The organism is Pseudomonas sp. SDO55104_S430 (genome assembly GCF_054070595.1).
Genome location: NZ_JBSVXG010000031.1, coordinates 1 through 41340, shown reverse-complemented (window position 1 = coordinate 41340; position 41340 = coordinate 1). Strand labels below are relative to the sequence as shown.

38 protein-coding genes and 1 pseudogene are annotated in these 41340 nt (G+C 61.7%); 21 read left to right on the top strand and 18 right to left on the bottom strand.

Features of this window, described 5'->3' with window-relative positions:
- Window positions 1–53 precede the first annotated feature (53 nt).
- The 4 genes from ACW9JE_RS08640 to ACW9JE_RS08625 all read right to left on the bottom strand — a co-directional run bounded on the left by ACW9JE_RS08640 (window position 54) and on the right by ACW9JE_RS08625 (window position 3451).
- The gene (locus tag ACW9JE_RS08640) at window positions 54–671 is read right to left on the bottom strand and encodes a DNA-3-methyladenine glycosylase family protein (RefSeq protein WP_457432512.1); all 618 of its coding nucleotides are present in this window, start codon (window positions 669–671) and stop codon (window positions 54–56) included.
- 21 nt (window positions 672–692) lie between these two features.
- On the bottom strand, window positions 693–1775 hold the full coding sequence (locus tag ACW9JE_RS08635) for a bifunctional transcriptional activator/DNA repair enzyme AdaA (RefSeq protein WP_457432511.1): 1083 nt from the start codon (window positions 1773–1775) through the stop codon (window positions 693–695).
- A gap of 68 nt (window positions 1776–1843) precedes the next feature.
- A complete protein-coding gene (locus ACW9JE_RS08630) occupies window positions 1844–2464 on the bottom strand; it encodes a LysE family translocator (RefSeq protein ID WP_457432510.1) in 621 nt (206 codons plus the stop codon).
- A 90-nt stretch (window positions 2465–2554) separates the two neighbouring features.
- On the bottom strand, window positions 2555–3451 hold the full coding sequence (locus tag ACW9JE_RS08625; RefSeq protein ID WP_457432509.1) for a DMT family transporter: 897 nt from the start codon (window positions 3449–3451) through the stop codon (window positions 2555–2557).
- 89 nt (window positions 3452–3540) lie between these two features.
- On the opposite strand from ACW9JE_RS08625, the gene ACW9JE_RS08620 reads away from it, so the two are divergent.
- On the top strand, window positions 3541–4872 hold the full coding sequence (locus tag ACW9JE_RS08620; RefSeq protein WP_457432508.1) for an aminotransferase-like domain-containing protein: 1332 nt from the start codon (window positions 3541–3543) through the stop codon (window positions 4870–4872).
- Between the two features lie 82 nt (window positions 4873–4954).
- Window positions 4955–5539, top strand: a complete 585-nt coding sequence (locus ACW9JE_RS08615) for a LysE family translocator (protein ID WP_224540811.1) — start codon at window positions 4955–4957, stop codon at window positions 5537–5539.
- Window positions 5540–5740: 201 nt separating this feature from the next.
- On the opposite strand, the gene ACW9JE_RS08610 is transcribed toward ACW9JE_RS08615, so the two are convergent.
- Together ACW9JE_RS08610 and ACW9JE_RS08605 are read right to left on the bottom strand one after the other, a co-directional pair.
- Window positions 5741–6574 carry a helix-turn-helix domain-containing protein gene (locus ACW9JE_RS08610; protein ID WP_457432507.1) on the bottom strand — a complete coding sequence of 278 codons (834 nt, stop codon included), beginning with the start codon at window positions 6572–6574 and terminating at the stop codon, window positions 5741–5743.
- 33 nt (window positions 6575–6607) lie between these two features.
- Window positions 6608–7111: a VOC family protein gene (locus ACW9JE_RS08605; protein WP_457432506.1), complete on the bottom strand. Its 504-nt coding sequence runs from the start codon at window positions 7109–7111 to the stop codon at window positions 6608–6610.
- Between the two features lie 267 nt (window positions 7112–7378).
- Between ACW9JE_RS08605 and ACW9JE_RS08600 the strand changes: the two genes are divergently transcribed.
- The 6 genes and pseudogenes from ACW9JE_RS08600 (at window position 7379) to ACW9JE_RS08575 (ending at window position 12823) form a co-directional block, all read left to right on the top strand.
- Window positions 7379–7627, top strand: coding sequence for a transmembrane sensor/regulator PpyR (locus ACW9JE_RS08600; RefSeq protein WP_457432505.1), 249 nt, complete (start codon window positions 7379–7381; stop codon window positions 7625–7627).
- On the top strand, window positions 7627–8781 hold the full coding sequence (locus tag ACW9JE_RS08595) for an NnrS family protein (RefSeq protein WP_224539607.1): 1155 nt from the start codon (window positions 7627–7629) through the stop codon (window positions 8779–8781). The genes ACW9JE_RS08600 and ACW9JE_RS08595 overlap by 1 nt, the downstream gene beginning before the upstream one ends.
- A 192-nt stretch (window positions 8782–8973) precedes the next feature.
- Window positions 8974–9429, top strand: a complete 456-nt coding sequence (locus ACW9JE_RS08590; RefSeq protein ID WP_224539610.1) for a (2Fe-2S)-binding protein — start codon at window positions 8974–8976, stop codon at window positions 9427–9429.
- Window positions 9430–9434: 5 nt separating this feature from the next.
- A pseudogene (locus ACW9JE_RS08585) lies at window positions 9435–11593 on the top strand (molybdopterin cofactor-binding domain-containing protein).
- A gap of 1 nt (window position 11594) precedes the next feature.
- Window positions 11595–12176: a hypothetical protein gene (locus ACW9JE_RS08580; protein ID WP_457432504.1), complete on the top strand. Its 582-nt coding sequence runs from the start codon at window positions 11595–11597 to the stop codon at window positions 12174–12176.
- A 74-nt stretch (window positions 12177–12250) separates the two neighbouring features.
- Entirely contained in the window at window positions 12251–12823 is a 573-nt protein-coding gene (locus tag ACW9JE_RS08575) for a GGDEF domain-containing protein (protein WP_457432503.1), read from the top strand.
- A gap of 136 nt (window positions 12824–12959) precedes the next feature.
- Here the strand turns inward: ACW9JE_RS08575 and ACW9JE_RS08570 are convergent, their stop codons facing one another.
- The 9 genes from ACW9JE_RS08570 to gloB form a co-directional block, all read right to left on the bottom strand.
- Entirely contained in the window at window positions 12960–13385 is a 426-nt protein-coding gene (locus tag ACW9JE_RS08570) for a VOC family protein (protein ID WP_457432502.1), read from the bottom strand.
- 231 nt (window positions 13386–13616) lie between these two features.
- On the bottom strand, window positions 13617–14411 hold the full coding sequence (gene fabI / locus ACW9JE_RS08565) for an enoyl-ACP reductase FabI (RefSeq protein ID WP_175377330.1): 795 nt from the start codon (window positions 14409–14411) through the stop codon (window positions 13617–13619).
- A gap of 19 nt (window positions 14412–14430) precedes the next feature.
- Entirely contained in the window at window positions 14431–16041 is a 1611-nt protein-coding gene (locus tag ACW9JE_RS08560; RefSeq protein ID WP_224539621.1) for an ABC transporter ATP-binding protein, read from the bottom strand.
- Between the two features lies 1 nt (window position 16042).
- Window positions 16043–17062, bottom strand: coding sequence for an ABC transporter permease (locus tag ACW9JE_RS08555; protein ID WP_175377332.1), 1020 nt, complete (start codon window positions 17060–17062; stop codon window positions 16043–16045).
- Window position 17063: 1 nt separating this feature from the next.
- Window positions 17064–18137, bottom strand: coding sequence for a microcin C ABC transporter permease YejB (locus tag ACW9JE_RS08550; RefSeq protein ID WP_224539623.1), 1074 nt, complete (start codon window positions 18135–18137; stop codon window positions 17064–17066).
- A 4-nt stretch (window positions 18138–18141) separates the two neighbouring features.
- A complete protein-coding gene (locus ACW9JE_RS08545) occupies window positions 18142–19983 on the bottom strand; it encodes an extracellular solute-binding protein (RefSeq protein ID WP_457432501.1) in 1842 nt (613 codons plus the stop codon).
- On the bottom strand, window positions 19980–21788 hold the full coding sequence (locus ACW9JE_RS08540) for an extracellular solute-binding protein (RefSeq protein ID WP_457432513.1): 1809 nt from the start codon (window positions 21786–21788) through the stop codon (window positions 19980–19982). The genes ACW9JE_RS08545 and ACW9JE_RS08540 overlap by 4 nt, the downstream gene beginning before the upstream one ends.
- Window positions 21789–21959: 171 nt before the next feature.
- Window positions 21960–23408: a transglycosylase SLT domain-containing protein gene (locus ACW9JE_RS08535; RefSeq protein WP_224539629.1), complete on the bottom strand. Its 1449-nt coding sequence runs from the start codon at window positions 23406–23408 to the stop codon at window positions 21960–21962.
- A gap of 99 nt (window positions 23409–23507) precedes the next feature.
- Window positions 23508–24275: a hydroxyacylglutathione hydrolase gene (gene gloB / locus ACW9JE_RS08530; RefSeq protein ID WP_457432500.1), complete on the bottom strand. Its 768-nt coding sequence runs from the start codon at window positions 24273–24275 to the stop codon at window positions 23508–23510.
- 65 nt (window positions 24276–24340) lie between these two features.
- Between gloB and ACW9JE_RS08525 the strand changes: the two genes are divergently transcribed.
- The 5 genes from ACW9JE_RS08525 (at window position 24341) to ACW9JE_RS08505 (ending at window position 29684) form a co-directional block, all read left to right on the top strand.
- Complete coding sequence (locus ACW9JE_RS08525) at window positions 24341–25099, top strand: class I SAM-dependent methyltransferase (protein WP_224539633.1); 759 nt, start codon at window positions 24341–24343, stop codon at window positions 25097–25099.
- 93 nt (window positions 25100–25192) lie between these two features.
- Window positions 25193–25639 carry a ribonuclease HI gene (gene rnhA, locus ACW9JE_RS08520; protein ID WP_457432499.1) on the top strand — a complete coding sequence of 149 codons (447 nt, stop codon included), beginning with the start codon at window positions 25193–25195 and terminating at the stop codon, window positions 25637–25639.
- Between the two features lie 177 nt (window positions 25640–25816).
- Window positions 25817–26563: a DNA polymerase III subunit epsilon gene (gene dnaQ, locus ACW9JE_RS08515; protein ID WP_224539752.1), complete on the top strand. Its 747-nt coding sequence runs from the start codon at window positions 25817–25819 to the stop codon at window positions 26561–26563.
- A 236-nt stretch (window positions 26564–26799) separates the two neighbouring features.
- On the top strand, window positions 26800–29055 hold the full coding sequence (locus ACW9JE_RS08510; RefSeq protein WP_457432498.1) for an Orn/Lys/Arg family decarboxylase: 2256 nt from the start codon (window positions 26800–26802) through the stop codon (window positions 29053–29055).
- Window positions 29056–29069: 14 nt separating this feature from the next.
- Window positions 29070–29684, top strand: a complete 615-nt coding sequence (locus tag ACW9JE_RS08505; RefSeq protein WP_224539756.1) for a GNAT family N-acetyltransferase — start codon at window positions 29070–29072, stop codon at window positions 29682–29684.
- Here the strand turns inward: ACW9JE_RS08505 and ACW9JE_RS08500 are convergent.
- Entirely contained in the window at window positions 29650–30543 is an 894-nt protein-coding gene (locus ACW9JE_RS08500; RefSeq protein ID WP_224539758.1) for a LysR substrate-binding domain-containing protein, read from the bottom strand. The two genes, ACW9JE_RS08505 and ACW9JE_RS08500, sit on opposite strands and share 35 nt — an antisense overlap.
- Window positions 30544–30632: 89 nt before the next feature.
- On the bottom strand, window positions 30633–30857 hold the full coding sequence (locus ACW9JE_RS08495; protein WP_224539760.1) for a hypothetical protein: 225 nt from the start codon (window positions 30855–30857) through the stop codon (window positions 30633–30635).
- 184 nt (window positions 30858–31041) lie between these two features.
- On the opposite strand from ACW9JE_RS08495, the gene ACW9JE_RS08490 reads away from it, so the two are divergent.
- Both ACW9JE_RS08490 and ACW9JE_RS08485 read left to right on the top strand, forming a co-directional pair.
- Window positions 31042–31602, top strand: coding sequence for an NADPH-dependent FMN reductase (locus tag ACW9JE_RS08490; RefSeq protein ID WP_224539762.1), 561 nt, complete (start codon window positions 31042–31044; stop codon window positions 31600–31602).
- A gap of 60 nt (window positions 31603–31662) precedes the next feature.
- Window positions 31663–32946, top strand: a complete 1284-nt coding sequence (locus ACW9JE_RS08485) for an arsenic transporter (protein ID WP_224539764.1) — start codon at window positions 31663–31665, stop codon at window positions 32944–32946.
- Between the two features lie 727 nt (window positions 32947–33673).
- Here the strand turns inward: ACW9JE_RS08485 and ACW9JE_RS08480 are convergent.
- Entirely contained in the window at window positions 33674–34621 is a 948-nt protein-coding gene (locus ACW9JE_RS08480; protein WP_224539766.1) for a DUF1853 family protein, read from the bottom strand.
- Window positions 34622–34733: 112 nt separating this feature from the next.
- Here ACW9JE_RS08480 and ACW9JE_RS08475 point away from each other — a divergent pair, with 112 nt between their 5' ends.
- From ACW9JE_RS08475 to pepN, 6 genes are read left to right on the top strand one after another with little or no spacing between them, the layout of a single operon-like run.
- Window positions 34734–35624 (top strand): NAD(+) kinase, encoded by an 891-nt coding sequence (locus ACW9JE_RS08475; RefSeq protein WP_224539768.1) that lies wholly within the window; start codon window positions 34734–34736, stop codon window positions 35622–35624.
- Window positions 35624–36595 carry a metallophosphoesterase gene (locus ACW9JE_RS08470; protein WP_224539770.1) on the top strand — a complete coding sequence of 324 codons (972 nt, stop codon included), beginning with the start codon at window positions 35624–35626 and terminating at the stop codon, window positions 36593–36595. Before ACW9JE_RS08475 ends, ACW9JE_RS08470 begins: the two co-directional genes overlap by 1 nt.
- Complete coding sequence (locus ACW9JE_RS08465; protein WP_224539772.1) at window positions 36592–37467, top strand: rhomboid family intramembrane serine protease; 876 nt, start codon at window positions 36592–36594, stop codon at window positions 37465–37467. The genes ACW9JE_RS08470 and ACW9JE_RS08465 overlap by 4 nt, the downstream gene beginning before the upstream one ends.
- 34 nt (window positions 37468–37501) lie before the next feature.
- A complete protein-coding gene (locus tag ACW9JE_RS08460; protein WP_019579318.1) occupies window positions 37502–37762 on the top strand; it encodes a YeaC family protein in 261 nt (86 codons plus the stop codon).
- A complete protein-coding gene (locus ACW9JE_RS08455; protein WP_457432497.1) occupies window positions 37759–38589 on the top strand; it encodes a DUF2797 domain-containing protein in 831 nt (276 codons plus the stop codon). The genes ACW9JE_RS08460 and ACW9JE_RS08455 overlap by 4 nt, the downstream gene beginning before the upstream one ends.
- A gap of 12 nt (window positions 38590–38601) precedes the next feature.
- Window positions 38602–41259 (top strand): aminopeptidase N, encoded by a 2658-nt coding sequence (gene pepN, locus ACW9JE_RS08450; protein ID WP_457432496.1) that lies wholly within the window; start codon window positions 38602–38604, stop codon window positions 41257–41259.
- Window positions 41260–41340: the final 81 nt, after the last annotated feature.

The following is a 41340-nucleotide window of genomic DNA, read 5'->3' as shown; positions in this document are numbered from 1 at the left end:
GTTTCGCGATCCCTGTAGGAGCGAGGCTTGCCCGCGAAGAACGATAACGCGGTCTAGCGACTGGGCACCCGCCACAAATACCACGAAGCCACCGTCCGATAAGGGCTCCACGCCAACCCAATCTCAATCATCTGCTTGCGCGTCGGCTGCGCCTCCAGCCCCTTCAACCGCCGATACCCCTCACGCACGCCAAAATCATCGGCGGGCAGAATATCCGGCCGCTCCAGGCTGTAGATCAACAGCATCTCCACGGTCCAGCGCCCCACGCCGCGCAGGGTGATCAGGCGTTCGATCAGCGCCTCGTCATCCATCGCCCGCGCCGTTGCGTAATCCGGCACCACGCCGTCCAGCGTTGCCTGGGCGATGCCCTGAATGGTCGCGATCTTGCTGGCGGAAAAGCCGCAGCTGCGCAGCCGATCGAAGTCCGTAGCGACAATCTGTTCGGGCCTTGGAAACGGGACTGACGGATACAACGCCAGCAACCGCCCGATGATCGCATCGCCGGCCTTGGCGTGCAGTTGCTGATAGGCAATCGCCCGCACCAGCGATTCATAGGGATCGCGCGCGGGGTGGGGTTGGTGCAGGCAGGGGCCGATGGCGTCGATGTGGCGACGCCAGTCGTCATCCAGGGCTGCCAGCCATTGCGTGGCTGGCTGGTAGGGGTCAGGCATGCTGCATCCTTGAGGGGGGCTTCAGAAGGCCAATTGCTCGGTGATTTGCACCGCCGCGTTTTCCAGCCGCAGCAGGAACGCCTTGCGCGGTTCGCCTCCAGCGTAGCCGGTCAGCGAGCCGTCGGCACCGATCACGCGGTGGCAGGGCACCACAATCGAGATACGGTTGTGACCGTTGGCCAGGCCTACGGCGCGACTGGCGCCGGGTTTGCCCAGCAGGTGGGCGATGGCGCCGTAGGTGGTCGTCCGGCCGTAGGGGATTTTCGACAGCTCGGCCCAGACCTGGCGGGAAAACTCGCTGCCGGGCATGTGCAGGGGAACACTGAACTCGGTGCGCTGGCCGGCGAAATACTCGGCGAGTTGTTGCTCGATCTGCTGCAAATGCGCGTTATGCCCTGGCGCCACGGCGTAGCCAAAACGGTTTTGCAGGGCCTCGACTTCCCCGGCGAGGGACGCCTGATCGAGAAACTCCAGCAACACCAGGCCACGCCGTTCGGCCATGGCGATCATCGGCCCCAGCGGGGTGGTCAGGCGGGTGAACAGCAGGGGTTCGCTGTTGGCGGCACGGCCTGGGGTGATGTGGAAGGACTTCTGGAAGGCATCGCGAAAACCGCTCAGGGATTCGTACCCCGAATCGAAGGCCGCGCTGTCGATGGAATCGCCGTGTTTCATCCCGCTCAGTGCCATGCCCAGGCGTCGGGTGCGCAACCAGGCATGGAAGGTTGTGCCGAAATGCTGCTTGAACCAGCGCCGCAACTTCAGCGGCTCGATGCCTTCGGCCAGCAACTGGGCGTCGCTCCAGCGCTGCTCGGGATCGGCCTCCACCCGCGCGAGTACCCGCTTCACCCACTCCGGTGCCATGGCCGCGGCACCCAGGGGCTTGCAGCGCAGGCAGGCGCGATAACCCGCCGCCAGACATTCATCGGCATGGGCGAAGAACTCGACGTTTTCGGGTCTCGGGCTGCGAGCGGTACAACCGGGACGGCAGAAAATTCCGGTTGTCTTGACCGCAGTGAAGAACACCCCCTCATAGGAGGTGTCTCGTTCGAGCATGGCGCGAACCATCTCGGTGCGGGGCGGAAGGAGCGTGTTTGGCAGGTTCATGGGCGCAGCATAAAACGGCGCGAAGGGCGCCTCCACCGGAAAATCGACAAACAATTTCCGGTGATTGATCAGGTACGGCGCGCCATCAGCAGCACCGAAGCCGCCGCCGACAACAACCCCGCGCAGCAACGGTTGAACATCCGCTTGCCCGACGGCTTGGCGAACCAGCGGCGCATGTGCAGGCCCATGTAGGCGTAGGCGGCGATGGCGATCCACTCCAGCACCAGAAACAGCGCGCCCAGCACCGCGAATTGCGGGGTGATGGCGCGGGTCGAATCGACGAACTGCGGCAGGAACGCGGTGAAGATCAGGATGGCTTTCGGGTTGCCCGCCGCCACCAGGAACTCCTGACGCGCCAACGCCAGCATCCCCACCGGCGCACCGGCGACGATGTTTTCCACCCCGGGGTCAGCACGCCACAGCTGCCACGCGAGATAGAACAGATAGGCCGCGCCGAGGATCTTGATCCCGTAGAACAGCAGCTCCGACGTCTGCAGCACCACCGCCAGACCCGCCGAGGCCAGGGCAATCATCCCGGCGAACGCCAGCAGGCGACCGACCCCGGCCAGGCACGCGGCACGGTAGCCATAGCGGGTCGAATTACTGACCGACAGCAGGTTATTCGGGCCGGGAGCCATGTTCAGGGCGAAGCAGGCTGGAAGGAAAAGGGTGAGGGTGGCGAGGTCCATGATTCGGCTCCAGTGCAAGAGCCGTATTTTTACCACGCCACCCGGGAAGGCCGACCCATACAGTCGTGCTGGCATGCGCCATAGCAGTGGCTAGCGGGCGAACTTCTTCGCCCCGGCCACGCACAGAATCACCGCCACGGTGACGCCGAGCATGCCGATGCTCACCTGTTCATGCAGCAAGGTCGCCGCCAGCGCCAGGCCGAAAAACGGTTGCAATAACTGCAACTGCCCGACGGCGGCAATCCCGCCCTGGGCCAGGCCGCGATACCAGAACACGAAGCCGATCAGCATGCTGAACAGCGACACATAGGCCAGACTGAACCAGGCGGGTGCACTGATTCCGCTGAAGGTTGCCGGCATGCGCCACCAGGTCAGGGCCGCCATCACCGGCAGGGCCAGCACCAGCGCCCAGGAAATCACCTGCCAGCCACCCAGGCTGCGCGATAGTTTCGCGCCTTCGGCATAACCCAGGCCGCAGGCGAGGATCGCCAGCAGCATCAGGATATCGCCCTGGGGAGAAGCGGTCAGGCCCTGGGCCACGGCGAAACCGACCACCAGCAGGCTGCCGAGCACCGAGAAAATCCAGAACACCGGGCGAGGGCGTTCACCGCCCCGCAGAACCCCGAAGGCGGCGGTCGCCAGCGGCAGCAGGCCCACGAAGACGATCGAGTGTGCGGACGTCACGTACTGCAATGCCAGTGCCGTCAGCAGCGGAAAGCCGACCACCACGCCCAGGGCCACGATGGCCAGCGGAACCAGTTGATTGCGCGCAGGACGTTTTTCCTTGAACAACAGCAGCAGGCCCAGCGCCAGAAGCGCCGCGATGGTCGCCCGTGCCACCGTGAGGAACACCGGATCTAACTCCAGCACCGCCACCCGTGTCGCGGGCAGCGAGCCGCTGAAAATCACCACACCGATCAGGCCGTTGATCCAGCCGCTGGTGCCGCTCTCCAGCGCCCGGTTTTGCAGGTTCGAGGTTCGTTCCATGTTGTTCACACTCATTGATGGGTTGCACGAAACCCATGCTATGGCTGAGTATCGGTACAATCAAAAAATTGTCATGGATACATTTCGACATGCCTCGCTCGCGCTACAAGTCCCTGGTCGATGCCTTTGCCGCCGACATCCGTTCGGGACAACTGCCGCCCGGTACGCGCCTGCCGACTCACCGGCAATTGGCCACAGAACACGGTCTGGCGCTGGTCACCGCCAGCCGGGTGTATGCGGAGCTGGAGAGCATGGGCCTGATCAGCGGCGAGACCGGGCGCGGGACCTTTGTTCGCGAGACGTCGCTGCCGCCGGGGCAGGGCATTTCCCAGTCGGTTGTGGCGGCGGGGATGATCGATCTGAACTTCAACTACCCGTCGTTGCCCGGTCAGGCCGATCTGTTGCGCGGTGCGCTGCGCCAACTGGCGCTGTCCGGTGACCTTGAATCCCTCCTGCGCTATCAACCCCATGCCGGGCGCATGCACGAACGCGCGTCGTTCGCCCGGCACCTGGAGGCTCGCGGCATCAAGCTGCCTGCCGAGCAGCTCCTGATCGTCAGCGGCGCCCAGCATGGCCTGGCCGTGGTGATGATGACGCTGCTCAAGCCCGGTGATGTGATCGCCGCCGACGCCTTGACCTACCCAGGGTTCAAGACGCTGGCCGAAACCCTGCACCTGGAAGTCCTGCCCATTCCGGTCACCGACTGCGGGCCGGATCTGGCGGCCCTGGAAAAGCTCTGCCGCAGTCGACCGGTGCGCGCCATCTACGCCATGCCGACCCTGCACAATCCGTTGGGCTGGGTGCTGGACGCCGATCAGCGTGAGCGGCTAGTGGCGATTACACGCCAGCATGATCTGACGATCATCGAAGACGCCGCCTACGCCTTTCTCGCCGAAAAACCGCCGCCACCGCTGGCCACCCTGGCGCCGGAGCGCACGGTGTACGTCTCCGGTTTATCGAAGAACATCGCCACCGGATTGCGCGTCGGTTTCATTGCCGCGCCCGAGCACTGGGTCGCGGGATTCGAACGCACGATCATGGCCACCACCTGGAACACGCCGGGGGTGATGACCGCCATCGCCACGACCTGGCTGGACGACGGCACGGTGATCCGGCTGGAGGCCCACAAGCGCGCCGACGCCCAGGCCCGGCAGGCACTGGCCCGCGAGGTCCTGGCGGGGCTGCGGATCATCAGCCACCCGTCCTCCTACTTCATCTGGCTGCCGTTGACCGAAGACGCTCGCGCCGACCAGATCGCCATGGCGTTGATGCGCGAACAGGTGTCGGTATCGCCCGCCGAACCCTTTGCGATCACCAGTCACGTGCCCCACGCCATCCGCCTGGCGCTTGGTTCGGTGGACATGGATTCGCTGCGCCAGGCGCTGGTGAAAGTGAAGAGGGTGGTGGAGTTCTACCAGTGACGCAGGGCAGTTTTCTTCAATACGTGTGTTGAGCGGCTGTTTACCTTGAGGCCTGGTTCAACTGAGAAAAAGAAGGTGTGCAATGAGTCTGATGATGTCCATGGCGGCGTTTGCGCTGGCCGCTTCCATCACCCCGGGGCCGGTGAATATCGTGGCGCTGAGTTCAGGGGCGCGCTTCGGCTTTCGCGCCAGCCAGCGCCATGTCGCCGGGGCGACGCTGGGGTTCGTGTTGCTGCTGGTGCTGATGGGCCTGGGGTTGCATGAGCTGCTGCAGATCTGGCCGGCGATGACTCAGGTGGTGCAGTGGGCCGGTGTGGCGTTCCTGTTGTACATGGCGTTCAAGCTGGCGGCGGACAACGGGCAACTGGAAGCCAAAGACGCCAGCCGCGCGCCGTCGATGCTCTACGGCGCGGTGATGCAATGGCTCAACCCCAAGGCTTGGCTGGCCTGCGTCGCCGGCATGGGCGCGTTCGTGGCGGATGGCGAGGCGCGGCTGGTGTGGCAGTTCGCGGCGGTGTATCTGGTGATTTGTTATGTGTCGGTTGGGTGCTGGGTGTATGCGGGGACGTTTTTGCGCGGGTATCTGAACAATCCGGCGGGGATGCGGTTGTTCAATCGGGTGATGGCGTTGTTGTTGGCGGTGAGTGCGGTTTATTTGTTGTTGTAAGCCGCACCGCTGAACCCTGTGGCGAGGGGGCTGTTGTGGTGAAGGGGCTTTTTTGTGGCGAGGGGGCTTGCCCCCGTTCGGCGGCGAAGCCGTCGCAAAACCTTAATGCAGGGTTTGTCTGGAGAAATGCATGGGGCCGCTGCGCAACCCAACGGGGGCAAGCCCCCTCGCCACAAAAGCTTTCGTGCCTCAAAGCCTTGTTCAGCCCCGATACTGCCCCGGCGTAGCCGCCAGATGCTGCTTGAACGCCCGCTGGAAATGCGCCTGATCGGCAAACCCCGCCTCCAGCGCCACATCGGCGATCAACCTGCCGCTGCGCAGCTGGTCCCGCGCAAACTGAATACGCTGATTTACCAAGAAGGCGTGTGGCGTCATGCCGAAATGCTGCTTGAAAGCCCGGATCAGATAGGACGGCGACAACTGCGCCGCCTCGCAGATATCCTCGAGCTTGAGCATCTGCGTGCAGTGTTCGCGGATGAAATCGGCGGCACGCTCCAGCTTGAAATTAGGCTCGCGCATCGCCTGTCCGGCAGGGTTCAGGCGCAACTGCACGTCGGTGAAAAACTCCACCGCCGCGCTGTGCTTTCGCAGGATGTCCTGCTGCGGATCGACCAGCACCTCGTACAAGGCCTTCAACCCCGCAAACAGCTCGGCATCCGCCGTGTGAGTGACGGCGAAACGGCGAAAGGCCAGGTCGTCACTGAACCCCAACTGATGCTGCAGGTCGGTCAGCCACGGGGTTTCGACATACAGCATCAGGTATGACCAGGGCTGGTCGTCGATGGGATTGCAGGCATGCACATCGCCAGGGTTCATCAGTACCACGGTGCCGGCGCTGACCTCAAATTGCGACTGCTCATGGACATAGGTGCTGCGCCCGGCGGTGATCGCGCCGATGGAAAAGTGCGCGTGGGCATGCCGCGTGTAGCAGACCTCGCGGCCATCGGCGATGGAGCGCGCCTCGATGAAGGGCAGGGCGTCGTCGCGCCAGAAGCGAGGGGCCTTGTCGGTGTCCTTGGGCTGTAAACGCTTCATGGTCGGTCCTTGGAGAAACAGCCCCGGAGTGTATTAGCTCTCGCCATTAAAGGCTCGTTTCAACTCGGCGATATCGAGTTTTTTCATCTGCATCATCGCCGCCATCGCCCGTTGGGACTTGGTGGTGTCGGGGTCCTTGAGCATCTCCATCATCGCCACAGGGACGATCTGCCATGACACGCCGAATTTGTCCTTGAGCCAGCCGCACTGCTGCGCCTCAACCGGACCACCAGCGGACAACCGACCCCAGAAGTGATCGACTTCTTCCTGGGTCTGGCAGTTGACCTGAAAGGAGATGGCCTCGCTGAACGTGAAGTTCGGACCACCGTTGAGCCCGGTGAATGTCTGGCCGTCGAGTTCGAAACTGACCGTCAGTACCGAACCTTCCGGATGCCCGTGAATCTCCTGGCCGGCCTTGCCGTAATGGGTGATGGCGGTGATTTTCGAATGATCGAAGATCGCGCAATAGAACTTCGCGGCCTCTTCGGCCTGACCGTCGAACCACAGGCAAGGGGTGAGTTTTTGAGCATGTAGCATGGTGGGTCTCCCTGGCAGGTTTTTGCAGGCTGGACTATCAGCGTAGTCAGCCTCGGTTGCGCAGGTGTGGCCGTAGATCGACAAATGCTGAAGGTAATTCGCTAATGATGGAGTCAATATGACTTCCATATGAGTTAAAAAGACTCTTTCGAGAATGAGTCGTAATGACACCATGGCTGGCAGGATGCTGATTTATAAGGCTTATAAAACTGGCACGGGATTTGATAAAGAACAGGTACAACTGAACTGCTACAGGAGTCACGGAAAATGTTCCATTTCTTCAGCAATCCTCAGAATGTCCTGACACTTTCCAGCCGTGTGCTCGGCGTTGGCCTGGCGATGCTCCTGGCGGGCATCTACGGCGCCTACCTCTACGAGGGTCACCTGTCGATCCTGGCCCTGGTGTCGCTGCATGCCATGACCATCGTCGGGCCTACACTGCTGAAAATCGGCTATGTCATGCGCCTGCTGTCGCAACACCGTCTGAGCAAACCACTGCCCGTGGCGTTGGCCTGATGAACAAACTTTCTGCGGCACCGGTTTTCAGCCTCGGCTTTCGTCCGTTCTTTCTGGCGGGAGCCGCGTTTGCCGCAATGGCAGTGGCGATCTGGGCACTGTGGCTGTACGGACGTTTGCCCGGCGCACAACCGGTGGGTGGCATGCTGGCCTGGCATCGCCATGAAATGCCCTTCGGTTTTGCCGTGGCGATCATCGCCGGGTTCCTGTTGACCGCGGTGCCCAACTGGACCGGTCGACCGGGGCTCAAGGGCTGGCCGTTGATAGGGCTTGTGCTGGTCTGGCTACTGGCGCGACTGGCCTGGCTGATGCCGATTCCTCCCGGCTTGCTGCTGATCCTGCAACTGCCTTTGCTGCCGTTGCTGGCCGTTGTGCTCGGTCGCGATCTGATCGCTGCCCGCAAGCGCGAAAACTACCCGATTCTGTTGATGATCACGCTGCTGGCCGGATGTCAGGTCATGACCCTGTGGGGGTTCTGGACCGACGATGTCGGCCTGCAACGCCGTGGTGTGTTGGCCGCGCTGTGGCTGGTCGGCGCGATGATGAGCGTGATTGGCGGGCGGGTGATTCCGTTCTTCATCCAGCGCGGGCTCAATCGCCCGGCAACGCCTGCGGACAGCCCTTGGCCGACACGGGTGCTGCTGGTGAGCAGCCTGCTTGCAGCGCTGACCTTTGCCCTGGGACTGAACGACGTTCCCCGGTTGTGGCTGGCGGCGTTGTTCGCGCTGATGTGCGGCCTGCACCTGCTGCGGCTGTGGCGCTGGCATGATCGCGGCATGTGGCGGGTACCGTTGTTGTGGTCGCTGTATCTGTCCTACGTCTGGTTGCTGGTCGCGGTGATCGGCATGGCGCTGTGGCATCTCGGGTTGATGCCCCAGCAAAGCCTGGCCACCCATTCGCTGGCGGTCGGCGGGGTGGGCGGGTTGATATTGGCGATGATTGCCCGGGTCAGCCTGGGTCATACCGGACGGCCATTGCTGCCGTCCAAAGCGATCGTCGTGGGCTTTGCCCTGGTGTTGCTGGCGGGGCTGTCACGGGTGTTGCTGGTGCCGTTTTCCGGGTTTGGCCTGGGGTTGTCGGCGGCGCTCTGGTGTGCGGCGTTCGGGTTGTTCCTGCTGCGCTATACCGACATTCTCCTTAAACCAAGGCCCTGAGGGTTTGTGGATCGTTCCCACGCAGAGCGTGGGAACGATCAAAAACAGCCGAATTGATGTGACCGGTGGTCGATACATTCCGGCCTGCGAAGCAAATTGGACTTAGCTGAAGGGATAACCGAGGCGCGCGTAGGCCGTTGACGGCCACAGCGACGCCCCCTTCAGAACACCGTGAGTCTGAGGAGCTTCGCAATGCTGACCCTCAATATCAATGGCAAGGACCAGGAACTGGATGTCCCCGCGGACATGCCGTTGCTGTGGGTCCTGCGTGATGTCGCGCATCTGACCGGCACCAAGTTCGGCTGCGGCATGGCCCAGTGCGGCGCCTGTACCGTGCACGTCGACGGTGCGCCGCTGCGATCGTGCATCACCCCGGCCACCGCCGTGGCCCACGGCCAGAAAATCCTCACCATCGAAGGCCTGTCGCTGGACGGTTCGCACCCGGTACAAAAGGCCTGGGCCGAACTCGATGTGGTCCAGTGCGGTTACTGCCAGTCCGGGCAGATCATGTCGGCGGCGGCATTGCTGGCGAAGATTCCGCAACCCACCGACAGTGATATCGATCAGGCCCTGTCGGGCAACATCTGCCGTTGCGGCACCTATCCAAGAATTCGCGCCGCGGTCAAACGCGCCGCGCAATTGGGTTGAAGACCGTGAACAGTCTCAATCCGCTTTCACGTCGTGGTTTTCTCAAGGGCACTGCCGTTCTGGGCGGTGGGCTGGTGGTGGCCTTTGTGATTCCCGGCGCCCATCGATTCGCCCACGGCGCGGAAAACGAAGGCAATGTGTTCGCTCCCAATGCCTTCCTGCGCATCGCCAATGACAACAGCGTCACCGTGTTGCTCGGTCACTCGGAAATGGGCCAGGGCATCTGGACCGGCCTGACCATGTTGATCGCCGAAGAACTGGACGCCGACTGGTCGAAAATCCGCGTCGAACATTCCCCGGCCTCTGCCAAGGATTACGGCCTGGCGGGCTTCGGCGGCATGCAGATTACCGGCGGCTCGACCTCGACCTGGATGGAGTTCGACCGCTATCGCCAGGCCGGCGCGGCGGCGCGGATGATGCTGATCGAGGCGGCGGCCAAACGCTTCAACGTTGCGCCTTCGGCGATCCGCACCGAATCGGGCGTGGTGATTGCCGGCGAGCAGCGCGCCACCTACGGCGAACTGGCGGACGACGCCGGCAAGCTGCCCGTGCCGGATCCGGCGTCGATCAAGCTCAAGGACGCGAAAGACTGGACCATCATCGGCAAGCCCACCAAGCGCCTGGACACACCGGAGAAAATAACCGGCCGCGCCAAATTCGGCATGGACGTGCAGTTCGACGGCCTGATGACCGCCATGGTCGCCCGTCCGCCGGGGTTCGGCGGCAGCGTCAAATCCTTCGAAGGCGCCGAGGCGCTGGCCATTCCGGGCGTGCGCAAAGTGGTGCAGGTGCCCACCGGCGTCGCGGTGATCGCCGATCACTATTGGGCGGCGAAACTGGGGCGCGATGCGCTGCACGTGGAATGGGATTTGGGACCGAACAGCGGCCTGGACAGCCAGAAGCTGCTGGAGAGCTTTCGCAAACTCGCCGCGACACCGGGGCTTCCCGCCAGTCAGGCCGGCGACGCCCAGGCCGCGCTGGCCAAGGCGAGCAAGACCGTGGACGTCGAATACAGCGTGCCGTACCTGGCCCACGCGCCGATGGAACCACTCAACTGCACGGTGAAAATCACCCAGGACAAATGTGAGATCTGGACCGGCACCCAATTCCAGACTCTGGACCAGATGATCGCCGGAAAGATCACCGGTCTCAAACCCGAACAGGTCGAGATCCACACCGAGTTCCTCGGTGGTGGTTTCGGTCGGCGAGCCAACCCGACCTCGGATTTTGTCGCCGAGGCGGTGCAGGTCGCCAAAGCCGCAGGCGTACCGGTGAAAACCGTGTGGGCGCGGGAAGATGACATTCGTGGCGGTTATTACCGCTCGGCGTTCCTGCACCACGCGCGGGTAGGGCTTGGGGCTGATGGCCTGCCGCTGGCGTGGAAGCATGTGCTGGTCGGACAGTCGATCATGGCCGGCACGATGCTCGAAGCGGCGATGGTCAAGAACGGCATCGACAAGACCTCGGTGGAGGGCGTGGCGGACAGTCCCTACCTTGCGGATCTGGCCGACCATCAGGTCCAGCTGCATTCGCCGAAAACCGGCATCAGCGTGCTGTGGCTGCGGTCAGTGGGGCATACCCATACCGCGTTTGTCATGGAATCGCTGATCGATGAACTGGCTGCGGCGGCGAGCAAGGATCCGGTGGAGTACCGGCGAACCCTGCTCAAGAACCATCCTCGGCACCTGGGCGTACTGAACCTGGCCGTGGAGAAGGCCAATTGGAAGGCGCCGCTGCCGGATGGCCATGCCCTGGGCGTGGCGGTGCACGAGTCGTTCGGCAGCTATGTGGCGCAGGTGGTCGAGGTGTCCCAGGACAATCTGGCGATCCGCGTGCATCGCGTGGTGTGTGCGGTGGACTGCGGGATCGCGGTCAACCCGCAGAGCATCGCCGCGCAGATGGAGTCGTGCATCGCCTTCGGCTTGGGGTTCACCCTGCACAGCAAGCTGACTATCAAGGACGGTCAGGTGGTGCAGTCCAACTACCACGATTATCAGGTGCTGCGGCTCAACGAGATGCCGTGCATATCCTGCCCAGCAGCGAGAAGCCCGGTGGCATCGGCGAGGCCGGTGTGCCGCCTACGGCGCCGGCCGTGGCCAATGCGGTGTACGCCCTGACCGGGCAGCGCCTGCGCGAGCTGCCGTTGCAGCTGTCGGGGGTGTGAGATGAAACGCCATCACTGGATTCTCGGGACGCTGATTCTCGTCTGCCTGTTCATCTACGCCACCGAGTTGTTCGCCGATGACAAGGAGGCGCTCAAGGCCTTTGCCACCGTGCAACAAGTCTTCCAAAACCCTCGTTGCCAGAACTGCCATATTCCCGGGGATTCGCCGTTGCAGTTCGACGCCGGCAAGCCCCATGCGATGAACGTGGTGCGGGGCATGGACGGCAAGGGCGCGGCGGGCTTGCCCTGTGCCACCTGCCACGCCGAGGCCAATCCACCGGCCAGCTACGGCCCCGGCACACCGCCGGGCGCGCCCCATTGGAGTCTGCCGCCGGCGGCGCACAAAATGGCCTGGATCGGCCTGCCGCCCGACAAGTTGTGCAGCATGATCAAGGACCGCGCGAGCAACGGCGACCGTGATTTCGCCGCGCTGATCAAGCATGTCAGCGAAGACAAGCTGGTGCTGTGGGGCTGGAATCCGGGCGGCAATCGCGCACCGGTGCCGGTGCCGCACGATGTATTCGTCACGCAATTCAAGCTGTGGGCTGACGCTGGAGGGCCTTGTCCATTGTCCGGCACATGACCATTGGTCAATGAATCCGGAGTCAAATCCGCTATCGAGGACTCTAAAAACCATAACCACTCAGGGAGTATCCGATGCTGACCTCAGGCAAACCGCACAAGACACGTGTGTGTGCAGGGACGCCACGACAGGAACGCGAACTGCTGCGCGATCTGGCCCGCAAGGCCGAGCAAGAGCTGATCGGCGTGCAGATGGCGAGCATGGATGAACTGACGCTGCTGCCCAACCGCCACGGCTTCATCGCCCTGGCTCAACTGGGCCTCGACGCCTGCCAACGTCTGGGCAGGCCCGCCACGCTGCTGTTCTTCAACCTCGAAGAATTCAAGCGCATCAACTACCTGTTCGGCCGCACCGAGGGCGATCACGCACTGAAAACCTTCGCCGACGTGCTGAACATCGGTTTCAGGGAAAGCGACGTGATCGGTCGCCTTGAAGGCGCTACTTTCGTGGCCTTGCTCACCGGCTCCTGTGGCGTGGATGTCAGGGCCATCAAGGCTCGGCTGGAAGAAATGCTCGATGCACGCAACACCATGGCGCATCGCGGTTATGGCATTCGATTCAGCATTGGGCAGATCGAATATGACCCTGAGGCCCATGACTCGGTGGAGGAGTTGCTGGTGGAGGCTGAGAAAGTATTAGGCCGGTAGTTTCGTGGTGTGACGGTGGGCCTCTTCGCGGGCAAGCCCGCTCCCACAGTGTCCGGTGTCGTACACGATATCGGTGTACACCAATGAACCCTGTGGGAGCGGGCTTGCCCGCGAAGAGGTCGGAACAGTCACCGCCTTACTTGGCAAACAACTGCCCAATATCCTTGAACGCCTTGAACTCCAGCGCATTGCCGCACGGATCGAACAGGAACATCGTCGCCTGTTCACCCACCAATCCCTGAAAACGAATCCCCGGCTCGATCACGAATAGGGTTTCCAGTGCCGTCAACCGCTCGGCGAGCGCTTCCCACTCCGCCATCCTCAGCACCACGCCAAAATGCGGCACAGGCACGTCATGGCCGTCGACGGCGTTGGTGTGGGCGGCTTCCTGGGAGGCGTTTTTCGGTGCCAGATGGATCACCAGTTGGTGGCCGAAGAAATTGAAATCGACCCAGTGATCGCTGGAGCGACCTTCTTCCAGGCCGAAGACGCTGCCATAGAAATGCCGCGCGGCGGCCAGGTCGTAGACCGGGATGGCCAGGTGAAAAGGGGAGAGCTGCATCAGGCGTTCCTCGAGGGTGGGAATTTCCAGCAGTCTAGCCCTATAAATCTCCTGTAGGAGCGAGCACGCTCGCGATGGTCGTCAACGATAACGCTGGCCATCTGATGCCCCGCGGTGTTCTTGCGTGCATCGCGAGCAGGCTCGCTCCCACAGGGATGTTCAAGCGCAGGGGAAATCGCAGAAATAAAAAACCCGCCAATCAAGGCGGGTTTTTCATTGGCTAGCCGAAGATCACTCTTCGATGTTGCCCATGGCGGTGGTGTTGAAGCCACCGTCCACGTACATGATTTCACCGCTGATGCCCGACGCCAGGTCCGAGCACAGGAAGGCGCCGGCGTTGCCGACTTCTTCGATGGTGACGTTGCGACGCAGCGGGGTTTGCGCTTCGTTGGCGGCCAGCATCTTGCGGAAGTTCTTGATGCCGGAAGCGGCGAGGGTGCGGATCGGGCCGGCCGATACGCAGTTGACGCGGGTGCCGTCCGGGCCCAGGGAGCCGGCCAGGTAACGAACGCCAGCTTCCAGGGAAGCCTTGGCCATGCCCATTACGTTGTAGTTAGGCATGGTGCGCTCGGCGCCCAGGTAGGACAGGGTCAGCAGGCTGCCGTTGCGGCCTTTCATCATTTCGCGACCGGCCTTGGCCAGGGCGACGAAGCTGTAGGCGCTGATGTCGTGGGCGATGCGGAAACCGTCACGGGTGGTGGCTTCGGTGAAGTCGCCGTCCAGTTGGTCGCCCGGGGCGAAGCCCACGGAATGCACGATGCAGTCCAGGCCGTCCCACTTCTTGCTCAGCTCTTCGAAAACCTTGGCGATTTCCGCGTCGCTGGCCACGTCGCACGGGAAGCACAGCTCAGGGCTCGAACCCCAGCCTTGTGCGAACTCTTCGACACGACCCTTGAGTTTGTCGTTCTGATAAGTGAAGGCAAGCTCAGCGCCCTCGCGATGCATGGCGGCAGCGATGCCGGATGCGATGGACAGCTTGCTGGCGACACCGACGATCAGTACGCGCTTACCGGCGAGAAAACCCATGTGTTGCTCCTCTTTCAGGTTATTGCGCAGTTTCCGGAACCAGGAAGGCGGCTTCCAGTAACTGCTGTGTATACGGATGTTGGGGGGCGGCAAAAATGCTTTGCGCGTCTCCCTGTTCGACCACTTGGCCATGCTTGACCACCATCAGTTGGTGGCTCAGCGCCTTGACCACAGCCAGGTCATGGCTGATGAACAGATACGTCAGGTTGTACTTGGTTTGCAGTGAACGCAAAAGCTCCACCACTTGGCGTTGCACGGTGCGGTCCAGAGCCGAAGTCGGCTCGTCCAGCAAAATCAACGCCGGTTTTAGCACTAAAGCCCGGGCAATGGCGATTCTCTGCCGTTGCCCGCCGGAAAATTCGTGGGGGTAGCGGTTCCGGGTTTCCGGGTCCAGTCCTACCTCCTTGAGCGCCGCAATAATTGCCTGCTCCTGTTCCGCCTCGGTGCCGATCCCGTGAATCCGCAAGCCTTCACCCACGATCTGGCTCACGCACATCCTCGGGCTCAGGCTGCCGAACGGGTCCTGAAACACCACCTGCATCTCCCGACGCAGCGGCCTGACCTGTTGTTGCGTCAGGCTGTCCAGCTGTTTGCCCTCAAAACGGATGGCGCCCTTGCTGGCGATCAACCGCAGGATCGCCAGACCCAGGGTCGATTTGCCGGAACCGCTTTCGCCCACGATCCCCAGGGTCTGGCCCTGGGGCAGGTTGAAGTTGATGCCGTCCACCGCCTTGACGTAATCCACCGTGCGCTTGAGCAGGCCTTTCTTGATCGGAAACCAGACTTTCAGGTCCTCGACCGCAAGCAAAGGCGGGCCGATTTCATTGGCCGCCGGCTTCCCGCTGGGCTCCGCTGCGAGCAGGATCCGAGTGTACGGATGCTGTGGCGCACGAAACAATTCTTCACACGATGCCTGTTCGACGATGCAACCGCGCTGCATGACACATACGCGATGCGCAATTCTTCGAACAAGGTTCAAATCGTGGCTGATCAGCAGCAATGCCATGCCCAGGCGGGCCTGCAGTTCCTTGAGCAATTCGAGGATTTTCAGCTGAACGGTCACGTCCAGCGCCGTGGTCGGCTCATCGGCGATCAGCAGTTCCGGCTCATTGGCCAAGGCCATGGCGATCATCACCCGCTGGCGCTGGCCGCCTGACAGCTCGTGGGGCAGGGCCTTGAGGCGCTTGTGGGGTTCGGGAATACCGACCATCTCCAGCAGCTCCAGGGTACGCTTGGTCGCCACTTTGCCGACCAGCCCCTTGTGGATGCCCAGCACCTCGTTGATCTGCTTCTCGATCGAGTGCAGCGGATTGAGCGAGGTCATCGGCTCCTGAAAGATCATCGCGATCCGGTTGCCGCGGATGTGGCGGATGGTCTTCTCTTTGAGATCCAGCAGGTTCTGCCCAGCATACTCGATGGTCCCCGACGGGTGTCGGGCGAGCGGGTAGGGCAGCAGGCGCAGGATGGAGTGCGCAGTCACCGATTTGCCGGAACCGGATTCGCCCACCAGCGCCAGGGTCTCGCCGCGCTTGATATCGAAGCTGACGTTTTCCACCACCCGCTGGCTGTGGTTGCCAACGACGAATTCGACGGCGAGGTCGCGCACTTCGATCAGATTGTCCTGATTCATTTCACTTCCTCGGGTCGAAGGCATCGCGAGCGGACTCGCCGATGAACACCAGCAGGCTCAACATCAACGCCAGCACGGCAAACGCGCTCATGCCCAGCCACGGCGCCTGCAGGTTGGATTTGCCCTGGGCCACCAGTTCGCCCAGCGACGGGCTACCCGCCGGCAGGCCGAAACCGAGGAAATCCAGGGCGGTCAGGGTGCCGATGGCGCCGGTCAGGATGAACGGCATGAAGGTCATGGTCGAGACCATGGCGTTGGGCAGGATATGACGGAACATGATCGCGCCATTCTGCATGCCCAGCGCCCGCGCCGCACGCACGTATTCCAGGTTGCGCCCGCGCAGGAACTCGGCGCGGACCACGTCCACCAGGCTCATCCACGAGAACAGCAGCATGATCCCCAGCAGCCACCAGAAGTTCGGCTGGACGAAGCTGGCCAGAATGATCAGCAAGTACAGCACCGGCAATCCGGACCAGATCTCCAGGAAGCGCTGCCCGGCCAGGTCCACCCAGCCGCCGTAGAAGCCCTGCAAGGCACCGGCGATCACGCCGATGATCGAGCTGAGCAGGGTCAGGGTCAGGGCGAACAGCACCGACACCCGGAAGCCGTAGATCACCCGGGCCAGCACGTCGCGGCCCTGATCGTCGGTGCCCAGCAGGTTGTCCGCCGAGGGCGGCGCGGGGGCAGGGACGCGCAGGTCGTAGTTGATGCTCTGGTAGCTGAACGGAATTGGTGCCCACAGCACCCAGGCGTCCTTGGCCTTGAGCAGTTCGCGGATGTACGGGCTTTTGTAGTTGGCTTCCAGCGGGAATTCGCCGCCGAAGGTGGTTTCCGGGTAGCGCTTGAGCGCCGGGAAATACCAGCCGTTGTCGTAGTGCACCACCAGCGGTTTGTCGTTGGCGATCAGCTCGGCGCCGAGGCTGGCGCCGAACAGGATCAGGAACAGCCACAGCGACCACCAGCCGCGCTTGTTGGCCTTGAACAGCTCGAAGCGGCGGCGATTGAGAGGGGACAGGTTCATCTCAATGCTCCCGGCTTTCGAAGTCGATGCGCGGATCGACAAAGGTATAGGTGAGGTCGCCGATCAGTTTCACTACCAGACCCAGCAGGGTGAAGATGAACAGCGTGCCGAAGACCACCGGATAATCGCGGTTGATCGCCGCTTCAAAACTCATCAGGCCGAGACCGTCGAGGGAGAAAATCACCTCCACCAGCAAGGATCCGGTGAAGAAAATGCCGATGAAGGCCGAGGGGAAACCGGCGATCACCAGCAGCATGGCGTTGCGGAACACGTGGCCGTAGAGCACGCGGTGCCGAGTCAGTCCCTTGGCCTTGGCGGTGACCACGTACTGCTTGTTGATCTCGTCGAGGAAGCTGTTTTTGGTCAGCAGGGTCATGGTCGCGAAGTTACCGATCACCAGGGCGGTCACCGGCAGCGCCAGGTGCCAGAAATAGTCGAGGATCTTGCCGCTCAGGCTCAGCTCATCGAAGTTGTTCGAGGTCAGCCCGCGCAACGGAAACCAGTCCAGATAACTGCCGCCGGCAAACACCACGATCAGCAGGATGGCGAACAGGAACGCCGGGATCGCATAGCCGACGATGATCGCCGAACTGGTCCAGACGTCGAAGTGGCTGCCGTGTCGCGTGGCCTTGGCAATCCCCAGCGGGATCGACACCAGGTACATGATCAGGGTGCTCCACAGCCCGAGGGAGATCGACACCGGCATCTTTTCCTTGATCAGGTCGATGACCTTGGCATCGCGGAAAAAGCTGTCACCGAAGTCCAGCGACGCGTAGTTCTTGACCATGATCCACAAACGTTCCGGCGCCGACTTGTCGAAGCCGTACATGTGCTCGATTTCCTTGATTAGAGCCGGGTCCAGGCCCTGGGCGCCGCGATAGGAGGAGCCGGCCACCGACACTTCCGCGCCGCCGCCGGCGATGCGGCTGGTGGCGCCTTCGAAACCTTCGAGCTTGGCGATCATCTGTTCCACCGGGCCGCCGGGCGCGGCCTGGATGATCACGAAGTTGATCAGCAAAATGCCGAACAGGGTCGGAATGATCAGCAGCAGTCGCCGAAAAATATACGCCAGCATCTGATTACTCCGTGCCCGCAGGATCGGCCTGCAGTTTGGTTTCGATCTCTATCGCCGGCTTGGCATCGGGTTTGACCCACCAGGTGGCGGTGCCGATGTCGTACTTGGGCGAAACCTTCGGATGGCCGATGTGGTTCCAGTAGGCCACGCGCCAGGTCTTGATGTGCCAGTTGGGGATCACGTAATAGCCCCATTGCAGCACGCGGTCCAGTGCGCGGGCGTGGGCCACCAGGCTTTTGCGCGAGTCAGAGTTGATCAATTGCTCGACCAACTGGTCCACCACCGGGTCCTTGAGGCCCATGGAGTTGCGGCTGCCGGGTTTGTCGGCGGCCGCGGTCATCCAGAATTCGCGCTGTTCGTTACCCGGCGAGTTGGACTGCGGGAAACTGCCGACGATCATGTCGAAGTCCCGGGAGCGCACGCGGTTGACGTACTGCGAGACATCGACCCGACGGATCACCAGATCGATGCCCAGATCGCTCAGGTTGCGCTTGAACGGCAGCAGCACCCGTTCGAATTCGGTCTGCGCCAGCAGGAACTCGATCACCACCGGTTTGCCGGTGGCATCGACCATCTTGTCGTCGACGATGCGCCAGCCGGCTTCCTGCAGCAGTTGGTAGGCCTTGCGTTGCTGGGTGCGGATCATGCCGCTGGCGTCGGTAACCGGATTCTCGAAGGCCTGGGTGAAGACCTGCTCGGGAATCTTGCCGCGAAACGGTTCAAGGATCGCCAACTGATCGGCATCGGGCAGGCCGGTAGCGGCCATTTCCGAGTTCTCGAAATAACTGCGGGTACGCGCGTAGGCGCTGTTGAACAGTTGTTTGTTGGTCCACTCGAAATCCAGCAACAGCGTCAGCGCCTGACGCACCCGCACGTCCTGGAACACCGGACGACGCAGATTGAACACGAAGCCCTGCATGCCGGTGGGGTTGCCGTTGGGGATCTGTTCCTTGATCAGCCGGCCCTCGGTGACTGCCGGGATGTTGTAGGCGTTGGCCCAGTTCTTTGCGGTCATCTCCAGCCAATAATCGAACTGACCCGCCTTGAGACCTTCCAGTGCCACCGTGTTGTCGCGGTAGTAGTCGGTAAGCATCACGTCGAAGTTGTAGAAACCACGGTTGACCGCCAGGTCCTTGCCCCAATAGTCCTTGACCCGCTCATAACGCACCGATCGCCCGGCCTTGACCTCGCTGACCTTGTATGGCCCGCTGCCCAGCGGCATTTCCAGGTTGCCTTTGTTGAAGTCGCGGTTCTCCCACCAGTGTTTCGGCAGGACCGGCAACTGGCCGAGGATCAGCGGCAGTTCGCGGTTGTTGCTGTGCTTGAACTTGAACAGCACCGTCAGCGGATCTTCGGCGACCACGTCCGCGACATCGGCATAGTAGCCGCGGTACATCGGCGCGCCGTCCTTCATCAGGGTCTGAAAGCTGAACACCACGTCTTCGGCGCGTACCGGATGGCCGTCATGGAAGCGCGCTTCCGGGCGCAGATAGAAACGCACCCAGTCGTTGTTCGGTGCCTTTTCGATCTTGCCGGCGATCAGGCCGTATTCGGTGAAAGGTTCATCCAGGCCTTGCTTGGCCAGGGTGTCGTAGATCAGATCGATATTGTTGGCTGACACACCCTTGCTGATGAAGGGGTTGAGGCTGTCGAAACCACCGAAGCCGGCTTCGCGGAAGATCCCGCCCTTGGGCGCATCGGGATTTACGTAATCGAAGTGCTTGAAGTCCGCCGGGTATTTGGGCGGCTCGTTGTACAGAGTCAGTGCGTGTTGCGGCGCGGCACAGGCCATGCCTGCGAACAACAGGGCGCTGGCCTGCAGGAGCAGGACGCTGATGGGTTTCATCGATCTTTCTCCGAAGATTTCAGCCACCAGGCGCTCAAACCCAGGGTGTAGGGCGGCGTGGTGACAAAGGCCAGCCGGTTGCGGTAGGCCAGGCGGTGATAATTGAGGTACCAGTTGGGAATGATGTAGTGCTGCCAGAGCAGGACCCGGTCCAGCGCCTTGCCGGCAGCGACCTGATCGTCGCGCGTTCTGGCAGCCAGCAGTTGATCGAGCAGTTGATCGACAATCGGATTGGCGATGCCTGCGTAGTTCTTGCTGCCCTTGACCGTGGCCTGGCTGGAATGAAAGTACTGCCACTGTTCCAGGCCGGGGCTGAGGGTCTGGTTCTGTGTCATCAGAATCATGTCGAAATCGAACTGGTCGAGGCGTTGCTTGTACTGGGCGCGATCCACCGTGCGCAGCCGCGCGTCGATGCCGATGCTCGCGAGGTTTTCGACGTAGGGCTGGAGGATGCGTTCCAGGTTCGGATTGACCAGCAGGATCTCCAGGCGCAGCGGTTGTCCGGCCGCGTTCTGCAGACGCTGGCCGTTGAGCTTCCAGCCGGCGTCGGCGAGCAGGCCCAGAGCCTTGCGCAGGGTTTCCCGGGGAATGCCGCGACCTTGGGTCTGCGGCAGGCTGAACGGCTCGGTGAACAATTTGGCGGGCAACTGCTCGCGATAGGGCTTGAGCAGCAGCCACTCATGGCCGACCGGCAAGCCGCTGGCGGAGAATTCGCTGTTGGGGTAGTAACTGGTGGCGCGTTTGTAGGCGCCGCTGAACAGAGTGCGGTTGGTCCACTCGAAGTCGAACATCAGGCCCAGGGCTTCGCGCACCCTGATGTCGGCGAAGGTCGGGCGGCGGCTGTTCATGAACAGGCCCTGGGTCTGGGTCGGGATCTGGTGCGGGATCTGTGCCTTGATCACTTCACCGCGACGGATCGCCGGGAAGCCGTAGCCGGTGTCCCAGTTCTTCGCCTGGTGCTCGATATAGATGTCGAACTCGCCGGCCTTGAACGCTTCGAACGCCACATCGCTGTCGCGGTAGAACTCAACCTCCATGCGGTCGAAGTTGTACTTGCCGCGATTGACCGGCAAGTCCTTGCCCCAGTAGTTCTTGACCCGTTCAAAGATGATCTGTCGCCCCGGGGTAACCGAGGTGATGCGATACGGTCCACTGCCCAGTGGCGGCTCGAAGGTGGTGGCCTTGAAATCGCGATCTTTCCAATAGTGCTGCGGCAGTACCGGCAACTCGCCCAGGCGCAGGATCAGCAGCGGATTACCGGAGCGCTTGAACACGAAGCGAATGCGCTGCGGATTGAGAATGTCCACCCGCTGCACTTCCTGCAGGTTGGTGCGATAAAGCGGATGGCCTTCCTTGAGCAGCAGACGATAGGAGAAGGCCACATCAAAGGCGGTGATCGGCGTGCCGTCGTGGAACTTCGCTTCGGGCCGCAGGTTGAACACCACCCAACTGCGATCCTCGCTGTACTCCACCGATTGGGCGATCAGGCCGTAGCTGGACGTCGGTTCATCGCCGGACGGCGCGTACTGGCCAGTGCCGACCATCAACGGCTCGTTCAGCTCGTTGATGCCGTATTGCAGGAAATTCGGCGTGGTGACCGGGCTGGTGCCCTTGAAGGTGTAGGGATTGAGCGTATCGAAGGTGCCAAACGCCATCACCCGCAACGTGCCGCCCTTGGGCGCTTGCGGGTTGACCCAGTCGAAGTGGGTAAATCTGGCCGGGTACTTGAGCGCGCCGAACTGCGCATAACCATGGCTTTCGCTGATCGTCGCGCTTGCGGTGGAGCTCAAGGCCAGGCTGATCAGGAGCGAGAGGAGGGCACGCTTCAAGTATGGAATCCGATCCAGGCGGCTTGGGCTTTGTGGCCAGTACAGTAACAGCTTGTATGGACAGGAAAAAGCCGGGCCTGGAAAGCAGTTCTCGGGCATAAAAAAAGATCGCAGCCGGCTGCGATCTTTTCGGTACTGCGCCAATGATTAATGCGGATTCGAAACCGTCAGCATCTGGCCTGGCTTGAGCGCCTGGCCGACACGCGGATTCCAGCGCTTGAGGTGCTGCATCTCGACGTTGAAACGCTTGGCCACAATGTACAGCGAGTCGCCTTGCTGAACCTTGTATTTGGCTTGCGGCTTCTTGGCTTCTGCCTTGGTCTTGCTGTTGGCAGCGACCACGGTGTTGATGCGCCCCGAGCTGCGTTTGCTAGTGTCCTGCAGGACCAGAGTCTGACCGGGCTTGAGGTTCTTCCCGCTCAGCTTGTTCCAGCGTTGCAGATCCTTGACGTCGACGTTGTTGGCCTTGGCAATGGAGCCCAGGTTGTCGCCGCGCTTGACCCGGTAGTTGCGCTTGACGCTCGCCACTCGGGTTTCGCCGGCACCGTCGAACACCGGCTTGAGCGGTTTCTTGCTGATCAGCTCTTCAGGACGCATGGTCTGCAGGCTGGTGGTCAGCAGTTGCGCCTTGGAGGTCGGTACCAGCAGATGCTGTGGGCCGTCGATGGTGGTGCGCTGCTTGAAGGCCGGGTTGAGCTGGAACAGTTCGTCCTCGTCGATGTTGGCCACCGCGGCAACCTTGGACAGGTCCATGCGTTGGTTGATTTCGACGACCTTGAAATACGGTTCGTTGGCGATCGGGTTGAGGTTCACGCCGTAAGCTTCGGGAGCCAGTACCACTTGCGACAGTGCCAGCAGCTTGGGCACATAGGCCTGGGTTTCGGCTGGCAGCGGCAGGTTCCAGTAATCGGTTGGCAGGCCGAGCTTTTCATTGCGTTCGATGGCGCGGCTGACGGTGCCTTCACCGGCGTTATAGGCGGCCAGGGCCAGCAGCCAGTCACCGTTGAACATGTCGTGCAGGCGGCTCAGGTAGTCCATCGCGGCGGTGGTCGAGGCGGTGATATCGCGACGGCCATCGTAGAAGCGGGTCTGACGCAGGTTGAAGTAACGCCCGGTGGAAGGAATGAATTGCCAAAGGCCAACCGCGTCGGCCCGGGAATAGGCCATCGGGTTGTAGGCGCTTTCAATCACTGGCAGCAGCGCCAGTTCCAGCGGCATGTTGCGTTCTTCGAGGCGTTCGACGATGTAATGAATGTAGAGACTGCCGCGTTCGCCGGCGTTCTCGAGGAAAGAGGGATTGCTGGCGAACCACAGGCGCTGTTGCTCGATGCGCGGGTTGACCCCAAGGCTATCCTGCAACTGGAAGCCCTGACGCATGCGCTCCCAGACGTCCTGGGGGATCTGCGGGCTCGGCTTTTCGCTGATCCAGACAGGCTTCTGTTTGGCGCGCGCGGCAATATTCGGAGTGTGCGCCGCGTCGGTCTGCGGCGCATGGCTGGAACAGCCCGCCAAGGTCGCGGACACAGCCAGCGCGATGGCTTGCGCCACGCGGGTTAAAGCGTCCGAACTGATGGCATTTCGAATGGATGACGACATTGGCTGAACGTAAGTTCCGGGCAAAAATGTCGGGCGATTCTAGAAAGCAGACCCCCTGCGGTCAACCTTTCGAGGTTTTCGTACCATCGTCCAAGCGGTTCAGAACTTGTCTTTCCACGCTCTCAGGGACGCAAAAACCATATCGGGCCGAGAGTTATCGGTGCCGGTCCGTTCGTCCGCTTTTTCTTTAACGGATGTTTCAGTGGTACGTAAAAACGGGTTTGTACGCTTCTCCAGGGCGATGTTCGAGGGCAAAGTGATGAGCCCGGCTTCCCGTTGTCGGGTCACCGTCGCCAGGCGTTCCAGAGTGTCCGCATTGCCCGGTTCGACCGCGGCGGCAAAGCGCAGATTGCTCAGGGTGTACTCGTGGGTGCAGTACACCTGAGTGTCGTCCGGCAGCGCCGCCAGGCGCGACAGCGAGGCGTGCATCTGTTGCGGCGTGCCTTCGAACAGGCGCCCGCAACCAGCGGCGAACAGAGTGTCGCCACAGAACAGCAGACCGTGGTGATAATAGGCAATGTGTCCCAGGGTATGACCGGGCACCGCAATGATCTCGAAGTCATGGCCCAGCACGTGGATTCGATCGTTATCCTTGAGCGCGATATCACGCCCTGGAATGTTTTCGCTGGCCGGACCGTAGACTTTCGCGTCCGTCGCTTTCTTGAGCTGCTCGACGCCGCCGACGTGGTCATGATGATGGTGAGTGATCAGAATATCGCTGAGCGTCCATTCAGGATTCGCCGAAAGCCAATTCTGCACCGGCGTGGCATCGCCCGGGTCGACCACCGCGCAATGCCGGGTGTTGTGGTCTTGTAGCAACCAGATGTAATTGTCGGTAAAGGCGGGCAGGGCACTGATCTGTATCATCGTCGGATTCGCCAAGCGGTAAACAAAGGCGCATCTTAGAACTTCCTGGCGCGTTGGAGAATGCAATGACCGATAAAGCGTTCGCTCAGGCCGATCCTGACTGGCTGGCATTGATCAGCGCGGCGCGTGAGTGGCTGTCCGGACCCCTCGGGCAGTTTTTGCTGGATGAAGAGCGGCGCATGCTCGAAGAGGAGCTGGGGCGGTTCTTCGGCGGCTATCTGGTGCACTACGGGCCGTCGGCCCAGACGCCGCCTTCGGCGCCTCAGGTGCAGCGCAATGTTCGTCTGGGCGCGCCGTTGCCCGGTGTGGAAATCGTCTGCGAGGAACAGGCCTGGCCCTTGAGCGAACATGCCGCCGATGTGGTGGTGTTGCAGCACGGCCTGGATTTCTGCCTGTCGCCCCACGGTTTGCTACGCGAAGCGGCGAGCAGCGTGCGGCCCGGCGGGCATTTGTTGATCATCGGCATCAATCCCTGGAGCAGCTGGGGGCTGCGACATGTGTTCGCCCATGACGGGTTGCGCAAGGCCCGCTGCATTTCACCATCGCGGGTGGCCGACTGGCTGAACCTGCTGGGCTTCGCGCTGGAGAAACGCCGCTTCGGGTGCTATCGTCCGCCGCTTGCTTCGCCTGCCTGGCAGACCCGCCTGGCAGGCTGGGAACGCATCGCCGGCAACTGGCAGTTGTCCGGTGGCGGCTTCTATTTACTGGTGGCGCGCAAGATCGTGGTAGGCCTGCGGCCAGTCCGTCAGGAACGCCGCGAGCCGATGGGCAAACTGATTCCATTGCCGATGGCCAAGGTCAATCGCCGCCGCATCGAACCGTAATACCTTCTTCTATATACCGGCCGGGGTTGCCCCCGGTCCTGGGCGTCGTCGATCAGCGATCGGCGAGCCAACACGTTTTCTGGATGGATTGGCATGAGCGATAGCGTAGAACTGTTCACCGATGGCGCCTGCAAGGGCAACCCCGGTCCTGGCGGCTGGGGCGCGTTACTGGTGTGCAAGGGCGTTGAAAAGGAGTTGTGGGGCGGTGAGGCCAACACCACCAACAATCGCATGGAACTGATGGGCGCGATCCGCGGCCTGGAAGAACTCAAGCGTCCTTGCGACGTGCTGCTGGTGACCGACTCGCAGTACGTGATGAAAGGCATCAATGAGTGGATGGACAACTGGAAAAAGCGCGGCTGGAAGACAGCGGCGAAGGAACCGGTGAAGAATGCCGATCTGTGGCGGCTTCTCGACGAGCAGGTCAACCGTCACAACGTCACCTGGAAGTGGGTGCGTGGCCATATCGGCCATCATGGCAACGAACGCGCGGACCAGTTGGCCAACCGTGGCGTGGATGAAGTCCGCGGCCTGGCTTGAGCACCGAGCGCACTTGGGATCTTGTCGCGGGCAGGCTCGCTCCCGCATTTGACTGCGACATCTGTGGGAGCGAGCCTGCTCGCGATGGGGGCGACACGGTCTACCTGAAAGCCCCCGACAAGCGTGTTAACATCGCCACCTTTTTTGCACGATTGACCGATTGAGAGCTGAGCACTGATGGCCACCAGATCCGTTGTACTCGACACCGAAACCACCGGCATGCCGGTGACCGACGGCCACCGGATTATCGAAATCGGTTGTGTCGAGCTGATCGGTCGGCGCCTGACCGGCCGGCATTTTCACGTTTACCTGCAACCGGATCGCGAGAGTGATGAAGGGGCCATCGGCGTCCACGGCATCACCAACGAATTCCTGGTGGGCAAGCCGCGTTTCGCCGAGGTAGCCGAAGAGTTCTTCGAGTTCATCCAGGGCGCGCAGCTGATCATCCACAACGCGGCGTTCGACGTTGGCTTCATCAACAACGAATTCGCCCTGATGGGCCAGCACGATCGTGCGGACATCACCCAGCATTGCAGCATCCTCGACACCCTGCTGATGGCCCGGGAACGTCACCCGGGCCAGCGCAACAGCCTCGACGCCTTGTGCAAACGTTATGGCGTCGACAACTCCGGCCGTGAACTGCACGGCGCCTTGCTCGACTCCGAGATTCTCGCCGACGTCTACCTGACCATGACTGGTGGCCAGACCAGCCTTTCGTTGGCGGGCAATGCGTCCGATGGCGAGGGTGGCGGTAGCTCGTCCACTGAAATTCGTCGTTTGCCGGCGGGTCGCACGCCGGGCCGGATCATTCACGCTACCGAGGATGACTTGGCGGCGCATGCGGCGCGGCTGGCAGTGATCAGCAAGTCGGCGGGGGCGCCGGCGTTGTGGCTGCAGCTGGCCGAGGCCGAAGCTCAAGCCTGAACGCGATCCCTGTAGGAGCGAGCAAGCTCGCGATGGTAGACCGGGCACCGCGGGGAATCAGGCTGCCCGCGTTATCGTTGACCTCCATCGCGAGCTTGCTCGCTCCTACAGTCGTACGCAGGCTTCGCGGCGGCTCGTGACCCTTTTCAGTGCATCGCACTCGCCACATCCGCTTCGACCCTCTACCCTGAGGTCATTGGCAGGCTCTGGTCTGCCGCCTCAGGACACTGAGCCTCATGTATAAAGATCTGAAATTTCCGGTCCTGATCGTCCACCGCGACATCAAGGCCGACACCGTCGCCGGCGATCGTGTGCGGGGTATCGCCCGGGAGCTGGAGCAGGAAGGTTTCAGCATCGTCTCGGCGATGGACTACACCGAAGGACGCCTGGTTGCGTCGACTCATCACGGTCTGTCGTGCATGTTGATCGCGGCGGAAGATGCCAGCGCCCACTCTCATTTATTACAGAACATGGCCGAACTGATCGGACTCGCCCGGGTGCGTGCGCCGGATCTGCCGATCTTCGCCCTGGGCGAGCAGGTTACTCTGGAAAACGCGCCCGCCGACGCCATGGCCGAACTCAATCAACTGCGCGGCATCCTCTATCTGTTCGAAGACACTGTGCCGTTCCTCGCGCGTCAGGTGGCGCGGGCCGCGCGCAAGTATCTGGACGGCCTCTTGCCGCCGTTCTTCAAGGCGCTGGTGCAGCATACCGCCGACTCCAATTATTCATGGCATACCCCGGGGCACGGCGGTGGTGTGGCCTATCACAAAAGTCCGGTCGGTCAGGCATTCCACCAGTTTTTCGGGGAAAACACCCTGCGATCAGACCTGTCGGTTTCGGTACCCGAGCTTGGCTCGCTGCTCGATCACACCGGGCCGCTCGCGGAAGCGGAGGCCAGGGCCGCGCGCAACTTTGGTGCCGACCACACCTTCTTCGTCATCAACGGCACTTCGACTGCGAATAAGATCGTCTGGCACTCCATGGTGGCCCGGGATGATCTGGTGCTGGTGGATCGCAACTGTCACAAGTCGGTGCTGCACTCGATCATAATGACCGGCGCCATCCCGCTGTACCTGTGCCCCGAGCGCAATGAACTGGGCATCATCGGCCCGATTCCGCTGAGCGAATTCAGCCCGGAATCGATCCAGGCCAAGATCGATTCCAGTCCGCTGACCCAAGGCAGGGCGCCGAAGGTCAAGCTGGCGGTGGTCACCAACTCAACCTATGACGGCCTGTGCTACAACGCCGAGCTGATCAAGCAGCAACTGGGCAACAGCGTCGAGGTTTTGCATTTCGATGAGGCCTGGTACGCCTACGCGGCGTTCCATGAGTTCTTCACCGGCCGCTACGGCATGGGCACGTCCTGCAGCGACGACAGCCCGCTGGTGTTCACCACCCATTCGACCCACAAGCTGCTGGCGGCCTTCAGTCAGGCGTCGATGATTCACGTGCAGGATGGCGGCGCCCGGCAGCTCGACCGGGATCGCTTCAACGAAGCGTTCATGATGCACATCTCCACCTCGCCGCAGTACGGCATCATCGCCTCGCTGGATGTGGCCTCGGCGATGATGGAAGGCGGCGCCGGGCGTTCGCTGTTGCAGGAAATGTTTGACGAAGCCCTGAGCTTTCGCCGGGCGCTGGCGAACTTGCGTCAGCACATCGCGGCGGATGACTGGTGGTTTTCCATTTGGCAGCCACCTTCCGCGGAAGGTATCGACAGGGTGGAGACGGCGGACTGGTTGCTGCAACCTGGGGAGGACTGGCACGGCTTCGGCGATGTCACCGACGATTACGTGCTGCTCGACCCGATCAGGGTCACGCTGGTCATGCCCGGGCTTAACGCCGGCGGCGCACTCAGCGAGCGCGGAATTCCCGCAGCGGTGGTCAGCAAGTTCCTTTGGGAACGCGGGCTGGTGGTGGAGAAGACCGGTTTGTATTCGTTCCTGGTGCTGTTCTCCATGGGCATCACCAAGGGCAAATGGAGCACGCTGCTCACCGAATTGCTGGAGTTCAAGCGCAGTTACGACGCCAACGTCAGCCTGGCGAGCTGTTTGCCCTGCGTTGCGCAACAGAATATCGCGCGCTATCAGGGCATGGGCTTGCGCGATCTATGTGATCAATTGCACGCTTGCTATCGCAGCAATGCCACGGCCAAGCATCTCAAACGCATGTACACGGTGCTGCCGGATGTCGTGATGAAACCTGCCGATGCCTACGATCATCTGGTGCGCGGCGATGTCGAAGCGGTGTCGATCGATGCTCTGGACGGGCGCATTGCCGCCGTGATGCTGGTGCCTTACCCGCCGGGAATCCCGCTGATCATGCCGGGTGAACGCTTCACCGCAGCAACCCGCTCGATCATCGACTACCTGGCGTTTGCCCGCACGTTCGATAGCACTTTTCCGGGGTTCGTTGCCGATGTGCACGGATTGCAACATGAAGACGAGGGCAATGGGCGGCAGTACACCGTCGATTGCATCAAGGAATAAGGACGTTACACAGTATGCAAGTAGACATGAAACCCAATCATCCGGGGCTCTCGGTGCGGGTCGCCGACGAAAGCTTCGCCGACTATATCTGGGGCAGTGATTTCAGTTTTGAAGTTTCAGCCTACGGCGCGCCGCAGATAGGTGAGCCGGTGGAACGATGGCGGGTGACCCCGATCACGCCCTACCGAAAATGCTATGGCATCGACCCTGAAGAGTTCAGCAGTTTTCGCGATGCCGCCGACAGTGCGATTTTCATGGCGTGGCTGGACGACGAGCCGGTCGGACATCTGGTGATCAGCACCAACTGGAACGGTTTCGCCCATATCGACGAACTGGCGGTGCACGCACCGGCGCGACGCCATGGCGTGGCCAAGGCGTTGCTGGATGTGGCGCAGTTCTGGAGCCGCAAGAAGAAACTGCCGGGCATCATGCTCGAAACCCAGAACAACAATCTCGGCGCATGCCGGCTCTATGAGCGTTGCGGGTATGTGATCGGCGGCATCGACCATATGCGCTATCGAGGCATTGATCCGAATACCGCAGAAGTCGCGCTGTTCTGGTATCGCGTGTTCGATAATCCGCTGGAAAATCCGGTCAGCTCGCCATCATCGCCACGGCTTGTTCCGTGACGATTTCCAGCAAGGCCTGAACGGCGGGCGAAGGCTCGCCGTTTTTCAGTGTCAGGGCGTAGACGCTGATCGGCACGGCGGGGGACAGCGGGCAGGCGTCCAGCCCCGCGGCCTTGGCGCCGAGGGCGGTGAAGGGGTCGACGATGGCCAGGCCTTCCCCGGCCTCGACCATGCTGCGCATCATCTGGTGGGTCTGGACCCGTGTCTGAATCACCGGAGCGGGGCGCAGGGCATGTAGTTTGTGCTCAAGGGCCGGGCTCAGCGGATCATGACCCTCGAGGCCGACCATCGCCTGGCCCGCCAGATCCTGCAACGAAATGTATTTCTGCTTCGGCTGCAGCCAGCCGTGGGGCGCGAGCAATTGCAGTTTGCCCTGAGCGATGACCTGACACTGGATCTCGTTGCGATCCGGATCATGCAGGCTCAGGCCCAGGTCGCTTTCACGCAGCAACAGGCTTTTGACGATGTCGCGGGTGGGCTGGCTCAGCAGCGTGCAGGGCGCGTCGGGCAAGCGACGGCGCAGGGCCGCGATGCTTTGGGGCAAGAGTTGTTGGGCCAGCGGCGGGGTGCAGATGATGCGCAACGGTGGCGCCAGGTATTGCCGCAGGCTGCTGGCCAGCCGCTGGACCGGCTCGAGCGCATCGTAGACATGGGCGATTTCGACTTGCAGTTCCCGTGCTTCCCGGGTGGCCTGCAAGCGTCCGCGAACGCTGGAAAACAGCATGAATCCCAACTGATCCTCGGCCTCGCGCAAAATCCGTTCGACCTCGGTCACGGGCAGCTGCAACCATTCGGCGGCGGTGCCCAGATGACCGGTCTGCAGGAGCGCCTGGATCACTTCGATATGGCGTAAACGCATGCGTGAAGTCCATGTTCAGCAGGTGAAGGAGTCAGCGTCTGAATCCTAACCCATGTCCGAGCGTGTGACTTCTGCTCATATGGCCCCATTCAGGACGCGGCGATCGATTCCGGTTCGCGGGTCAGCGTGACGCCCGACTGTACCAGTTGGAACTCGCTATCGGTGAGCTTGTTGACGCGGTCGCCGTGGGCCAGTTTGTAGGTGGTGACCGGTGCGCCGTCTACCGACGCGGTGGAGTCCTGGAACTCATGCACCGAATAAATGCGGCCTTCTGCGTCTCTTGCATGGAATTGACCGACGAGTACTGCTGCCATCTGCTTAAAACCTCTGGAGATAAAACGCGGGGGGTTGCGGTTTTTGTAGACCGCTACCTTACGCGGGAAGTTTTCCCGGGCAAAAAAAATATTCAGGAACCGGATATACCTATGTTCACTGGTTCAAATGTCATCTGATCATCTATAACTAGAGGCTCCTCCCACGGACAAACGAGAGTTTCTCATGAGCAATGTCTATACCGTCGCCGTAGTGGTCGGCAGCCTGCGTCAAGCCTCGATCAACCGCAAGGTCGCCCTCGCGCTGGCGGATCTGGCGCCGGCCAACCTCAAGCTGAAAATCGTCGAAATCCGGGATCTGCCGCTCTACAGCGAAGATATCGATGGTGAGACTCCGCCGGCAGCCTACAGCACTTTCCGACAGGAAGTGCGCTCATCCGACGCAGTGCTGTTCGTCACCCCCGAATACAACCGCTCCATTCCAGCGCCGATGAAAAACGCCGTTGACGTAGGCTCGCGTCCCTATGGCCAGGCCGTCTGGAGCGGCAAGCCGGGCGCGGTGATCAGCGTTTCGCCGGGTGCCGTCGGCGGCTTTGGTGCAAACCATCACCTGCGCCAGTGCATGGTTTTTCTCGACGTTCCGCTGATGCAGCAACCTGAAGCCTACGTTGGCGGCGCAGGTACCGCGTTCGACGAATCCGGCAAGCTGTCCGATTCGTTGCGTCCATTCCTGCAGAAGTTCATCGACGGCTTCGGCAAGTGGGTCGAGCAACACAAGAAAGTCTGATTCCCGTGAGTGATCTGTAGCAGCTGCCCGGCAGCTGCTACCCCTGTCTGGCGGATGCCTATGCTGGTTGCTGCACTGATTTTCCTGCTGACCATCACCCTGGTGATCTGGCAGCCCAAGGGCCTCGGCGTCGGCTGGAGCGCAGTATTCGGCGCGGTGCTGGCATTGCTGTTCGGCGTCGTCCATCTCTCCGACATTCCCTTGGTGTGGCAGATCATCTGGAATGCCACCGGCACCTTCGTGGCGTTGATCATCATCAGCCTGTTGCTCGACGAGGCCGGTTTTTTTGCCTGGGCGGCATTGCACGTGGCGCGCTGGGGAAGGGGCAACGGACGCAAGCTGTTCGCCTGCATGGTGTTGCTCGGCGCGCTGGTGTCGGCGCTGTTCGCCAACGACGGCGCGGCGCTGATCCTTACGCCCATCGTGATCTCCATGCTGGTGGCCTTGCGCTTTTCCCGGGCGGCAACCCTGGCGTTCGTCATGGGCGCCGGCTTCATCGCCGATACCGCGAGTCTGCCGCTGGTGGTCTCCAATCTGGTGAACATCGTTTCCGCTGATTTCTTCGATATCGGTTTCAACCGCTATGCGATGGTGATGATGCCGGTCAATCTGGTCAGCGTCGCCGCGACTTTGGTTGTACTGATGTGGTTTTTCCGTCGCGACATTCCCGCGGACTATGACCCGGGGCAGTTGGAGCATCCGGCGTCCGCCATTCACGACAAGGCGACGTTTTATGCCGGTTGGGCGGTGTTGGTGATTCTGCTGCTCGGCTGTTTTGCGCTGGAACCGTTGGGTATTCCGATCAGTGCGATTTCGGCGGTGTGTGCGGCGTTGCTGCTGTTCATTGCAGGAAGGGGGCACAAGATCTCCACGCGCAAGGTCATGAAAGGCGCGCCGTGGCACATCGTGATTTTCTCCCTGGGCATGTACCTGGTGGTGTACGGCCTGCGCAATGCCGGGCTCACTGACTATCTGGCCGGGTGGCTCAATGGTTTCGCTGACTATGGCGTTTGGGGCGCAGCCATGGGCACCGGGGTGCTGACGGCGTTGTTGTCGTCGATCATGAACAATTTGCCGACGGTGTTGATTGGTCTGCTTTCGATAGATGCCAGCCAGGCGACCGGGGTGGTCAAGGAGGCGATGATCTATGCCAACGTCATCGGCAGCGACCTGGGGCCGAAAATCACCCCGATTGGCAGTCTGGCGACGTTGTTGTGGCTGCATGTGCTGGAGCGCAAGAACATCCGGATCGGGTGGGGCGCTTATTTCCGGGTGGGGATCGTGTTGACGGTGCCGGTGTTGTTGGTGACGTTGGTGGCGTTGGCGGTGCGGTTGTCCGTTTGACCCTTGGGGTGACAACCTGAGTCTTCCTGATGCACACCGACCCAATGTGGGAGCGGGCTTGCTCGCGAAGACGGCCTCACAGACAACCTAATTCTTCCTGATGTACACCGAACCATTGTGGGAGCGAGCCTGCTCGCGAGCTTTTTGGCTGAGTACATATCCATTGCTGCGGTAACGGCCACTTATGGTTCCGCTCTTACAGCGGGTCACTTTGAAGAGCGCAAAGTAACCAAAGCGCTCGTGCCCCTGACGTTCGGTGCCTCGCCTAGGCTCGGCATGCCCTCGCTCCGGTCCTGGTCCGTGGGCCCGCCGCCATCGGCCATCCATGGCCGGGGGCGACTACCCGGCATCCATGCCGGGTTGCCCACTGCGCAGAACCTCCACTCGGCCTCACGAGGGGGCGAATATCGCGTGTACCTGTAGGAGCGAGCATGCTCGCGATGGTGGTCAACGATGACGCGGTGTGTCTGGTGCCCCGGTGGTGTCTGGACATTTATCGCGAGCAGGCTCGCTCCCACAGAGTCTGTGATGAACACAAAATTGGTGATTTACACCGAACCACTGTGGGAGCGGGCTTGCCCGCGAAGGCGGCCTGGTCGACAACCTGATTCTTCCTGATGTACACCGAACATTGTGGGAGCGAGCCTGCTCGCGATGGTCGCCAACGATGACGCGGGCTGCCTGATGCCCCGTGGCGTTCTGTCGTCCATCGCGAGCAAGCTCGCTCCTACAGGGGTTGTGTGTCCGGCCAGAGGTCCGACACCAGGAACAGTCGCTCGGCTTCTTCCCAATCGCCATCGGCATTTTCCGTCAGCCGCACCAGCAATTGCGCCGGTGCCACGGGCGACAACTCACCCAGCCACGTCTTCAACTGCCCGGCATTCCAGGTGTGTTCCGCAGGGTAGTGCGCCGGTGCCAGCCACGCGTGGCGGGGCAGGGGTTGCCAGCGCCCGGGCGGGCTTTGCGCGATGAATGCAGGCCAATCCTTCTGATGCAGCCAGCGACCGCGCAAGTGCCGCGGGTGCGCGCCGCGGGGCGACTCTGCATGCCCCGGCCATGGATAGAGCAGGTAGCCGCCCAGCCACAGGTGCGCATCGAACTGCTGGATATCCAGCGCCGCCAGCATTTCGCGGCTTTCCGGGCGTGCGGAAATCGGCAGTTGATGTTGGCTCAGGTGCGTCAGTTTGCGGTCCAACCGATCATGGCAGCCGGGTCCGAGCCACTGCGCGGTGTCGAGTCCATCGCCATTCTGCGGACCCAGGTACAGCTTGATCGCCAGCTCCAGGTGATGCACGCCGTCGCGATCGCGCAGCAGCATGTCCAGCTCGCCCAGGGTGTGGCCTTCGCGGCGGATCGGCATGTTTGCGGCGATCAACTCGACACCCGGCGCATGCTCGACGGCAAACTGCCAGAGGCGCTCGTAATACAGGCCCAGGCGCCGGGTCCGGGCCTGGGACAGCCAGTGCAGCAAGCCGTAGCTGTCCTGATCCAGGCGGCGCAACCATTGTTCCAGGCGGTCCGGCGCCTGCACCCAGTCGCTACCGGCCAGCGGATGGCGCTGCGGCCACGGTGCGTCGACGAGCATCGGCGGGGCGAGGATGACCCACGCCAGGTCGCGCACTTCGGGGTGGCGCAACTGGTGGGGTAACTGCGACAACTCTGGAAATAGGATCATCTTGCGAGCATAGCCTCAAACAGGAGTACGTCCCTGTCGCTGAAAGGATTTTGTCTATCACAAGCTTTCGCCCATAATCGTGCTTTTCGCCGTCGCAGAGCTTAGGGATCCCATGGAGCAATTTCGTAATATCGGCATCATCGGTCGCCTGGGCAGCTCTCAGGTGCTGGATACCGTCCGCCGACTGAAGCGTTTTCTGCTCGACCGTCACTTGCACGTGATCCTCGAAGACACCATCGCTGAAGTCCTGCCGGGCCACGGCCTGCAGACCTCGTCGCGCAAAATGCTCGGCGAAGTATGTGACATGGTGATTGTGGTCGGCGGTGATGGCAGCCTGCTCGGCGCAGCCCGGGCGCTGGCCAGGCACAATATTCCGGTGCTGGGCATCAACCGTGGCAGCCTGGGGTTCCTCACCGACATCCGCCCCGATGAACTGGAAGTCAAGGTCGCCGAAGTGCTCGACGGCCATTACTTGGTGGAAAACCGCTTCCTGCTGCAGGCCGAAGTCCGTCGCCACGCCGAGGCCATCGGCCAGGGCGATGCGCTGAACGACGTGGTCCTGCACCCCGGCAAGTCCACGCGGATGATCGAGTTCGAGCTGTACATCGACGGCCAGTTCGTCTGCAGCCAGAAGGCCGACGGCCTGATCGTCTCCACGCCTACCGGCTCCACCGCCTACGCGCTGTCCGCCGGCGGTCCGATCATGCATCCCAAGCTCGACGCCATTGTAATTGTGCCGATGTACCCCCATACCTTGTCGGGCCGGCCGATTGTGGTCGATGGCAACAGTGAGCTGAAGATCGTCGTGTCCAAGGATATGCAGATTTACCCGCAAGTCTCGTGTGACGGGCAGAACCACTTTACCTGTGCGCCCGGCGACACCATTACCATCAGCAAGAAGGCCCAGAAGTTGCGGCTGATCCACCCGCTCGACCACAACTACTACGAAGTCTGCCGGACGAAGCTCGGCTGGGGCAGCAAGTTGGGTGGTGGAGGCGACTGATGCTCGATCCCGCGCGTAGCTACGACCTGATCGGTGACGTGCACGGTTGCGCTCTGACCCTTGAGCATCTGCTCGACCGGCTCGGTTATCACAAACAAGGCGGCGTCTGGCGCCATGCCTCGCGCATGGCGGTGTTCGTCGGCGACATCATCGACCGTGGCCCGCGGATCCGCGAGGCGTTGCACATCGTCCACGACATGGTTGAGGCCGGTCAGGCGCTTTGTATCATGGGCAACCACGAATTCAACGCCCTGGGCTGGGCCACGCCGGCACTGCCCGGCAGCGGCAAGCAGTTCGTGCGCGAACACACTCCGCGCCACGCCCGTTTGCTGCACGAAACCCTGACCCAGTTCGAACAGCATCCCGGCGACTGGCATGACTTCCAGCAGTGGTTCTACGAGCTGCCACTGTTCGTCGATGCCGGTCGCTTCCGCGTGGTTCACGCCTGCTGGGACGCGGGCCTGATCGAGCCGCTGCGCGCGCTGTTCCCCGACGGTTGCGTCGACGAGCACTTCCTCCAGGCCTCGGCCGAGTCGGGCAGTTTCGCCTGCACCGTGTTCGATCGCCTGCTGCGCGGCACCGACATGCGCCTGCCCCATGGCATGACCATGACCAGCGGCGATGGCCTGATCCGTTCGTTCTTCCGCACCAAATTCTGGGAAGACGACCCGCAAACCTACGGCGATATCGTTTTCCAGCCTGATGCGCTGCCGGAACCGGTCGCGCAGACGCCGCTGTCCTCCACCGAAAAGAACAACCTGCTGCGTTATGGCATAGATGAACCGTTGCTGTTCGTCGGCCACTACTGGCGCAGCGGCAAACCGGCGCCGATTCGCCCCAACCTGGCCTGCCTGGATTACAGCGCCGTGCTTTACGGCAAGCTGGTGGCCTATCGCCTGGATCAGGAAACGCGGCTCGATCCGCACAAGTTCGTCTGGGTCGATGTCGAGCGACCGGAGGTATTGCAATGAGTACGGTCGCAGTATTGCGTCTGCCGCTGGCGGTGGACTTGAGTGGTTTCGTCACGTTGTTGCGGCGCATGCAGGTGCCACACCGCGTCAGCGAAGAAGCGGGCGAGCAGGTGCTCTGGGTGCCGGACAACATCAGCGAAGACGTGCGTGCCCTGTACGAACGCTTCCCGGCCGGCGATCCCGATCAGCAACTGGACATCCCCGTGGCGCAAACCACTACCATGCGTCGTCCCGGTTTCCTTGAGCAGGTGCGTTATGCCAAGGCAACTGCGGCCATTTTGCTGCTGAGCATACTGGTCGGCGCGCTGACCATGCTTGGCGAAAACTTCAGCACGATGCGCTGGCTGACCTTCCTCGATTTCCGGGTGGTCGGCGAGTACATCCACTTCAGGCCCCTGGCCGATAGTCTGGCGGCGGGGCAGTGGTGGCGTCTGGTCACACCGATGCTGATCCACTTCGGCATCCTGCACCTGGCCATGAACGGCATGTGGTACTGGGAGCTGGGGCGGCGCATCGAATCGCGCCAGGGCACCATCAATCTGGTCGGTCTGACCCTGCTCTTCAGCCTCGTGTCCAACTACTCGCAATATCTTTATACCGGCCCGAGCCTGTTCGGCGGATTGTCCGGCGTGCTGTACGGCTTGCTGGGACATTGCTGGATCTTCCAGCTATTGGCACCGAACGCCGCTTATCGCCTGCCACGCGGCGTGCTGGCGATGATGCTGATCTGGCTGGTGGTCTGCATGTCCGGGCTGGTTTCGGCGATCGGCTTCGGTGAAATCGCCAACGCGGCCCACGTCAGCGGGTTGCTCGTCGGATGCTTGACCGGCTTGTTGGGTGGTTTGTACAACCGCCGTAAACTGGCCGCCTGAAACAGTTTATGTAAATAGAGAACGCGGAGACCCAATGTCCTCTTTTAACGAAATGATCAAAAACATCACCCCCGACATCTACCAGAGCCTGAAACTGGCGGTGGAGATCGGCAAATGGTCCGACGGCGGCAAACTCACCGCCGAGCAGCGCGAGCTGTCGCTGCAGGCGATGATCGCCTGGGAAATCCAGAACCTGCCCGAGGAAGAGCGCACCGGTTACATGGGGCCGCAGGAGTGTGCGTCGAAGTCGATCGAAGTGCCGAATATCCTGTTCAAGTCGGATGCCATCCATTGATCGAGATTGGCCGCGGTGCAATAAGCAAAATGTCGGCGCGCCTGGACGGGCCGAACGTGCAATACGCATTTCGTCTGGGCGACGTCGAGGTGCCGGTCAATCCGTTGATCGGGACTACGGTGCGCCTGGAATACCTGGGGGCGATCCACTGCACTCATTGCGGACGCAAGACCAAAACCAGTTTCAGCCAGGGTTACTGCTACCCGTGCATGACCAAGCTGGCCCAGTGCGACGTGTGCATCATGAGCCCGGAACGCTGCCATTTCGAGGCCGGCACCTGCCGTGAGCCTGAGTGGGGCGAGAAGTTCTGCATGACCGATCACGTCGTCTACCTGTCGAACTCTTCCGGGGTGAAGGTCGGGATTACCCGCGCCACCCAGTTGCCTACCCGCTGGATCGATCAGGGTGCGCGCCAGGCATTGCCGATCATGCGCGTCGCCACCCGCCAGCAATCCGGTTTCGTCGAGGATCTTTTCCGCAGCCAGGTGGCCGACAAGACCAACTGGCGTGCCTTGCTCAAGGGCGAGGCGGCGTCGGTGGATCTGGCCGGAGTTCGCGACCAGTTGTTCGCCAGCTGCGCCGATGGCCTGCGCGCGTTGCAGGATCGATTCGGCCTGCAGGCGATTCAGCCGGTCACCGATATCGAACCCATTGAAATCAGTTACCCGGTCGAGCAGTACCCGGCCAAGATCGTCAGTTTCAACCTGGACAAGCAGCCGATTGCCGAAGGCACGCTGTTGGGCGTCAAGGGTCAGTACCTGATCTTCGACACCGGCGTGATCAACATTCGAAAATACACGGCCTACCAGCTCGCCGTGCATCAGTAAAAGGACTCCAGCATGCGTACCGAACAACCGAAGATGATCTACCTCAAGGACTATCAGGCGCCCGAGTACCTGATCGACGAAACGCACCTGACCTTCGAGTTGTTCGAGGACCACAGTCTGGTCCATGCGCAACTGGTGATGCGCCGCAACCCCGAGCGTGGCGAGGGCCTGCCGCCGCTGGTGCTGGACGGCCAGCAGATGGACCTGTTGTCGGTCACTCTGGCCGACCAGGAACTGAGCGCTGCCGATTACCAGCTGACCGAAAACCACCTGACGCTGCACCCGACCAGCACTACTTTCACGGTCGACACCAGCGTACGCATTCACCCGGAAACCAACACCGCGCTGGAAGGCCTGTACAAGTCCGGCACGATGTTCTGCACCCAGTGCGAGGCCGAGGGCTTCCGCAAGATCACCTATTACCTCGACCGCCCGGACGTGATGAGCATGTTCACCACCACCGTGGTCGCCGAGCAGCACAGCTACCCGGTGCTGTTGTCCAACGGCAACCCGATCGCCAGCGGTCCCGGCGAAGACGGCCGGCACTGGGCGACCTGGGAAGATCCGTTCAAGAAGCCGGCCTACCTGTTCGCGCTGGTAGCCGGTGATTTGTGGTGCGTCGAAGACACCTTCACCACCATGACCGATCGCACCGTGGCGTTGCGCATCTATGTCGAGCCGGAAAACATCGACAAGTGCCAGCACGCCATGAACAGCCTGAAAAAGTCCATGCGCTGGGACGAAGAGGTGTACGGTCGCGAGTACGACCTGGACATCTTCATGATCGTCGCCGTGAACGACTTCAACATGGGCGCGATGGAGAACAAGGGTCTCAATATCTTCAACTCCAGCGCCGTGCTGGCCAAGGCCGAGACGGCCACCGACGCCGCGCACCAGCGCGTCGAGGCGATCGTCGCCCACGAATACTTCCACAACTGGTCGGGCAACCGCGTGACCTGCCGCGACTGGTTCCAGCTGTCGCTCAAGGAAGGCTTCACCGTTTTCCGCGATTCGGGTTTCTCCGCCGACATGAACTCGGCCACGGTCAAGCGCATCCAGGACGTCGCCTACCTGCGCACCCACCAGTTCGCCGAAGACGCTGGCCCCATGGCCCATGCCGTGCGTCCGGACAGCTTCATCGAGATCTCCAACTTCTACACCCTGACCGTGTACGAAAAGGGCTCGGAAGTGGTCGGCATGATTCACACCTTGCTCGGCGCCGAAGGCTTCCGCAAAGGCAGCGACCTGTACTTCGAACGCCACGACGGCCAGGCCGTGACCTGCGATGACTTCATCAAGGCCATGGAAGACGCCAACGGTGTCGACCTGACCCAGTTCAAGCGCTGGTACAGCCAGGCGGGTACGCCGCGTCTGGTGGTCAGCGAGTCCTTTGACGCTGCGGCGAAAACCTACAGCCTGACCTTCCGCCAGAGCTGCCCGCAGACGCCGGACAAAGTCGAGAAACTGCCGTTCGTGATTCCGGTCGCGCTGGGTTTGCTGGACAGCAAGGGCGCCGAGATGCCGTTGCGTCTTGCCGGTGAAGCGGCGGCGCAGGGCACTTCGCGGGTCATCTCCGTGACCGAAGCCGAACAGACCTTCACCTTCGTCGACATCGCCGAACAGCCGCTGCCATCGTTGCTGCGCGGCTTCTCGGCACCGGTGAAACTGAGCTTCCCGTACAACCGCGATCAACTGATGTTCCTGATGCAGCACGACAGCGACGGCTTCAATCGCTGGGATGCCGGCCAGCAACTGTCGGTGCAGGTGTTGCAGGAATTGATTACCCAGCAGCAGAAGGGCGAGACCCTGGTGCTGGATCAGCGTCTGGTCTCGGCCTTGCGTACCGTGCTGTCGGACGAGTCATTGGATCAGGCGATGGTCGCCGAAATGCTCTCACTGCCAAGCGAAGCCTACCTGACCGAAATCAGCGAAGTGGCGGATGTCGAAGCCATCCACATCGCTCGTGAGTTTGCCCGCAAGCAACTGGCCGATGCGTTGTTCGAAGGTCTGTGGCTGCGTTATCAGGCCAACCGCGACCTGTCCAAGCAAACCCCGTACGTGGCCGAAGCCGAGCATTTCGCCCGTCGCGCGCTGCAGAACATTGCGCTGTCGTACCTGATGCTCAGCGGCAAACCTGAAGTGCTGGCGGCCACCCTCGAGCAGTTCGATGCGTGCGACAACATGACCGAACGCCTGACCGCGCTGGCCGTGCTGGTCAACTCGCCGTTCGAAGAGCAGAAAGCCAAGGCGCTGTCCGGTTTCGCCGCGCATTTCAGCGACAACCCGCTGGTCATGGATCAGTGGTTCAGCGTGCAGGCCGGCAGCGTATTGCCGGGCGGCCTGGAGCGGGTCCGCCAGTTGATGGAGCATCCGGCGTTCAACATCAAGAACCCGAACAAGGTGCGCGCGCTGATCGGTGCGTTCGCCGGGCAGAACCTGATCAACTTCCATGCGGCGGATGGTTCGGGCTACCGCTTCCTGGCCGATCTGGTGATCGAGCTGAACGGCTTCAACCCGCAGATCGCATCCCGCCAACTGGCACCGCTGACCCGCTGGCGCAAATACGACGCCGCGCGTCAGGCGTTGATGAAGGGCGAGCTGGAACGCATCCGGGCTTCGGGGCAGTTGTCCAGCGATGTGTTCGAAGTGGTCAGCAAGAGCCTGGCCTGACTCGCCCCCTGTAGGAGCGAGCATGCTCGCGATGGAGAACAACGATAACGCGGGGCATCAGACATCCCGCGTCATCGTTGA

Excerpts from the sequence above, each read along its gene's own strand:
- ACW9JE_RS08640 (WP_457432512.1), bottom strand. The coding sequence starts at position 671 with ATGCCTGACCCCTACCAGCCAGCCACGCAATGGCTGGCAGCCCTGGAT.
- ACW9JE_RS08635 (WP_457432511.1), bottom strand. The coding sequence starts at position 1,775 with ATGAACCTGCCAAACACGCTCCTTCCGCCCCGCACCGAGATGGTTCGC.
- ACW9JE_RS08630 (WP_457432510.1), bottom strand. The coding sequence starts at position 2,464 with ATGGACCTCGCCACCCTCACCCTTTTCCTTCCAGCCTGCTTCGCCCTG.
- ACW9JE_RS08625 (WP_457432509.1), bottom strand. The coding sequence starts at position 3,451 with ATGGAACGAACCTCGAACCTGCAAAACCGGGCGCTGGAGAGCGGCACC.
- ACW9JE_RS08620 (WP_457432508.1), top strand. The coding sequence starts at position 3,541 with ATGCCTCGCTCGCGCTACAAGTCCCTGGTCGATGCCTTTGCCGCCGAC.
- ACW9JE_RS08615 (WP_224540811.1), top strand. The coding sequence starts at position 4,955 with ATGAGTCTGATGATGTCCATGGCGGCGTTTGCGCTGGCCGCTTCCATC.
- ACW9JE_RS08610 (WP_457432507.1), bottom strand. The coding sequence starts at position 6,574 with ATGAAGCGTTTACAGCCCAAGGACACCGACAAGGCCCCTCGCTTCTGG.
- ACW9JE_RS08605 (WP_457432506.1), bottom strand. The coding sequence starts at position 7,111 with ATGCTACATGCTCAAAAACTCACCCCTTGCCTGTGGTTCGACGGTCAG.
- ACW9JE_RS08600 (WP_457432505.1), top strand. The coding sequence starts at position 7,379 with ATGTTCCATTTCTTCAGCAATCCTCAGAATGTCCTGACACTTTCCAGC.
- ACW9JE_RS08595 (WP_224539607.1), top strand. The coding sequence starts at position 7,627 with ATGAACAAACTTTCTGCGGCACCGGTTTTCAGCCTCGGCTTTCGTCCG.
- ACW9JE_RS08590 (WP_224539610.1), top strand. The coding sequence starts at position 8,974 with ATGCTGACCCTCAATATCAATGGCAAGGACCAGGAACTGGATGTCCCC.
- ACW9JE_RS08580 (WP_457432504.1), top strand. The coding sequence starts at position 11,595 with ATGAAACGCCATCACTGGATTCTCGGGACGCTGATTCTCGTCTGCCTG.
- ACW9JE_RS08575 (WP_457432503.1), top strand. The coding sequence starts at position 12,251 with ATGCTGACCTCAGGCAAACCGCACAAGACACGTGTGTGTGCAGGGACG.
- ACW9JE_RS08570 (WP_457432502.1), bottom strand. The coding sequence starts at position 13,385 with ATGCAGCTCTCCCCTTTTCACCTGGCCATCCCGGTCTACGACCTGGCC.
- fabI (WP_175377330.1), bottom strand. The coding sequence starts at position 14,411 with ATGGGTTTTCTCGCCGGTAAGCGCGTACTGATCGTCGGTGTCGCCAGC.
- ACW9JE_RS08560 (WP_224539621.1), bottom strand. The coding sequence starts at position 16,041 with ATGAATCAGGACAATCTGATCGAAGTGCGCGACCTCGCCGTCGAATTC.
- ACW9JE_RS08555 (WP_175377332.1), bottom strand. The coding sequence starts at position 17,062 with ATGAACCTGTCCCCTCTCAATCGCCGCCGCTTCGAGCTGTTCAAGGCC.
- ACW9JE_RS08550 (WP_224539623.1), bottom strand. The coding sequence starts at position 18,137 with ATGCTGGCGTATATTTTTCGGCGACTGCTGCTGATCATTCCGACCCTG.
- ACW9JE_RS08545 (WP_457432501.1), bottom strand. The coding sequence starts at position 19,983 with ATGAAACCCATCAGCGTCCTGCTCCTGCAGGCCAGCGCCCTGTTGTTC.
- ACW9JE_RS08535 (WP_224539629.1), bottom strand. The coding sequence starts at position 23,408 with ATGTCGTCATCCATTCGAAATGCCATCAGTTCGGACGCTTTAACCCGC.
- gloB (WP_457432500.1), bottom strand. The coding sequence starts at position 24,275 with ATGATACAGATCAGTGCCCTGCCCGCCTTTACCGACAATTACATCTGG.
- ACW9JE_RS08525 (WP_224539633.1), top strand. The coding sequence starts at position 24,341 with ATGACCGATAAAGCGTTCGCTCAGGCCGATCCTGACTGGCTGGCATTG.
- rnhA (WP_457432499.1), top strand. The coding sequence starts at position 25,193 with ATGAGCGATAGCGTAGAACTGTTCACCGATGGCGCCTGCAAGGGCAAC.
- dnaQ (WP_224539752.1), top strand. The coding sequence starts at position 25,817 with ATGGCCACCAGATCCGTTGTACTCGACACCGAAACCACCGGCATGCCG.
- ACW9JE_RS08510 (WP_457432498.1), top strand. The coding sequence starts at position 26,800 with ATGTATAAAGATCTGAAATTTCCGGTCCTGATCGTCCACCGCGACATC.
- ACW9JE_RS08505 (WP_224539756.1), top strand. The coding sequence starts at position 29,070 with ATGCAAGTAGACATGAAACCCAATCATCCGGGGCTCTCGGTGCGGGTC.
- ACW9JE_RS08500 (WP_224539758.1), bottom strand. The coding sequence starts at position 30,543 with ATGCGTTTACGCCATATCGAAGTGATCCAGGCGCTCCTGCAGACCGGT.
- ACW9JE_RS08495 (WP_224539760.1), bottom strand. The coding sequence starts at position 30,857 with ATGGCAGCAGTACTCGTCGGTCAATTCCATGCAAGAGACGCAGAAGGC.
- ACW9JE_RS08490 (WP_224539762.1), top strand. The coding sequence starts at position 31,042 with ATGAGCAATGTCTATACCGTCGCCGTAGTGGTCGGCAGCCTGCGTCAA.
- ACW9JE_RS08485 (WP_224539764.1), top strand. The coding sequence starts at position 31,663 with ATGCTGGTTGCTGCACTGATTTTCCTGCTGACCATCACCCTGGTGATC.
- ACW9JE_RS08480 (WP_224539766.1), bottom strand. The coding sequence starts at position 34,621 with ATGATCCTATTTCCAGAGTTGTCGCAGTTACCCCACCAGTTGCGCCAC.
- ACW9JE_RS08475 (WP_224539768.1), top strand. The coding sequence starts at position 34,734 with ATGGAGCAATTTCGTAATATCGGCATCATCGGTCGCCTGGGCAGCTCT.
- ACW9JE_RS08470 (WP_224539770.1), top strand. The coding sequence starts at position 35,624 with ATGCTCGATCCCGCGCGTAGCTACGACCTGATCGGTGACGTGCACGGT.
- ACW9JE_RS08465 (WP_224539772.1), top strand. The coding sequence starts at position 36,592 with ATGAGTACGGTCGCAGTATTGCGTCTGCCGCTGGCGGTGGACTTGAGT.
- ACW9JE_RS08460 (WP_019579318.1), top strand. The coding sequence starts at position 37,502 with ATGTCCTCTTTTAACGAAATGATCAAAAACATCACCCCCGACATCTAC.
- pepN (WP_457432496.1), top strand. The coding sequence starts at position 38,602 with ATGCGTACCGAACAACCGAAGATGATCTACCTCAAGGACTATCAGGCG.